The organism is Psychroflexus montanilacus (assembly GCF_020164535.1).
GTDB classification, from domain to species: Bacteria; Bacteroidota; Bacteroidia; order Flavobacteriales; family Flavobacteriaceae; genus Psychroflexus; species Psychroflexus montanilacus.
Window position 1 is genome coordinate 346,030 of record NZ_JAIQZC010000004.1, and the last position, 46,165, is coordinate 392,194.

The 46,165-nt window shown below is 37.1% G+C and carries 41 protein-coding genes and 1 pseudogene (1 of these 42 cut by a window edge); 18 read left to right on the forward strand and 24 right to left on the reverse strand.

The window, feature by feature from the left end; translation table 11 throughout:
* The 3 genes from LB454_RS12590 to LB454_RS12600 form a co-directional block, all read right to left on the reverse strand.
* On the reverse strand, positions 1 to 872 hold the 5' portion of the coding sequence (locus tag LB454_RS12590) for a DNA cytosine methyltransferase (protein ID WP_224465029.1). The gene continues 325 nt to the left of window position 1, outside the view; 872 of the gene's 1,197 nt are visible here — the first part of the coding sequence; its start codon is at positions 870 to 872; its stop codon lies beyond the left edge, outside the window.
* Positions 869 to 2,044 (reverse strand): HNH endonuclease, encoded by a 1,176-nt coding sequence (locus LB454_RS12595; RefSeq protein ID WP_224465030.1) that lies wholly within the window; start codon positions 2,042 to 2,044, stop codon positions 869 to 871. Before LB454_RS12595 ends, LB454_RS12590 begins: the two co-directional genes overlap by 4 nt.
* A 141-nt stretch (positions 2,045 to 2,185) precedes the next feature.
* Positions 2,186 to 2,563 (reverse strand): hypothetical protein, encoded by a 378-nt coding sequence (locus LB454_RS12600; RefSeq protein ID WP_224465031.1) that lies wholly within the window; start codon positions 2,561 to 2,563, stop codon positions 2,186 to 2,188.
* Between the two features lie 155 nt (positions 2,564 to 2,718).
* Here LB454_RS12600 and gltX point away from each other — a divergent pair, with 155 nt between their 5' ends.
* Positions 2,719 to 4,236: a glutamate--tRNA ligase gene (gltX, locus tag LB454_RS12605; RefSeq protein ID WP_224465032.1), complete on the forward strand. Its 1,518-nt coding sequence runs from the start codon at positions 2,719 to 2,721 to the stop codon at positions 4,234 to 4,236.
* Positions 4,237 to 4,306: 70 nt separating this feature from the next.
* Entirely contained in the window at positions 4,307 to 5,260 is a 954-nt protein-coding gene (locus LB454_RS12610) for an SPFH domain-containing protein (RefSeq protein WP_224465033.1), read from the forward strand.
* 79 nt (positions 5,261 to 5,339) lie between these two features.
* Here LB454_RS12610 and LB454_RS12615 read toward each other — a convergent pair whose 3' ends face one another.
* From LB454_RS12615 to LB454_RS12630, 4 genes are all read right to left on the reverse strand, one after another.
* Positions 5,340 to 5,555, reverse strand: a complete 216-nt coding sequence (locus LB454_RS12615; RefSeq protein ID WP_224465034.1) for a DUF6327 family protein — start codon at positions 5,553 to 5,555, stop codon at positions 5,340 to 5,342.
* Positions 5,552 to 5,956, reverse strand: coding sequence for a hypothetical protein (locus tag LB454_RS12620; protein ID WP_224465035.1), 405 nt, complete (start codon positions 5,954 to 5,956; stop codon positions 5,552 to 5,554). The genes LB454_RS12615 and LB454_RS12620 overlap by 4 nt, the downstream gene beginning before the upstream one ends.
* A 16-nt stretch (positions 5,957 to 5,972) precedes the next feature.
* Positions 5,973 to 6,317, reverse strand: a complete 345-nt coding sequence (locus LB454_RS12625) for a YtxH domain-containing protein (protein WP_224465036.1) — start codon at positions 6,315 to 6,317, stop codon at positions 5,973 to 5,975.
* 126 nt (positions 6,318 to 6,443) lie between these two features.
* Positions 6,444 to 7,982, reverse strand: a complete 1,539-nt coding sequence (locus LB454_RS12630) for a glycine--tRNA ligase (protein WP_224465037.1) — start codon at positions 7,980 to 7,982, stop codon at positions 6,444 to 6,446.
* A gap of 131 nt (positions 7,983 to 8,113) precedes the next feature.
* On the opposite strand from LB454_RS12630, the gene LB454_RS12635 reads away from it, so the two are divergent.
* A complete protein-coding gene (locus tag LB454_RS12635; protein ID WP_224465038.1) occupies positions 8,114 to 8,794 on the forward strand; it encodes a ComF family protein in 681 nt (226 codons plus the stop codon).
* Between the two features lie 205 nt (positions 8,795 to 8,999).
* Positions 9,000 to 10,610 (forward strand): Ig-like domain-containing protein, encoded by a 1,611-nt coding sequence (locus LB454_RS12640; RefSeq protein ID WP_224465039.1) that lies wholly within the window; start codon positions 9,000 to 9,002, stop codon positions 10,608 to 10,610.
* Here the strand turns inward: LB454_RS12640 and LB454_RS12645 are convergent.
* Both LB454_RS12645 and LB454_RS12650 read right to left on the reverse strand, forming a co-directional pair.
* On the reverse strand, positions 10,597 to 11,373 hold the full coding sequence (locus tag LB454_RS12645) for an amidohydrolase (protein WP_224465040.1): 777 nt from the start codon (positions 11,371 to 11,373) through the stop codon (positions 10,597 to 10,599). The genes LB454_RS12640 and LB454_RS12645 overlap by 14 nt on opposite strands.
* A 395-nt stretch (positions 11,374 to 11,768) precedes the next feature.
* Positions 11,769 to 11,936 (reverse strand): hypothetical protein, encoded by a 168-nt coding sequence (locus tag LB454_RS12650; RefSeq protein WP_224465041.1) that lies wholly within the window; start codon positions 11,934 to 11,936, stop codon positions 11,769 to 11,771.
* A gap of 174 nt (positions 11,937 to 12,110) precedes the next feature.
* Between LB454_RS12650 and LB454_RS12655 the strand changes: the two genes are divergently transcribed.
* Both LB454_RS12655 and LB454_RS12660 read left to right on the forward strand, forming a co-directional pair.
* Positions 12,111 to 12,338, forward strand: a complete 228-nt coding sequence (locus LB454_RS12655) for a DUF433 domain-containing protein (protein WP_224465042.1) — start codon at positions 12,111 to 12,113, stop codon at positions 12,336 to 12,338.
* The gene (locus LB454_RS12660; protein WP_224465043.1) at positions 12,335 to 12,679 is read left to right on the forward strand and encodes a DUF5615 family PIN-like protein; all 345 of its coding nucleotides are present in this window, start codon (positions 12,335 to 12,337) and stop codon (positions 12,677 to 12,679) included. The genes LB454_RS12655 and LB454_RS12660 overlap by 4 nt, the downstream gene beginning before the upstream one ends.
* Positions 12,680 to 12,830: 151 nt before the next feature.
* Here the strand turns inward: LB454_RS12660 and LB454_RS12665 are convergent, their stop codons facing one another.
* Positions 12,831 to 13,700, reverse strand: a complete 870-nt coding sequence (locus LB454_RS12665) for a ChaN family lipoprotein (protein ID WP_224465044.1) — start codon at positions 13,698 to 13,700, stop codon at positions 12,831 to 12,833.
* Positions 13,701 to 13,796: 96 nt separating this feature from the next.
* Here LB454_RS12665 and LB454_RS12670 point away from each other — a divergent pair, with 96 nt between their 5' ends.
* Positions 13,797 to 16,154 carry a S9 family peptidase gene (locus LB454_RS12670; protein WP_224465045.1) on the forward strand — a complete coding sequence of 786 codons (2,358 nt, stop codon included), beginning with the start codon at positions 13,797 to 13,799 and terminating at the stop codon, positions 16,152 to 16,154.
* A gap of 557 nt (positions 16,155 to 16,711) precedes the next feature.
* On the opposite strand, the gene LB454_RS12675 is transcribed toward LB454_RS12670, so the two are convergent.
* The 5 genes from LB454_RS12675 to LB454_RS12695 form a co-directional block, all read right to left on the reverse strand.
* Positions 16,712 to 16,909, reverse strand: a complete 198-nt coding sequence (locus LB454_RS12675) for a hypothetical protein (protein ID WP_224465046.1) — start codon at positions 16,907 to 16,909, stop codon at positions 16,712 to 16,714.
* 1,019 nt (positions 16,910 to 17,928) lie between these two features.
* Positions 17,929 to 19,503: a Ppx/GppA phosphatase family protein gene (locus LB454_RS12680; protein WP_224465047.1), complete on the reverse strand. Its 1,575-nt coding sequence runs from the start codon at positions 19,501 to 19,503 to the stop codon at positions 17,929 to 17,931.
* Between the two features lie 186 nt (positions 19,504 to 19,689).
* Positions 19,690 to 21,744: a M13 family metallopeptidase gene (locus tag LB454_RS12685; protein WP_224465048.1), complete on the reverse strand. Its 2,055-nt coding sequence runs from the start codon at positions 21,742 to 21,744 to the stop codon at positions 19,690 to 19,692.
* 53 nt (positions 21,745 to 21,797) lie between these two features.
* A complete protein-coding gene (locus tag LB454_RS12690; protein WP_224465049.1) occupies positions 21,798 to 22,283 on the reverse strand; it encodes a nuclear transport factor 2 family protein in 486 nt (161 codons plus the stop codon).
* Between the two features lie 12 nt (positions 22,284 to 22,295).
* The gene (locus LB454_RS12695) at positions 22,296 to 22,820 is read right to left on the reverse strand and encodes a hypothetical protein (RefSeq protein ID WP_224465050.1); all 525 of its coding nucleotides are present in this window, start codon (positions 22,818 to 22,820) and stop codon (positions 22,296 to 22,298) included.
* A gap of 113 nt (positions 22,821 to 22,933) precedes the next feature.
* Here LB454_RS12695 and LB454_RS12700 point away from each other — a divergent pair, with 113 nt between their 5' ends.
* The gene (locus tag LB454_RS12700; protein ID WP_224465051.1) at positions 22,934 to 23,890 is read left to right on the forward strand and encodes an NAD-dependent epimerase/dehydratase family protein; all 957 of its coding nucleotides are present in this window, start codon (positions 22,934 to 22,936) and stop codon (positions 23,888 to 23,890) included.
* Positions 23,891 to 23,971: 81 nt separating this feature from the next.
* Here LB454_RS12700 and LB454_RS12705 read toward each other — a convergent pair whose 3' ends face one another.
* The 3 genes from LB454_RS12705 to LB454_RS12715 are packed head-to-tail and all read right to left on the reverse strand — an operon-like array spanning position 23,972 to position 27,406.
* Positions 23,972 to 24,718, reverse strand: coding sequence for a succinate dehydrogenase/fumarate reductase iron-sulfur subunit (locus LB454_RS12705; protein WP_224465052.1), 747 nt, complete (start codon positions 24,716 to 24,718; stop codon positions 23,972 to 23,974).
* A 7-nt stretch (positions 24,719 to 24,725) separates the two neighbouring features.
* Positions 24,726 to 26,729, reverse strand: coding sequence for a fumarate reductase/succinate dehydrogenase flavoprotein subunit (locus LB454_RS12710; protein ID WP_224465053.1), 2,004 nt, complete (start codon positions 26,727 to 26,729; stop codon positions 24,726 to 24,728).
* A gap of 11 nt (positions 26,730 to 26,740) precedes the next feature.
* The gene (locus LB454_RS12715; RefSeq protein ID WP_224465054.1) at positions 26,741 to 27,406 is read right to left on the reverse strand and encodes a succinate dehydrogenase cytochrome b subunit; all 666 of its coding nucleotides are present in this window, start codon (positions 27,404 to 27,406) and stop codon (positions 26,741 to 26,743) included.
* 222 nt (positions 27,407 to 27,628) lie between these two features.
* On the opposite strand from LB454_RS12715, the gene LB454_RS12720 reads away from it, so the two are divergent.
* The 4 genes from LB454_RS12720 (at position 27,629) to LB454_RS12735 (ending at position 30,584) form a co-directional block, all read left to right on the forward strand.
* Positions 27,629 to 28,921 carry an aminopeptidase P family protein gene (locus tag LB454_RS12720; protein ID WP_224465072.1) on the forward strand — a complete coding sequence of 431 codons (1,293 nt, stop codon included), beginning with the start codon at positions 27,629 to 27,631 and terminating at the stop codon, positions 28,919 to 28,921.
* Positions 28,922 to 29,005: 84 nt separating this feature from the next.
* Positions 29,006 to 29,299, forward strand: a complete 294-nt coding sequence (locus LB454_RS12725) for a type II toxin-antitoxin system HigB family toxin (protein ID WP_224465055.1) — start codon at positions 29,006 to 29,008, stop codon at positions 29,297 to 29,299.
* Position 29,300: 1 nt separating this feature from the next.
* Positions 29,301 to 29,657, forward strand: a complete 357-nt coding sequence (locus LB454_RS12730; protein ID WP_224465073.1) for a helix-turn-helix domain-containing protein — start codon at positions 29,301 to 29,303, stop codon at positions 29,655 to 29,657.
* Positions 29,658 to 29,807: 150 nt separating this feature from the next.
* Complete coding sequence (locus LB454_RS12735; RefSeq protein WP_224465056.1) at positions 29,808 to 30,584, forward strand: alpha/beta fold hydrolase; 777 nt, start codon at positions 29,808 to 29,810, stop codon at positions 30,582 to 30,584.
* 438 nt (positions 30,585 to 31,022) lie between these two features.
* Here the strand turns inward: LB454_RS12735 and LB454_RS12740 are convergent, their stop codons facing one another.
* Both LB454_RS12740 and dgt read right to left on the reverse strand, forming a co-directional pair.
* Positions 31,023 to 31,805, reverse strand: coding sequence for a hypothetical protein (locus LB454_RS12740; RefSeq protein ID WP_224465057.1), 783 nt, complete (start codon positions 31,803 to 31,805; stop codon positions 31,023 to 31,025).
* A 51-nt stretch (positions 31,806 to 31,856) separates the two neighbouring features.
* On the reverse strand, positions 31,857 to 33,203 hold the full coding sequence (gene dgt, locus LB454_RS12745) for a dGTP triphosphohydrolase (RefSeq protein WP_224465058.1): 1,347 nt from the start codon (positions 33,201 to 33,203) through the stop codon (positions 31,857 to 31,859).
* A 695-nt stretch (positions 33,204 to 33,898) separates the two neighbouring features.
* On the opposite strand from dgt, the pseudogene LB454_RS12750 reads away from it, so the two are divergent.
* A pseudogene (locus LB454_RS12750) lies at positions 33,899 to 35,137 on the forward strand (erythromycin esterase family protein).
* Between the two features lie 50 nt (positions 35,138 to 35,187).
* Here the strand turns inward: LB454_RS12750 and LB454_RS12755 are convergent.
* The gene (locus LB454_RS12755) at positions 35,188 to 36,159 is read right to left on the reverse strand and encodes a carbohydrate kinase family protein (protein WP_224465059.1); all 972 of its coding nucleotides are present in this window, start codon (positions 36,157 to 36,159) and stop codon (positions 35,188 to 35,190) included.
* Between the two features lie 161 nt (positions 36,160 to 36,320).
* On the opposite strand from LB454_RS12755, the gene LB454_RS12760 reads away from it, so the two are divergent.
* The 3 genes from LB454_RS12760 to LB454_RS12770 are packed head-to-tail and all read left to right on the forward strand — an operon-like array spanning position 36,321 to position 40,289.
* Entirely contained in the window at positions 36,321 to 36,686 is a 366-nt protein-coding gene (locus LB454_RS12760; RefSeq protein WP_224465060.1) for a BlaI/MecI/CopY family transcriptional regulator, read from the forward strand.
* The gene (locus LB454_RS12765) at positions 36,686 to 39,565 is read left to right on the forward strand and encodes a M56 family metallopeptidase (RefSeq protein ID WP_224465061.1); all 2,880 of its coding nucleotides are present in this window, start codon (positions 36,686 to 36,688) and stop codon (positions 39,563 to 39,565) included. Before LB454_RS12760 ends, LB454_RS12765 begins: the two co-directional genes overlap by 1 nt.
* 49 nt (positions 39,566 to 39,614) lie before the next feature.
* Positions 39,615 to 40,289, forward strand: coding sequence for a hypothetical protein (locus LB454_RS12770; protein ID WP_224465062.1), 675 nt, complete (start codon positions 39,615 to 39,617; stop codon positions 40,287 to 40,289).
* An 85-nt stretch (positions 40,290 to 40,374) separates the two neighbouring features.
* Here LB454_RS12770 and LB454_RS12775 read toward each other — a convergent pair whose 3' ends face one another.
* The 3 genes from LB454_RS12775 to LB454_RS12785 form a co-directional block, all read right to left on the reverse strand.
* Positions 40,375 to 42,822, reverse strand: coding sequence for a ribonucleoside-diphosphate reductase subunit alpha (locus tag LB454_RS12775; protein ID WP_224465063.1), 2,448 nt, complete (start codon positions 42,820 to 42,822; stop codon positions 40,375 to 40,377).
* Between the two features lie 185 nt (positions 42,823 to 43,007).
* The gene (locus LB454_RS12780) at positions 43,008 to 43,988 is read right to left on the reverse strand and encodes a ribonucleotide-diphosphate reductase subunit beta (protein WP_224465064.1); all 981 of its coding nucleotides are present in this window, start codon (positions 43,986 to 43,988) and stop codon (positions 43,008 to 43,010) included.
* Between the two features lie 201 nt (positions 43,989 to 44,189).
* On the reverse strand, positions 44,190 to 44,759 hold the full coding sequence (locus tag LB454_RS12785; RefSeq protein WP_224465065.1) for a DUF3109 family protein: 570 nt from the start codon (positions 44,757 to 44,759) through the stop codon (positions 44,190 to 44,192).
* A 170-nt stretch (positions 44,760 to 44,929) separates the two neighbouring features.
* Here LB454_RS12785 and LB454_RS12790 point away from each other — a divergent pair, with 170 nt between their 5' ends.
* Positions 44,930 to 45,502: a MarC family protein gene (locus LB454_RS12790; RefSeq protein WP_224465066.1), complete on the forward strand. Its 573-nt coding sequence runs from the start codon at positions 44,930 to 44,932 to the stop codon at positions 45,500 to 45,502.
* A 6-nt stretch (positions 45,503 to 45,508) separates the two neighbouring features.
* Positions 45,509 to 45,709, forward strand: coding sequence for a hypothetical protein (locus tag LB454_RS12795; protein ID WP_224465067.1), 201 nt, complete (start codon positions 45,509 to 45,511; stop codon positions 45,707 to 45,709).
* Positions 45,710 to 46,165: the final 456 nt, after the last annotated feature.

Consider the following 46,165-nt stretch of genomic DNA (forward strand, 5'->3'; position numbering starts at 1 on the left):
TCATGGTTCTGAAGTAGATTGAAATCAGAATTAAAAACATCTATACAAGGTGTTTGAAAAATGGAACTTAATGGATAATTAAATTCTTTCTTAGATAATGTTCCAACCACAAAAATTCTATTTCTGTTTTGAGGAACGCCAAAGTAAGATGCGTTTAATACTCTCGGATTAACCACTTTGTAACCTGACTTGGTTAATTTTTTTATTGCTTCTGCTAATTGTTTTCCATCATCTAAATCTTTCAAACCTGGAACATTTTCAATTACGAATGCTTTCGGCTTGAATTGTTGAATAAGCCAAACAAAGTCAAATAAAAGGTTGCCTTTTTCCATATCATCAAATCCTAATCGCTTAAAGTTTTCATCTCCTTTCTTGAATCTTTGATTGGATGCAATGCTAAATGGTTGACAAGGAGGGCCTCCATGAAAAACACCATCAAAGTTTTCTTTTAATCCTACGATTGATTTTAATTGTTCCGCAATTTCTTCTTTGTTTGAAATATCTCCTTTGAAGTTTGGAGGGCCAATCACTGGTCGGTCAGGATTATTAAGTCTAAGTGTGTTACAGAATAACTCTGTATTTTCAACAGAAGCTATTGTTTTAAATCCAGCATACTCAAAGCCCAAATCCATTCCTCCTGCACCAGTGAAAAAGCTTACTGCTGGTATTTGACTTTCATGATTTTTCAAATCCTCAATTGACCGATTTCTTTCTTCAAGTTTAAAGCCATTTACATAATTACGGTATCGCAAATTATCATAGGATAGACCTTTTTGGATTAGTAAGTCTGATAGATGAATATCCTTTTTACGGGATTCTTCTAAAAGTCGTAATTGTTCATTTATGCTCAATTTTTGGGCTAATTCTATCATGCTACAATTCTTTTTTTAGCAATTTCGTAAACTTCTAGTGCTTGTGTTTTATTTTTAAAATCTTCTAGCTTTTCTTTTCTCAAAAACTGATTGTAAAATAAATGAACACTCCTATGACAATTTGGACACAAACCGACAACGTCAGTAAGTGAAGTGCCTTTAGAAGTGATTCCAAGCGATGACGACAGTGGAAGAACGTGATGCACTTCTATTAGGTTTTTAGTCCAAGGATATCTTTCTTGGGTGTTATATGTACACATATTGCAAACTGGTTCAGGATTTGCCTCCAAAAACATTTTTCTAAGAATAGGGCTTCTTTCAATTTTTAAATGTGTAACTCTTGACCTCTTTCCTTCAATGAAAATTTCGTCATTTGGCTGTTCTCGGGGATGTACTTTGATAGCTCTTAGCTCACCAGAAAGGCTTGTAAGAGCCAAAAAGTCTTCAGCTCTAATTGATTTCGGTTTTATGTAATTTGGATTAACTAATTCCTTAAACTCATTATAGTCATAGTAATCCGCTAAACTCACATCAAGTATTAGAGTTTTTTTATGCCATTTTAATAGACTTATTTGGCTCATAAAAATCAACATTTCTCTGACCTGTCTAGTCTCATCCCCTTTAGGATTGTAAGATTTGGGTTTGAGATTTTTGTAATGGGTGATATCCTCTGTTCCGTTTACATTATTGGCAATTAGATATGTAAATACATCTTCCAAAGTCAATGTGCTTCCTATGCCTGATATGAGCCTTGAAAAAATTAATTTTAATATCGCACAGAATGGATAGATTTCAGGGTCACTTGGGTTATAGTCCTGAAAAGCAGGGAAAGGGAACCGAAATCTAGGAATATATTGAAAAAGGTAATCATCAACGTCTTGAATTTTTCCATCATGACTTGCTATTTCATTGCAAAAGTCTGTACAAGTTAATTTGTCGTCTATCGTTGTAGCTAAAAAACTACACTCAAATACTCTTTTGTAATTTCTCCAAACTCGATATGAATTCGGTGCAAAAGGCATACTTGTAGCTAATTCCAAAGGAAGTCGAAGCGGGTCTGGATTATCTCTAAGGGACACACCCTCTAGAGTTTGAAGCGTACTTGACATCAGTTTCAATATGTTGAAATCAAAATACAGTAACCTTCCTTGATCCCATCTCCATTTTGTCATGTGAACTTTTTTTTTGCTAAGATACTTTGTTGTCTTCTGAGTATCTATTCTTCGTTACTTTTTTAATGTTTGCCAACTACTATCTATCCTCAAATATAGATAACTTTTTAGAATAAAAATAAACCCGTACAAGCATAGGTGTCATTCTTTTTTCCTCCTAAAGCTCAACCTAGCCTTTGCCGTTCCTTCATCAGTCGTGTCCAGATACAGCTCATAGCCTTTTGGCAGATGAATCGTTTCAGTGGTGCCAGGATCCACGTCTTGGGTTTTGAGGTTGTTTTGACCTTTTTGTTGCGTTCTCACAGCAAATCTTAAGTTTCCAATATTTTCTACTAGCACAAGGCAGTCCTCACCTTCAAAAGGATTGTTAGCCGCATCCTGGCCAGGACCTTTGCCGGTGATGCTCATGCTCTGGGAAGGTTTGAGTTCAAATTCTACCTGAGCTGTGGTGTCTTCAACGCTGAAAAGGCTTATCACACCGCAAAGCAATAAGGTGGTCACTAATTTATGAATTGTCATAGCATATCGTTTTGATCGTCAGCGCTTAAGGGCTCAGACAAACTAAAGATACGTTTTTATTTGATTGGTCATTGCTTCCAAGATCAATTCGCCTTAACCGGGATTTCCTTAGTGGTGAACATCAATATATTTTATCTTTGTGAAAAAACAGACAAATGGATACGAACGTAAGAGTAAGATTTGCCCCAAGTCCCACCGGACCTTTACACATTGGTGGCGTAAGAACTGCTTTATATAATTACTTGTTTGCCAAAAAACACGGCGGCGACTTCCTGTTAAGAATTGAAGATACCGATCAAACCCGTTTTGTAGAAGGCGCTGAGGAGTACATCAAAGAAAGCCTGGACTGGTGTGGAATTTCTTACGACGAGGGTCCCGAAAAACCTGGCGACTGCGGTCCGTACCGACAAAGTGAACGCAAGGATATTTATGCTGAATACGTTGACAAACTTATTGATAATGGCCGTGCTTACTATGCGTTTGATACCGAAGAAGAGTTAGATGCCAAGCGAAAAGAGGCAGAAAACCAGGGCACCAAATTTAGTTACGGTCCCAAAAACAGAGACTCGCTCAACAACTCACTCAGTTTATCTTCAGATGAACTTCAAAAGAAGTTAGCTGAAAGCGATGATTATGTGATTCGGTTTAAAACGGAAGCGCATAAAACCTTAGAACTTCACGATGAGATAAGAGGCTATATTGAAGTGGATACTGAAGTTCTGGATGATAAGATTTTATTCAAAAGTGATGGCATGCCGACTTACCATTTGGCGAATATTGTAGATGACCATTTGATGCGCATCACCCACGTGATTCGTGGTGAAGAATGGTTGCCTTCCCTGCCGCTTCACGTGTCGTTATACGAAGCATTTGGCTGGGAGGTACCAAAATTTGCGCATTTACCCTTGATTTTAAAACCCAGCGGAAAAGGAAAGCTGAGCAAGCGAGACGGCGATCAGTTAGGTTTTCCAGTGTTTCCACTGGAATGGAAAGATCCTAAAACAGGGAATGTTTCAGCGGGTTATCGCGAAGAAGGCTACTTGCCGGAAACTTTAACCAACATGCTGGCCCTTCTTGGCTGGAATGATGGCACCGATCAGGAATTTTTCTCTTTGGAAGACATGACTCAAAAATTCGAATTATCGCGCGTGCATAAATCCGGAGCTAAATTTGATCCTGAAAAGACAGACTGGTTCCAACATCATTATTTACAGGAACAGCCTGTTGGCGATTTGGTCGATGAATTCCTTCCTATTCTTGCTCAAAAAGAGATTTATCCTGAAAAAGTTTACGTAGAAGAGGTTGTAAAAACCATAAGAGAACGAGCGACGTTTGTTTCAGAATTCTGGGAGCTGTCCTTTTTCTACTTTGAAGCACCAAAGAAATTTGATGAAAAATCAGCCAAAAAAGCCTGGAAAAAAGATTCTGAAGAATGGATGCGTGCTTTGATTGGAAAATTACAAAGTTTGGAAGAGTTCTCCCAAGCCCACATTCAGGCAGAAGTAAAAGACTGGATCAACACTCAGGAGCTTGGTTTTGGAAAAATCATGCAGCCACTCAGGCTTTCACTAGTTGGAGCGATGCGTGGTCCGGATGTATTCCATATCGCTTCCTGCATTGGTAAAGCTGAAACGATTTCCAGATTAAATTTTGCGATAGAAGAATTATCCTAATTTTTTAAAATAATTATCTGAAATACTAAGTCAAATGTTCTACTTTTAGTAACTAATTAAATCAAAAATTATGGGTTCTTTCGTAAGTATTTTTATAGTGGTGATTGTATTCTTCATCATTTTAAGCGGCATTTTTACAGTAAAACAACAAACAGCAGCACTTGTGGAACGTTTTGGACGTTTTCAAGTCATGAGAAACTCAGGCTTACATTTCAAAATTCCGCTAGTGGATAAAATTGCAGGACGAATCAATTTGAAAATTCAGCAGCTGGACGTTATCATAGAAACTAAAACGAAAGACGATGTCTTTGTTCAGCTCAAAGTTTCGGTTCAATACCAGGTGACGAGATCCAAAATTTATGATGCGTTTTACAAGCTTGAAAGTCCTAGTGCTCAAATTACTTCTTATGTCTTTGACGTTGTACGGGCTGAAGTTCCAAAAATGAAATTGGATGATGTCTTTGAGCGTAAAGATGATATTGCCAATGCAGTAAAGCTTGAGCTTAATGATGCGATGCTGGATTATGGGTATGACATCATTAGAACCCTGGTGACGGATATTGATCCAGACCAAAAGGTAAAAGACTCGATGAACAGAATTAATGCCTCAGAGCGTGAAAAAGTGGCCGCAGAGTTTGAAGGAGAAGCCGAGCGCATCAAGATTGTAGCCGTAGCCAGAGCAGAAGCTGAAAGTAAACGATTACAAGGGCAGGGTATCGCCGACCAGCGTAGAGAAATTGCCAGAGGTTTGGAAGAAAGTGTGGAAGTATTGAATAATGTGGGTATCAACTCACAGGAAGCTTCAGCTTTGATTGTAGTGACGCAACATTATGATACGTTACAGTCGGTAGGTAGTCAATCCAACTCCAACCTGATCTTGTTGCCAAACGCACCAGAAGCTGGTAGCAATATGTTGAATGATATGATTGCTTCCTTTACAGCTTCCAGCCAGATTGGTGAAGAGATGAAGAAGCAAAATGAACGCAAAGCCGCTTCAGAAGGAGATGATCCAAAGAAGAAATAACTTTAGAGTTTTATTCAATTAAAAAAGGCTTGGAAGATTTATTTTCCAAGCCTTTTCTATTGTAATAGTTTAATAACTGTTATAATCCAAACTTTCTTAAAATCTGACTACCAATCCTGGCATAAATTGCTTTTTGTCCTAAATATGAAGCTGTTTCCGCTACAATATTGGTAAAAGAAAAAGCTCTTCTTAGATAAACTAAATCAATATTTGCTTTCTGCTTACTTATCTCAGCTTCAAGCTTTAAGATTTTTAAATCCTTATCAAGTTCTTTAAATGAATTATACTTTTTCATCGGTCGTTAGATTCGGTGTGTTCTAATTCTTTTTTAAGTTCTTCCTCTATGTCATCACCAGCATTTAAAACTTTATTTAAAAAACTAAAAATGGGTTTTTCCAATAGTTTTTTTCCGAAGATGCTAACAAAAATTAGCATTATGATATAGAATCCTCCAATCACAAAAAAACCATAAGAAACAGAGCCTAAATGATTACCAATAAGGAAAGATAAGCCTAAGGATACAAAAAACAGAATCAATATTAAAATTCCAATTTTAAGCACGAGTTGACCTCCTGTAACCAAACTTAATGCAGTTTTCTTTAAAAGGTCTAACTTATAATAATCTATGGAATGATTAATTGCCTCTTTGGTGTCTTGAGTCAGATTTTCAAAATGATTTCCTATAGAATTCCCCATAAAGGATTATAAAGTATTATTTCTTTTTCAATTCTTTTTGAAGCTCAGCATTTTTCTTTCTTAGTTCTCCAAGTTCTCCTTCAAGCTTATTTAGCATATCATCTGCTTTATTATTCACATTGGAAAACGTTTGTTCTAACTTTTCTTCAATGCTTTTTTTAGCTTCCGAAGCAAAAGAATTCAATTGCGATGAAGTTTCTTTGTACTTTTTATTCAGGTTATCTTGAAGATGATCAGCTTCGTCTTTAAGTTGTTTTCTGGTTTTTTCACCGCTTTGTGGTGCGTATAATAAACCCAAACCTACTCCTACGGCTGTACCTGTTAAAAGTGCTAAAATTGTATTTCCTGTGTTATTTGCCATTTTACTTAATTTTTTAATTGGTTCAATACAAATTTAAAGCTTATTCAACGGCCTGCCTGTTAAAGCACGGTTAATAAATGGTTTAGCTCAGTTTAATCCTTAAAATATTTAATTTTTTTCTAAATTTTAAGAATCTAACCAATTTTTAAAATCGATATCTTTTTGAATAATAGATTTTACTTCAGTAATCGGAACACGTTTTTGTTCCATAGTATCTCTATGACGTATGGTTACACAATGGTCTTCTTTGGTGTCGTGATCTACTGTAATGCAAAATGGCGTTCCTGCGGCATCCTGTCTTCTGTAACGTCTGCCTACTGCATCTTTCTCATCATAAATAACGTTGAAGTCCCACTGTAAATCTTTCAATATTCCCTGAGCAATTTCTGGTAAACCATCTTTTTTGAGGAGTGGGAAGACAGCAGCTTTTACAGGCGCAAGGACAGAAGGTATTTTCAATACTGTTCTAGTACTTCCGTCTTCCAGCGTTTCGTCCTGCAAAGCGCTAGAAAACACCGCCAAAAACATTCTGTCTAATCCTATAGACGTCTCAATCACGTAAGGCACATAATTCTTACCTAATTCTGGATCGTAAAACTGAAGTTTTTTTCCGGATAGATTTTCATGAGCTTTCAGGTCGAAGTCTGTTCGGGAGTGAATCCCTTCCAGTTCTTTAAATCCAAAAGGGAAATTGAACTCAATATCTGTTGCTGCATTGGCATAGTGCGCCATCTTTTCGTGATCGTGAAATCTATAATTTTCTTCACCAAGACCCAAAGACTGATGCCACTTCGTTCTAATTTCTTTCCAGTGTTCAAACCATTTGAGTTCATCCCCTGGTCTTACAAAGTATTGCATTTCCATTTGTTCAAACTCACGCTGACGGAAAATAAATTGTCTGGCGACGATTTCATTTCTGAAGGCTTTACCTATTTGAGCAATGCCGAAAGGAATCTTCATACGCCCCGTTTTCTGGACATTGGCAAAGTTGACAAAAATACCTTGCGCTGTCTCTGGTCTGAGGTACAAATCTGAAGCCGATTCTGCAGAAGCACCAAGCTTAGTCCCAAACATCAAGTTGAATTGTTTTACGTTGGTCCAGTTTCTGGATCCACTGACAGGGCAGGCGATTTCCAGCTCTTCAATAAGGGCTTTCACATCGTCAAGATTTTCTTCTGTAAGCGATTTGGCTAAGCGGGAAAGTATCTCTTTGGATTGTGCTCTGTATTTGACCACTCGTGGATGCGTAGTGACAAATTCCTGTTCGTCAAATTTGTCTCCAAAGCGTTTTTTAGCCTTAGCAATTTCTTTTTGAGCCTTTTGCTCTATTTTTTCGACGTAGTCTTCTACCAGTACATCAGCCCTGTATCTTTTCTTGGAGTCCTTGTTGTCGATCATAGGATCGTTGAATGCATCTACATGCCCGGAAGCTTTCCAGGTGTTGGGATGCATTAGGATCGCGGCATCGAGGCCAACAATCTCTTCATGAAGCTGAACCATACTTTTCCACCAGTAAGCTTTGATGTTGTTTTTCAGTTCTACACCGTTTTGTCCGTAGTCGTAAACAGCGCTTAATCCATCATAGATTTCGCTGGAAGAAAAAATATACCCATACTCTTTGGCGTGGGATATTACCTGTTTGAATTTGTCTTGTTCTTGTGCCATAACGCAAAAGTAAAAAAACAAGGCTTTGTTTGATGTTTTCGAAGCTAAATTATTGATCGAATATCTATTGCAGAATATTATCCATACCGATGATTTTTTTATTAGCTTTAGTGTAACCAATTTATTATCAGATGCTTCAGGATTTTAAAAATTTTCTGTTCCCTAAACTTTGTGCTTGTTGTGAAGCTGTTCTTCTAAAAGAAGAGGTCCTGATTTGTACTTTCTGTAGAAATGAACTACCGCTTTATCCTAATTTTTTTGATGACGAACACGACTTGCATAAGATTTTATACGGACGAGTTTTAGTAGATGAGGCAGCAAGTTTGTTTTATTTTGAAAAGAAAGGAATTATTCAAAATTTAATCCACGACCTCAAATACAGGGGAAATAAAGAATTGAGTTATCATCTAGGAGAATGGCTTGGAGACACTCTAGTGGATGCGGGTTGGGCTTTAAAAATTGATACAGTCATTCCAGTTCCACTCCATAACAAGCGAATGCGTGAAAGGGGGTACAACCAAGTAGAAGGTTTTGGAAAGTCTATTGCTAAAAAACTTTCAGCAGACTATAATGATCGTCTTTTGAAAAGACGCTCCAATTCCAAAACTCAGGTTTTCAAGAATAGACTGGCCAGGTCTGAAGTTGTGCAAAATCATTTTTATGTGAATGATCATGCAGACTTCTCTTCTCAAAACATTTTGCTGGTGGATGACCTTGTGACAACTGGAGCTACTTTAGAGGCGTGTTATTTAGCATTAAAGGATGTGAGCATTCATAAGCTAAGCATTGCAACCATTGCAATAAGTAAATAATCAAAGAATGTTTGGATATAGATCAAAACTCAATCCTATTTTTGATGCAGAATTCGGAGGTTTTTTTAAGGCAGACAATTCAGAAATGCTTCGTTATTGGGATTAGTTCAACTAGCAAATTTCAGTAAGACAGGCTTCTGAAATTAGAGTTTCACTGAATAAAATTTATATTTTGTTGTTTCTTTGTACAAACTAAATTCTGGTTATGAAAATTCAAATTTTCAAATTCTTTATCTTTTTGGTTCTGGTGGTCTCAGTCTTTTCCTGTGCGCAAAGAGGTCGACCAGACGGCGGCCCTGTAGATACTACCCCGCCAAAGTTTGTAAGTTCAAATCCAGAAAATTACTCTACCAACTATAAAAGACAGCAAATCGTTATCAATTTTGATGAGTACATAAAATTGGAAGATCCACGACAGCAAATTTTCATTTCTCCCCCTATAGAACCTCGACCAAATATCTATCCTACTGGACCCGCAAGTCGATACGTGAGATTAGAAATCCCTAGAGATTCTCTGGAAGACAATACGACATATACTGTCAATTTTGGAAAAAGTATAGAAGATAATAATGAGGGGAATAAGCTTCCATACTTCAAATACGTTTTTTCAACCGGTGATTATGTCGACTCCCTGCAGGTAGAAGGCAACGTGTTTGATTCTTACAACAGAATTTCTGATGAGAATATTTCTGTGATGTTGTACCCTTTGGACTCTACCTATTCAGACTCAGTTGTGTATACCCAAATCCCGAGATACATTTCATTTGTGAGAGATTCTACGTCTTTGTTTAGCCTTGATAATTTGAAACCTGGCAACTATAAAATGGTGGCCATTTCTGATAAAAATAACAACTACAAATTTGATCCATCTCAAGATAAAATAGGCTTTGTAGAAGACACCGTAAAAATACCAACAGATAAATTATATGATATTTTGGTGTTTAAACAAGAGTTGGAGCCAAAAGCATTTAGACCCAAGCAGATTTCCAAACAACATTTCGAATTTGGATTTCAGGGTCGATTGGAAGATTTTAAAATCGATTTGATATCTGAAACAGATGAACCTTTTGAGGCCAAATATTTTAAAGATGAAGAAACCGATACGCTTCATTATTGGTACAAACCTTATCTTGAAAAAGACAGTTTACTTTTCGCATTCACCAATCAGGGAAAACTGGATACAGTTGAAATAAGACCTAAGCAAATCGAAGAAGATTCTTTAAAAATTTCAGAAGTCAAATCAGATAAAAACAAGCTTTTATCTGACTTTAAGCTGAAAGCCAATACCCCCATTACATCTTTTCAAAAGGATTCCATTCGCATGATGACCAAGGATTCCATTCCGGTGGATTTTGAGCTGGAAGTTGACACACTCTACAATCATCTGGTCTTCAAATTTGAAAAAGAAGAACAAACGTCTTATCAAATTGATTTATTTCCAGGAGCCATCACTGATTTTTTTGAGACTACAAATGATAGTTTAAATTACAAGTACGCTACTCGACCCTTATCAGATTTTGGAAACCTGACCTTAACCATTACCAATGTAGATGAGTTTCCAATTATAGTAGAACTTGTTGATGAAAAGGGAAAAGTAGAATCCTCAGTTTATGAAACCGAGTCAAATACCATTGATTTTAAGCTTATAAAACCTGGTTTTTACTACATCCGTTTGATTTATGACCTTAATGGCAATGGCAGATGGGATACGGGTAATTTCGTTGAAGGCATCAAACCGGAGCCTGTACTTTATGACAGCCAGCCAGTTGAAATAAGAGCAAACTGGGATGAGATTAACTCAATTATGTTATACTAAAGGGATCTTTATCTCGTAAAAATCCTAACTTTTCTCTCAGTTCACTAAGGTGAGACTTTTCCAGAGTAAGGCTTTGGATGGCTTCTTCTTCAGGATGATGATCGCTTAAACATTTGCCTAAAGCATCATATCCTGCAGAATGTCCAACGTAAGGAAACTCGTTCCCATCTATCCCCATAATGTTGAGGCCTATGCAATAGCTCATGTTTTCTACGGCTCTTGCCTGTAGGAGGATGTCCCAGGCAGCTACGCGTTTTTTGGGCCAGTTGGCAACGTAAATCAAGGCATCATAATCGTCTTTGTATCTTGCCCAAACGGGAAACCTAAGATCGTAACACACCAAAAGGCATAGTTTCCAGCCTTTGTAATCTACCACGCAGCGTTCGGTGCCTGGCGTATAAGTTTTATGCTCTCTGGCCAACGTAAATAAGTGTTTTTTGTCGTATTTGGCATATGAGCCGTCTGGCTTTACAAAAAACATGCGGTTATAAAACTTTTCGTTTTCTTTTACCATTGCACTTCCTGTAATGGCAGCCTCATATTTCCTGGCTTGAGCTTTCATCCAGTCCAAGACGACCTCAGCTTCTTCAGCATTGGCCTCCGCATTCATGGAAAATCCAGTGGTAAACATCTCTGGCAGAATGATCAACTCTGTATCTGATGGACACTCCGAAAGCTTCTGTTCAAAATGAAGTTTGTTGACCTTGGGATTTTCCCAGGTGAGTTCGGTTTGTATGTAGGTAATTCTTAAAGTTTCGCTCATGGTTCAAAATTAAACAAATAAGTTAACTCTAAAAATTGGCCCTGGCGTATTAGGGGTGAGGGATTTCACCAAGTATAACACCCTTTGCCTATCGGCATTTCCCTTAAGGGAAAACTTAAACATGAGTATAACCAAACTTAAACTTCTTCCCTTGAGGGAAGATTGAGATGGGTGTAATAAAGTGATAAAGCTGAAACTGATTTGACTCAAAAAAACCGCCTTGATGGGAGGCGGTTTATATCTAAATAAAGATTTATAATTAATCCCTTTAATTTATAACAAAATCTAATTTTTTGTGGGAATCAGATTTGTTTTTTCTTTTGGAGTTTCGATACCCCAAAGCTATTATTATAACTATTATTGAAATTAAATATCCTTTATTCATTTTAGCAAAATTATTTGGTCAACATACACCCTATTACAGTAAGCCCACCAACATGTGGATTAAAAACCGTGACTACACCAGCGGCTAGACCTAAAACCATACACCCATAATCTGATGTGGATGGTTTTTTTGACCAATCCCAATGGAAAATATCACCTTCACCTCTAATAATCTCCATTTGAGTTAATTCTAATTTTATAACAATAAGATTTCAGTTAATAACAAGCAAGTGTTTTGGATTTAAAATTGGGCTTTTGAAAACGATATTGTTTATGCTTTTATTTAATTTTATTGAAAGTTAAGTATAGTTTGCAATTCATAAAATATCGTATCTTTATAAAAAGACTTATTAATGATAGATTATAAACACATCATAACCATAGAGCCCGGTAAACGAGGAGGTAAACCTTGCATCCGTGGGATGAGAATAAGTGTTAATGATATTCTTACATGGCTTGCCTCTGGAATGACGGTAAAAGATATTTTAGAGGATTTTGATGAGTTGACAGACCAAGATATTTATGCAGCATTAAGCTATGCGGCTGATAGAGAGAATAAAATTTATCAAATAGCTATATGAGATTTTTGTTTGATCAAAATATATCTCATCGTATTTTAAAATGTTTACCTGAAAACTATTCTGACTCTACTACTGTAAAAAAAGAGGGATTAATTAATGCCACTGATATAGAACTATGGGAGTATGCAAAAACTAAGGCATATATTATAGTTACACAAGACTCAGATTTTAATGATTTAAATTCTCTTTATGGCTTTCCTCCCAAAATCATTTGGATAAGAACGGGGAATATAAAAACACAATCTATCGCTGATATATTGTTAGATTATCATGTTGAAATCTCTATGTTTATTTCAGATGACAATTATGGATGTTTTGAAATATTCAAGATAAAACCTTAATTTTAAATTGGGATTGGCGTTGATTTTATAAAAAAGAAAAACCGCCTTGGTGGGTCAGTTTTTGTAATCCATGCAATCAATAAATATTAATACCAATTTATAAAAACATACAGCTTCAAACAACCCCTCCATTCCTTAAATTCTCCTTACTTCAATAGGTTTTAGTCATATCTTCATCTACAACAATCATAAAATTGGCTTTGTTATGATGTTCCTCTTCCAGATTATTCAGATCCTCTTGTTCTACCGTAGAAATGGTGAGAACATCCACATCATCATTATACGTTTTTAAGTACCAGTAAATGCCTTCAAAATCGTTGGAATGGTAGCTACCGTTGAGGTGAAAAAACACCTGATTGGGTTGTAAATTCTTCAGAATAAAATGGGCCATGGTCGCATCTTTTATGGCTTGTGCTTTTACGAGGTTTTCCCCGCCGTGACCACCCATCATGTCCAGCATATTTTGGTAGGAATCCAGTTCAATATCAAATGGAATGGGCAAAGGTGCGATCCAGGCATACTCTTCTGCCGGTAGCGAATCCAATGCTGAAAATCCTCCTTCTTTATACACTTTTGTCGCATAAGGGCGAGGAATATTGGTGGCGACGAAAGGCGTTGAGGTAGATTTTGCAAATTCAATAACAGGTTTATAATCGGTTGCATAGTTGCTCCACACTCTTGCTTTTTTTCTGAATTCATTTTCATTTATACTATCGTTTAGATAAAGATCTAAAGCCTTTTGGGTGTCGGTTTCAAACATTTCTGCACCAATCACGAGATGGATACTGTCTGTTTTTAAATCTGAAACCAGTTCAAACTGAAGCCAGTGCGAGATTGGATTGTTATGGAACTCACCAAACAAGACGACATCTGTTTTGGAAATGCTGTCCAAAATACTTTGATAACTGATTTTATCTCCTTTTTGATTGTATAGCTCGAAGGCCTTTTTGTCTTGAGAAAAGCTGCTTGCTGAGTAGATCATCAACAACAGCATTAAACTTATACTAGAAATTTTGGTCATAGCACTATGTTTTCGGCTTAAAGTTAGCAAGATTTCAACTCTTACCTTTAGACCAAAACCTATTATATTTGATTATTCTCAAAAAACAATATTACCATGACTTTAGCATTACGTATTCTCTTTGTTGCTTTATTTTTAAGTGTTTCGGCAGTTGCCCAATCTCAGTTATCTGTCAAAAAAATCATGCAGGATCCCAACTGGATGGGAACTTTCCCCTCTGGCATCCAATGGAATGAGCAGTCCAATACCATTTACTTTGATTACAATCCAGAGCAGAATGTAGCTGATTCCTTATACAAAATCCGCTTATCCAATTCATCGCAAATAGAAAAGGTAAGTCTAGAGGAAAGAAAAGCCAGGGTTTCTCCATACGGAGATTACAATGACAAGCGGACACAAAAACTGTTTACCAAATCTGGAGACTTATATCTTCATGATGTCAAAAAGAATAAAACAGAACTGGTTTTAGATTTGGGTGAATCCATTCAAAACCCAAAGTTTATAACCGATTCTGAATATGCGTTTATCAGCAATAATAACCTTTATATTTATAATGTAAAGCAGGGGCAAATTCAGAAGAAAACCAACATATTATCCGGTAGTTCCAATGACAAAACCTCTAAAAAATCTGAGAAAAACCAATGGATAGAGGATGAAAACTTGAGTTTACTTGAAGAAGTCAGAACTCAAAAAGAGACCAGTGAATTAAGGGATAAAAATCGAGAATTATTGACCGATGAGGAATACACGTTTTACCTGGACAAGCAGAGAGCATTCAATTTTGATATAAGTGAAACAGGACAATTCCTGACTTTTCAAACTTACCAGCCCGATTCACCAGAAAACACTATCGTTCCCAATTATGTCGACGCATCGGGATACACCGAACCACTGAATACGAGAAGCAAAGTCGGCGATCAAACGGCCCAAAGAGATCTATACCTGTATCATATTCAGAAGGATACCGTATTTAAAATTGATGTGTCTTCCCTGCCTGGCATTACCGATTTGCCAACATACACTGAAGATTATCCAGATAGAGAATGGGAAGAAAAGGAAAGAGCGGTAAGTTTTTCTAGTGTAGAATTTTCATCCAACGATCAACACGCCGTCGTTTCCATAAGAGCCCAGGACAATAAAGACCGCTGGATTGCTCTTCTGAATTTGAATACAGGAAGTTTGGAGAATTTGGACAGACAACATGATGAAGCGTGGATTGCAGGACCAGGCATAGGCAGTTATTACGGTGGCGGAACTTTAGGCTGGCTGGCCGACGATACACACGTTTACTTTCAGTCTGAAGCAACGGGTTATTCACATTTATACCTCCATAATGTTGAAAACAACACTCAAAAGCAGTTGACTAAAGGCGATTATGAAGTCTTTAATCCGCAACTGTCCAATGATAAAAAATCCTGGTATTTCAGCTCTTCTGAAGTGCATCCTGGTGAACGTCATTTCTATAAAATGCCGGTTATGGGAGGAAAAGCTACGCAGTTGACGTCTATGGAAGGTAAAAACAGCGTGATCTTATCTCCAGATGAAAAGCAAATGGCGATTGTATTTTCCAATTCGAATACGCCAGAAGAATTGTATCTAAAGAAAACAAAAGCCAATGCGGAGGCCAAGCAACTTACAGACGGTCAGTCTGAAGCTTTCGAAGCCTACAACTGGAGAACGCCCGAACTAATCCAATTTGAAGCTGAAGACGGCGCTAAACCTTATGCCAGATTATATAAGCCAGAAGAAAGCGTCAACAAGAACGCAGCCGTCATTTTTGTGCATGGAGCGGGTTATTTGCAAAACGCACACAAGTGGTGGTCGAGTTACTTCAGAGAATATATGTTTCATAATTTGTTAACTGATTTGGGCTACACCGTTTTGGATATCGATTACCGAGGAAGTGCCGGTTATGGCAGAGACTGGCGAACAGGCATCTACCGTCACATGGGCGGTAAAGATTTGTCCGACCAAGTCGATGGAGCCAACTACCTGGTTGAAAACCACGGCGTCAATCCAGAAAAAATAGGAATATACGGAGGAAGCTATGGTGGATTCATCACCTTGATGGGAATGTTTAATGAACCGGAGACCTTTGCTGCTGGTGCTGCCTTAAGATCTGTGACCGATTGGGCGCATTACAATCATGGGTATACCTCCAATATACTTAATGAACCACATCTCGACCCAGAAGCCTATAGAAAATCCTCACCTATCTACTTTGCTGAGGGACTGGAAGGGCATTTGCTCATCGCTCATGGAATGATAGATACCAATGTGCATTTTCAAGACGTCGTCAGGCTTTCTCAACGCCTTATTGAGCTTGAAAAGGAAAACTGGGAAATGGCAGTGTATCCTATAGAAAATCACGGCTTTACCCAGCCTAGTAGCTGGACGGATGAGTACAGACGAATACTGAAGTTGTTTGAAGATACGATTGGGAATGCCCCCTAGCCCCCAAAGGGGGAATTTTATCCAGATACCAGACATTAAATGTAAAAAAGGACAGAAGAAACAAGATTCAGGAAACAGGACAATTCAAACCTCTAAAAGTATATAGTGTACCTGACGGCACGCTGGCTTAGTTGATGCTTTAGGTTTTATCAATGTTTAGTCTCTAAAGGGACAAGTTGGACGTTTTTTTATTTAGCTAAAAGTTTAGAGATTTTATTAGCTCTGTCGTTGACTTTAGAAAAATAAAAACCGTCTTGGTGAGAGGTGGTTTATCCTTTTCTGATTTAAAACTAGATGAAAAATTAATCAAGTTAATTTAGTACGATGGACTAATAGAAAAGTCTATAACTATGTAAATTATAGACTTTAAAAATAATTATTGTTAAGAGGAACTATTAAATTAATTATTGCTTTTAAATAATTTTTTTCTATTCTCATAAATAATCAACACTATTAAAATAAATATAACATATGAAATAGCAAAATAATAATTTATAAAAAGCAGAGGTCCACTGGGTAATAAAAATAAAAATCTACGTAAATAATTATTCATAATATTAAAATTCATACCATGCTTGAGAGCCAGCATCGTCACCATCACAACTTGAAAATAAGCATGCTGCACTAGCAGCAATGCCAGCAGGTGCAAACACTATCCCCATTAGAGTTGAAGCACCCCAACAAGCAACATTATTAAAACATAATTCGCCTCCCCCTTGCACTTTTTCCATCTGAGTTAATTCTAAATTTTTCATAATTATAAGTATTAAGTTAGTGCCAAGCAAGTTTTTAGGATTTAAAAATTGGGCTTGGCGTTACAGTGGTTAGGAATTACAACACTTATAACACCCTTTGCCTATCGGCATAATGCATTCCTCTCGTTCCACTTGTGATGCTAGAAGGGAAATGTTCTCAGTAAGTCTCCTCCCTTGAGGGAGGATTAAGGAGGGTGTTTGTTGATAGTCTTAACGTCAATTTCTACCCAAACCACCTTTATGCATCTAGATCTTGGTCTGGACTTTTGAAAAATAAAAACCGTCTTGGTGAGAGGTGGTTTATCCTTTTTTGATTTAAAACTAGATGAAAAATTAATCAAGTTAATTTAGTACGATAGAGTAATAAAAAAGTCTATAACTATGTAAATTATAGACTTTAAAAATAATTATTGTTAAGAGAAACTATTAAATTAATTATTGCTTTTAAATAATTTTTTTCTATTCTCATAAAAATAAATTCCTATGTTAACTAGAATTAAATAAATCATGGCAATTTTATTACCAATAATTAAAAATAAAGGTATTGTTGGTAATATAAAAATTAATCTTCTTTCTATCTTTTTCATTATATAAAAGTTATCACGACCATTCTGTACCAGCACCTGTTTCAAAACCATATTCCATAAGAAAAGTGCAAGTAATTGCTCTTTGCCACACTTACGATAATTGGAGCAAAAAAGCCTGCATTAAGAGCAATTGTAACACACGCTACATCGTTAAAACAAGGACCATTACCTTTTACACTCTCCATCTGAGTTAATTCCAAATTTTTCATAAACATAAGTTTTTAGTTAATGCCAAACAAGTGCTGAGTAGAACTCGACCCTCCTCGAAAAGCTACGGAAGTAGAAAATTTCTTGGTTTGCGGGATTTAAAATTGGTCTTAGCGAAGCTTCAGAAAAAGAAAAACTGTCTTGGTTGGAAGCGGTGATGTAAAATTCTGGACATTGAAACATATTTTAAGTCAATGCTAATCTAGGATGATATATGGTGCTGCCTTATTTTCCTTCTGAAAAAACCTTTATTGTTTTTCCGATTAGGTTTTCAAGGAGATCCGCTTTGCGGAGAGTTCCCCAGATTTCAAGTTCAGGGTCTGCCTGGGTCGTGATACGCAGGTGGACGGTTTCATCTTTATGCTCGATTTCCAGTTTTTGCACATTTTGATAATGACTTCTATCCAAACCATCGGCAATCCTTAAGATTGCAGACAGCTTTTTAACTCGTTTTCGGTTGGTTTTGTTTAATTTTCTGTACCGCTTATGGCGTTTATGCGGTGCAGATTTTCTATGATACCGGGCTACATTGGCCATGATATTGATTTCATCCTCTTTAAACCCAAGCAAATCTGAATATCGTATGAGATAAAGCGCATGCTTATGGTGCTTTCGATAGGAGATATAATAACCGATATCATGCAGTAAAGCCGCAAATTCCAGTAACTCCCTGTCCGATTCTTTTAACTTTAATTCCAGCTTAAACTCATCAAAAAGTTGAAGCGCAAAACGAGCAACATGTTGGGAATGTGCTTCCGCCCAGTTGCATTTACGAAGTAATTCAAAAACACTTCGTCGGCGTGGGTCTTTGAAATTGGCGATGAGGTCCAGGTTAAGCTGTTCTTTTTTGGTAGTGATAAAATTCATGATCATCCCTTCCCTGAGGGCCGCTTCTGATATTTTAATCGTTTCAAGTTTCAGCTCATCCACAAGAAAATTCACTAAAACCATCCCAGGATTAATGATATCAACTCTTTTCTCTTCTAAGCCTTTTTGATCAAGTCGCTGCTTCTTATCCAGTTTGATAAAGTTGGTGTATAAGCCCTTAAAATCAACGCTGCTAAATTCAAGTTCATTTAGACTCATCTTGGTTGGAAGGGAGTTTTTATGGGCTACCATTTCAGCAATATTTTCCATAGTTCCAGAAGAGCCAATGATGGTTTTTACATGATGTTCTTTGGCCAGTTCTAGGACTTCGGCAAGTTCCTCTCTATAGTGCTTTTGTAAGTGATCAATTTCTTTGTCTTCAATTGGGTCTGAATTTACAAAGGCAGCAGCCATACGAGCGACCCCCAGTTTTAAACTATTATAATAGATAAACTTTTGATGATTGCCAATGATAAATTCAACACTTCCACCACCGATATCGGCCATAAGTACCATTTCATCTTTTAAATCAATACTGTATCTAATGGCTATACCAATCAATTCGGCCTCTATTTTTCCAGAAATAGCCCGAATTCTAATCCCTGTTTCTTCTTCAGCCTCTTTAATAAAATCACCTCCATTTTCAGCTTCCCGAATAGCACTCGTGGCATAGGCCAGAATGGTTTCGACATGATGGCTGTCGCACAAAAACTTTATTCTTTTCAGCGCTTCTAATCCACGATCCATAGCGTCGCGGCTCAATCTGTCTTCCAGTCCTTTTTCGGCCAGGATAACCATTTCTTTGAGCTTATTTACTGTACGGAAACTACCATCGGGATAAATATCTACCAGAACGGCATGAAAAGAGTTGGTACCCAGATCTATGGCGGCAATGCGCTTGGTTGCCTCAGAATTAGAAGAATTGTCGCTCATTTTTAAATTTTATGTTTGAAAATGAATACTCAATCTTCTAATATAAATAATTTTTAACTAGTGTTTGGAATCGAATATTTCAGAAGTAATTTGATGTGTTTTTTTGAAAACGATCAATTAAAAAGCGGTTACAACTTTTGTTGTAACCGCTTTTTTGGTTATGATATCAGGTTATTAAACCTCAAGTTACCAAATTCTGACTCTTTCTTCTGGAGCGATATAGAGTTTATCTCCTTCTTTTACGTCGAAGGCTTCATAGAAGGCATCCACGTTTTGTAAAGGCACATAAGCTCTGTATTGCCCAGGCGAGTGAGGGTCTGTTTTCACCTGAGTTCTCAAGGCTTCATCTCTTATCTTGGTTCTCCAGACCGTTGCCCACGACATAAAGAAGCGTTGCTCTGGCGTAAAACCATCGATTTTTCCTGGCTTTTCTTCATTTTCATAATGCAACATCAATCCGTCGTAGGCCCCTAAAACACCACCAAGATCACCAATATTTTCTCCAAGCGTAAATTTACCGTTGATGTAAGTACTGTCCAAAACTTCAATGCTGCTGTAAAGTTCTGCCAAGTCGTCTCCGCGTTCTGTGAACTTTTCAAGATCTTCATCAGACCACCAGTTTTTCAAGTTTCCATCTGCATCAAATCGAGCACCACTATCATCAAAGGCATGCGAAATTTCGTGACCAATCACAGCACCAATACCACCATAATTGACTGCAGCATCTGCTTTGTAATCGTAAAAAGGAGGCTGTAAAATGGCAGCAGGGAATACGATCTCGTTGTAAAGTGGGTTGAAGTAAGCATTTACTGTCTGTGGTGACATTCCCCATTCAGTCTTATCTACAGGCTCACCAATTTTACTTAGATCATCCCTATAATTCCAAAGAGAAACTGCCTGCATGTTTTCATAGAATGTTTTTTCTGAAGTTACATCCAAATCACCGTAATCTTTAAACTCATCTGGATAGCCTATTTTTACAGTGAATTTCTCAAGCTTCTCAATAGCTTTAGATTTAGTTTCATCTTGCATCCATTCCAGATTATTAATTCTGTTTTTGAAAGCAGTTATAACATTAGCCACCATATTTTCAGCTTTTTCTTTAGCCTCTGGCGGGAATTTTTGATCGACGTAGAGTTTTCCTACAGCTTCACCAATGCTCCCGTTAACCACAGAAAGGGCTCTTTCATCTAAAGGTCTTTGCGCTTTTGCACCACTTAGAGTTTTGCTATAAAATTCCCAGTTGGTCGTCGCAATTTCAGTAGACAGTTGATTGGCTGCAGAATTGATAGTAGACCACATCATCAAAGTCTTAAGGTCTTCCAGATCTGTTTCGGCCATAACTTGATCTAAGGTTTCCATATACTTGGGTTCCATCACCAATACTGTATCTGGCAAGTTTTCGATGCCAAGATCTGTCATGTAAGTTTTAAGGTCGATGTTTTTAGTCACCGTAGTCAGATCACTTACTGCATAGCGGTTGTTGAAGTTTCTAAAGTCTCTCCTGGATACTTTATCCAATCTAGGTTCGGCGAGTTCTGTTTCTAATTTTAAAACGGTTTCTGCTTTAAATTTTGCATCTTCTTTAGATCCGCCGAAGTAAGCCAACATCTTTACAATGTGATCTTTGTATTGTTCTCTTATTTCTTTGGACTTGTCGTCATCCTCCAAATAATAATCACGGTCTGGCAGTCCAAGGCTCCCAGTTCCAACATAAGCTACGTTGGTATTACTATCGTCCGGATCTGAATAGGCAGAAACGCCAAAAAACGGAGTTGAAATAGAGGTTGGCATTTCAGCCATCAATTTTTGGATATCTGCTTTGTTTTGAATTTCTTCTATACGGTCCAGCTTATCCATGATAGGATCTATTCCAGCTACATTTCTTGAAACAGTATCCATTATTGAATTAAATACTGAAATTGCTTTCCCTTGATCTGAAGCTTCTGAGTATTCGCCAGATTTTTCAGCTGATTTCAAAATTTCCAACACATCATCGTCTGTCGTTTTTCTTAAGATTTGAAAACCTCCCCAGGATGTTCTATCATCTGGAATTTCGTTCTCTTTCATCCAGCCTCCATTCACATAGCTGTAAAAATCATCTTGTGGGTTTACAGTGGTGTCCATGTATTGTAGAGCAATACCTCTGCTTTCTTCTGAAGTTTCTTTTTTGGAATCCTGGCAGGAAAAAAGCAATGTTGAAGCGCCAACAGCTACAAACATTAATTTTACTTTATTCATAATCGTCTATTTAATTTTGGTTAAAAATACATTTTTTTAAGCTGAAATGAAATTTAAGGCTGAGACTCTAAGTACACACGATCTAATTCTGATTTCTGTTGAACAAGCTCATCGACCAGAGCGTTAGGAACAGTTAGAGAAAGCACATAATGTCTAATCTTCCATTCACCATTAGTTTTCTGAAGGACTCCAGAGCCTCTGCATAAACCCATATGATCAGACTTTAAAACTTCATCAAACCAAGCAGTATTTCCAGCCTTATCCTGATAAATATTACGGTTAACAGACTCAAAAGTCCAGGCTTTTCCCGCATCAAAATATGGTTTAGAAAAACTTTTGAACTCCTCGTAATTCCAAACCTCTGATGCGTCCGAACCTACAAATACGGCGTTAGATGTCATTAAATTGAAATATGTATCAAAATCGGCTTCCGCTGCTGCAGTATGCCATTTGTCAATCGCCATTCCTAACTCCCTTTTTTGCGCATAAGCTGAAGTTATAAACAGCATAGAAAATATTAAAATTGTAGTGGTTTTCATAAACTTTTTGCTTTAGTCCATTACAGATTCTTCTGAAGTCTCCTCCATGATGAATACTTCATTTAACTGTATGTTGAGGTTATTAAAATCCAGTTTTAGTTCAGCGCTTAAGTCTTCGATTTCGGATGGATTTGGTTCAATCCTTTCAGAATTTTCCAAAAGTAATTTTGAATGCGTTACCAGTGTCTTAATCCTCGCCCTAATTGCATTAGTGTCAAACACCTTTGGTACTGTCTGTGACAAAGAATCAACAACGTTTTCGATTGTTGCCGAGTTGTCTATCACATCTAAAATAGTATATTCCTTTAGACGCTTGACTTCAGAATTGAGTGCGATATACATCATCCAACTCTCGGTTTCTTTCTGAGTTCTTTCCGACAGTTCAACCAGTCTGATACTATCAAGGTCAATTTTCTTTTGAAATTCAGTCAGATCTTCAGTTTCTTTTTCTTCATTTTTTTTCCCCTCTGAACAGGAAATACCTAAGCTTAATATTCCGAATAAGAACAAACTTGCCAATAGAGAATTTAGTTTCATCTTAAATTATTTTCAAACCAAATGTAGAGGTTGAATCTTTAAGTTTTTCATAATTACGATTTTTTTATTCTCAGATGTATTTCAAAGCTTAAATTTGAAGAAAATTTAAAAATATGCCTTCTAAGATATTAATTGTTGGAGCTTGTGGTCAGATAGGCTCAGAACTTACGCTTGCTTTGAGAGACATTCATGGTGAAAATGCCGTGATAGCAAGTGATATAAAAGCCCCAACTTCTCCAGAACTGTCTGGTGGTCCTTTTGAGATTCTTGATGCTACCGATTATGAAAGTTTCAAATCCATAGTGACTACACATGACATCGATACGGTTTATATGATGGCGGCTATGCTGAGTGGAACTGCAGAAAAATTTCCAGAAAAAGGCTGGGATCTGAATATGACTTCATTGTTCAATGTGTTGAATCTTGGGAAGGAAAATCTTATTAATAAGATATTTTGGCCATCGAGTATTGCTGTATTTGGACCAACTACTCCCAAAGTGGATACTCCTCAGCAAACCGTTATGGAGCCTACAACTGTGTATGGAATAAGCAAACAAGCAGGGGAACGCTGGTGTGCTTACTATCACAAACGCTATGGAGTAGATGTGAGAAGTATCCGTTATCCAGGCTTAATCAGTTATAAAACACCTCCTGGTGGCGGTACAACCGATTACGCTATTGAAATATTTCATGAAGCCTTGAAATCTCAGAAGTACACCTCATTTCTTTCTGCTGAAACAGCTTTGCCAATGATGTATATGGATGATGCTATACATGCTACGATTTCAATTATGGATGCTCCATCAGATTCAGTCAAAATAAGATCGTCTTATAACCTCGCAGGGGTTTCGTTTACCCCTGAAGAGTTATATAAGGAAATCAAAAAGCAAATTCCAGATTTTGAACTGGCATATGAAACTGATTTTAGACAAGCAATTGCAGATTCCTGGCCAAATAGTATTGATGATACTGAAGCCAGAACAGATTGGGGCTGGAGGCATGATTTTAACCTTGAAATGATAGTGAAAGAGATGCTAGAGGGTGTTAAATCATTGGAAGAAGTCAAGTAGCTTAAATTCTTAAATATTATCCATAAAAAAGCGTTTCAATTAATTGAAACGCTTTTTTTAATATAATCATCTATTTTACGCCTAGCTAAATACGCTAGCACTTAAGTATTCTCTGTTCAATCTTGCGATGTTTTCTAAGGAGATTCCTTTTGGGCATTCCACATAGCAAGCACCAGTATTGGTACAGTTACCAAAACCTTCTTTATCCATTTGGTTGACCATACTTATTACTCTTTCGTGAGCTTCCACTTCACCTTGTGGCAACAAAGCAAACTGGGACACTTTAGCCGAAGTAAATAGCATTGCACTTGCATTTTTACAAGCCGCAACACAGGCACCACATCCTATACAGGTAGCTGCGTAAAAAGAGTCGTCAGCATTTTGTTTTTCAATAGGTATAGAGTTTGCATCTTGTGTATTTCCTGAAGTATTTACAGAAATATATCCACCTGCATGCTGAATTCTGTCAAATGCAGATCTGTCGATCACTAAGTCTTTTACAACCGGGAAAGCTTTAGCTCTAAAAGGTTCAATAACAATCTCATCTCCATCCTTGAACTTTCTCATGTGCAACTGGCAGGTTGTTATTCTTCTATCTGGACCATGAGGCTCGCCATTGATTTGTAATGAGCAAGACCCGCAGATTCCTTCTCTACAGTCATGATCAAATTCAATTGGTTCAATGCCCTCATTTACCAAATTATTATTCAAAACATCCAGCATTTCCAAAAATGACATGTCACCGTCTATACCGTCGACGTCATAGTTTTGAAATCCTCCTTTTGCCTGAGCGTCTTCCTGACGCCATATTTTAAGTTTAAGCTTCATAATTCAATTATTTATAGCTTCTTGTTTTTAATTCAATATTTTCAAACTCTAACTGCTCCTTGTGGAGTTTGGCATCCCTTGGATTGCCTACATACTCCCAGGCAGAGACAAATCTAAAGTTTTCATCGTCTCTTAAGGCTTCTCCATCTTCAGTTTGATATTCTTCTCTGAAGTGTCCACCACAAGATTCATTTCGTTCTAAAGCATCTTTAGCAAACAATTCACCGAGTTCTAAGAAGTCAGCCACTCTTCCTGCTTTCTCAAGTTCAGCATTCTTGGTTTCTGCTTTTCCTGTTACTCTTACATTTGCCCAGAAATCGTCTCTCAGTTCTTTGATTTCTTCCATTGCTTCCTGAAGCTCTTTGGCATTACGAGACATACCACATTTGTCCCACATGATTTTACCTAACTTCTTATGGTAATAATCCACAGGATTTTTGCCTTTAGCGTCAAATAATCTCTGGATTCTATCTTTTACATCTTTTTCAGCAGCTTCAAATTCTTCGGTTTCTGTTGAAATTGCTCCAGTTCTAATATCTTCTGCCAGATAATCTCCTATAGTATATGGAAGAACAAAATATCCATCTGCCAGACCCTGCATCAAGGCAGAAGCTCCAAGTCGGTTGGCACCATGATCAGAGAAGTTCGCTTCTCCAGCGGCATAGCAGCCAGGGATTGTAGTCATCAAATTGTAATCTACCCAAAGACCTCCCATTGTGTAGTGTACTGCAGGGAAAATCATCATAGGTGTTTTGTATGGGTTTTGATCTGTAATTTTCTCGTACATCTCAAAAAGGTTACCATACTTAGATTCAACAACCTCTTCACCTAATTTTATAATTTCTTCTTTACTTGGATTTTTATGTCCTGAAGTAAAGGCTTTTTCTTTTCCGTAACGTTCGATAGCGGCTTTAAAGTCAAGGTAAACTGCTTGACCTGTTTTGTTTACCCCATAGCCAGCATCACAACGTTCTTTTGCTGCTCTTGAAGCCACATCACGAGGAACCAGATTACCAAATGCTGGATATCTTCTTTCCAAATAATAATCTCTGTCTTCTTCAGCGATTTCAGTAGGTTTCAATTTACCCTCACGGATCGCTTTGGCATCTTTTTCATGTTTAGGCACCCAAATACGTCCATCGTTTCTTAAGGATTCCGACATCAAAGTCAATTTGGACTGTAAGTCACCAGAAACAGGTATACATGTTGGGTGAATTTGTGTAAAGCATGGATTGGCGAAAAACGCACCTTTTCGGTGAGCTCTCCAGGCTGCCATCACGTTACTTCCCATAGCATTAGTAGATAGATAAAAAACGTTTCCATAACCACCTGAGGCTAGAACCACAGCGTGCGCAGAATGTCTTTCAATCTCACCTGTAACAAGGTTACGAGCTATAATACCTCTCGCTTTTCCATCTACAAGCACCAAATCCATCATTTCATGTCTGTTGAAGGATTGAATTTTACCACGGTTGATTTGTCTATTCATTGCAGAATAAGCACCGAGAAGTAATTGCTGTCCAGTCTGACCTTTAGCGTAAAACGTTCTTGACACCAATACGCCACCAAAAGAACGGTTATCTAGAAGTCCTCCGTATTCTCTGGCAAAAGGAACACCCTGAGCCACACACTGGTCTATGATGTTACTTGACACTTCAGCCAATCTGTAGACATTAGCTTCTCTAGATCTATAATCACCTCCTTTTACCGTATCGTAAAACAATCTATAATCGGAGTCACCGTCACCCTGATAGTTTTTGGAAGCATTGATTCCACCCTGAGCTGCAATAGAGTGGGCGCGACGTGGAGAATCCTGAAAACAAAATGTTTTCACATTGTAGCCGAGTTCTGCTAAAGTAGCAGCAGCACTTCCTCCAGCAAGTCCCGTACCCACAACGATAATATCTATATTACGTTTGTTGGCAGGATTGACGAGGTTAATTTCATTTTTATGTTTAGTCCATTTTTTTTCAATGGGACCTTCTGGTATTTTTGATTCTAAAACTGACATAATCCTTTCGCTTATAAGTTATTAAAGTAGTGAAATATCGCAATAAATACAAAACCCATTGGAATAACAATCGCAAAAGCTTTGGTAAAAGTCTTAATTGCTCCGGAATATTTATTGTTGACCCCCATCGTTTGGAAAGAGGATGCAAAACCGTGTAAAAGGTGTAACATTAAAAATATAAAACATAGTGCGTAAAATCCAGTTCTGAAAGGATCTCCTGCAAATTTTGCAACCGTTTCATCGTAGTATCTATAAGGATCATCTGGATGTGTTTCTACATATTTATGAACCAATTCAGGAATCCAAAAATCATAAAAGTGTAATCCCAAAAACGCTAGTACTACAATCCCTGTCAGGATCATATTTCTGGATACCCAAGGAGAATTTGCAGCACCATTAAATTTGGCATAACCAACTCCTCTTGCTTTTCTATTACGAATGTCGAGGATAAAACCCATTACAAAATGAAATACGACACCAGCAATCAATATAGGTTGCAGGATAGCCTGTACCACAAAGTTAGTTCCCATAAAATGAGAAATCTCATTAAATGTGGAAGGGCTTACGACGGATGTAAAGTTAATTGTAAAATGTTGAGCTAAAAAAAGGACTAAAAAGAGTCCTGAAAGAGCCATAGCAACTTTCCTTGCTATTGATGTTTTGCTTATTCCAGCCATTATTCTGTATTTGATTTTGTGCAAAAATACGCTACATCATGCTCTGAAACAAATGATGTCAGTGTTTTACGCTTAATTTAGAATAATTTTAAAGCCTATTGAATGAAAATAACGAAAACCTTGTCGTAGAATCCCTCTTACTCCAAATTATTTCGACTCTTACACCTTGGTGAAGACTTTTTTGTTTTCCATTTAATACCTTTGAAAAAAATAAAGAAAGCTATGCGTTACGACCCTATCTCTAAAGACTTATTTATACAGAATAGAAAGAATTTTATGAGTCAGATGTTGCCAGGAAGTCTGGCGGTATTCAACTCCAACGATATCTATCCCATTGGTGCAGATAGCACCATTCCGTTTCAACAGGACAGAAATATTTATTACTTAAGTGGTGTGGACCAGGAAGAAAGTATCTTGGTGTTATTTCCAGATGCTCCAGATCCTAAGCATCGCGAAATCTTATTTTTGACCGAAACCAATCCGCACATTGCGGTTTGGGAAGGCGAAAAGCTCAATAAGGAACGAGCTTTGGAAACCTCAGGCATCGAAACGGTGTACTGGCTTCAGGACTTTGAAAAAGTTTTCAATGCTTTGATGGCTCAAAGCCACACTGTTTATATGAATACCAACGAGCACTACCGCGCCGCTCACGCTACCAAAACACGAGAAGACCGATTCAATACATGGCTAAAAGACAATTTTCCTGCGCATCAGGTGGCCAAAAGTAACCCTATTTTACAACGTCTGCGCTCTGTAAAGCATCCGCTGGAATTGGAGGTGATGCAACAGGCTTGTGATATCACCGAAAAAGGCTTCAGAAGAATTTTGAAATTTACTAAGCCGGGTAAATGGGAATACGAGCTGGAAGCGGAATTCATGCACGAATTTCTTATCAATAAATCCCGTGGATTTGCTTACACACCTATTGTTGCTGGAGGAAAAAACGCTACAGTTTTGCATTACATCGAGAATAAGCACCAACTGAAAAAAGGTGACTTAATCTTGCTAGATGTGGGTGCAGAATATGCCAATTACGCCAGTGATATGTCCAGAACAATCCCTGTTTCTGGTAAATACACCGATAGACAAAAGAAAATATACACCGCTGTCAACAAAGTAAAAAATCTGGCGACCGATATGCTGATTCCTGGCACCATCTGGAAAGACTACCATGTGGAGGTTGGCAAATTGATGACTTCAGAATTGCTGGAGTTGAAACTTCTAGACAAAGCCGATGTGCAAAATGAAAATCCAGACTGGCCAGCCTATAAAAAGTATTTTATGCACGGCACCTCTCACAACATTGGATTGGATACTCATGATTACGGTTTGCTACACGAGCCAATGAAAGCTAATCAAGTGTATACGGTTGAACCTGGAATATATTTACCAGAGGAGAATATGGGCATTCGTCTGGAAGACGATGTGGTGATCCAAGAACAAGGCTCTCCCAAAAACCTGATGTCCAATATTCCTATTGAGATCGAAGAGATCGAAGATTTGATGAATAGTTAGTAGTCAAAAGTTGTCCATAATGCTAAAAAAGGAAAGTTATCATATTGGTAACTTTTTAATTATATTTGTGGTAAACAATTTGAGTTGAAAATATTTTCAAGAGGAACTTTACGAGATTTTTGGAATAAACACGCTGATTGTGAACTTCAACTGAAAACCTGGTATCGTGAAACCGAAAAATCGAACTGGAATACGATTAACGAACTTAAATCTGAATACCCAAATGCTAGTATTTTAAAAGATAATCGGATAGTTTTCAACATTAAAGGTAATGATTACCGACTGATTGTAAAATTTAACTTTGAATATCAACTTGCATGGATTCGGTTTATTGGAACTCACGCTGAATACGATAAAATTAACGCAAATGAAATTTAAAATGGACATAAAACCAATAAGAAATGAAGCTGATTACAAAAAAGCACTTGAGCGTTTAGAAGTGATTTTTGATGCGAAAAGAGGAACTGAAGAAGGCGATGAACTCGAAATTTTATCGATTTTAATTGATAAGTATGAATCTGAAAATTTTCCAATCGAAATGCCAGACCCAATTTCTGCAATTAATTTTAGAATGGAACAATTGGGATTGAAACAAAAAGATTTGGTAGAAATGATTGGGTTTAAAAGTCGAGTGAGCGAAATAATGAATAGAAAACGAAAGCTAACGTTAGATATGATTCGCAAATTAAATACCAGTTTAAAAATCCCAACAGAAGTTTTGATTCAAGATTATTGATAAACAATATCGAAAAGCACCATAGGTAACTTAGGTTACTCAGCTATAAATAATTAAGATTTTTCTCAAAGCTCTAAAGCCAATTTTATTTTTTGATATTATTCTTAGCTAGTCAACCGCCTCACCAGTTGACTAGCTTTATTTAGATTCATGACTTTTACCTATAAACAAACCAAAATTCACTTCATCTCATTAGGAGAAGGTGAGCCTGTCATCCTTTTACATGGATTTTTAGAGAATTCTTCGATGTGGACAAGACTGCAGGAGGAGCTTTCTAAAACGCATAAGGTGTATGCCTTGGATTTGCCTGGACACGGCGAGACAGAAGCTATTGGCTACATCCATACCATGGAGGACTATGCTGCGTTGGTTTTAGCCTTTGCAGAGGATCAAAAACTGGAGACCTTTAGTCTTGTAGGTCATTCTATGGGAGGTTATGTGGCTTTAGCTTTAGCTGAATTAGCATCAGATAAAATTAAAAAGCTGATCCTGTTAAACTCCAGTTCGTTAGCCGATTCTGAAGTCAAACAAAAAGAGAGGAACCGCGCGATTGGCATGATCCAAAAATACCCGGAAGCCTTTATCCGTATGGCGGTAAAGCATTTGTTCCTGCCAAAAGATCAAAAACGATTGTCTGCTGAAATTGATACAGCTATACTTGAAGCTAAGAAATGTTCTCAACAAGGCATCATCAACACGCTGAATGGCATGCGAGAACGAAAAGACAGAACGAAAGTTCTTACTAACATCAGTTCTAAAAGTCTTATTATTCTGGGAAAAGAAGACAAGGTCATCGATTTCGAAAAAACAAAAGCCATAGCAGAGGAAGCTGGCATTGAATTAGAAATATTACCTGGCGGCCACATGTCTTATATTGAACACCCAGATTTGCTGCTGAAAACAGTTCAGGAGTTTTTGAGTTCGTGAGTTCTTTAGGTGGTAGGAAGGGGTAAATTTAAAATTCGGTGTTCTGTATTCGATATTCAGTATTAAGTAGTTTTTGAGTCGTTGAGTTGTTGAGGTTTTAGGTGGTAGGGATTAGGTTGTATTAAAAAGTAAGTTTCTTTACATATAAATTTGAAATCTGATACTTTAAATTTAAGGTTGATGAGTGAGTTATTAAGCTGTGAACTCTAATAATACTAAATTTGAAATAACAATTTTGAAATTTGAATTTCTTTATTCAGTATCCGGTATTCAGTAGTTTTTGAGTTCGTGAGTTTTTTAGGAGGTTTTAGAAAATAGGCTTTAGGGAAGTAGGAAATAGTATAAGATTTTAATTCAAAATTTTGTGTTCAGTATTCGATATTCAGTACTCAGTAGTTTTTGAGTTCGTGAGTCTTTTAGGATTTGTTATATGGGGTCTCACATTTTTAAATCCAACTTTTCTTCAATACTTAGTATTTTGAAAACTTGATAAGTAAACTCTGAGAATCTTTTTATAAGTCTTTCAAATTTTTTATAATCCAATTCAACAGAAACTTTCTCCTTGGATATAGGATCTGAATTGAAAAGAAAATAAAAAATTTCATTATGATGTTTCGACTTATTTAATATGTCTGAGCTTAACAAAGATTCATTATGAGTTACAGAGTGCCTTACCTCAGACAAAATAGTCAACATTTCTTTGAATCTGATGTTCAGATTGTTTTCTGAAGAAAAATCTTTGTATGATTGACCGCCTGCTTTCTTAAGCATCTTGAAATGGTTTTCACCGCCAGGCATTTTGTCTCTAGTAATTGGAGTTTTTTGGGTTTTAGGAAGTAATTTAATCAAGTATTCTTTTGCAATATTATCCCTATTAATTTTTTCAAAAAGGCAATTTTTTAAAAACCTCTCAAAAGATTCGAAGGACTGCGCGTAAAGAAGGCAGAGTTGTCTTGAAAAAACTTTTCGAATTTCCGACTCATAATTTTCTTCAGTCGTTTTTTTAAAAATACCAGTATGGAAATTAATTTCCCAGCCATTATCTGTTGGACCTGTCCAATCACTAATCACCAAAGCTGATGCAAAATATATTTTTGCTTGTTCTGAAGTATAAGCCTGTATTTCTTTTTTAAATACTTTATCTAGTTGTCTGCTAACGTGTCGATAATAAAGAAGTCTTTCAAAAAATTGATCTAGATATTTCTTGTATGTATTTTCCATTTTTTAGCATTCTAATATATTCCCCCTTTGGGGGCTAGGGGGCTTTGCTTTTCATAGATCGCTCCCCGTCAATTTTTTATACGTCCGCAGGGCGTTACTATCGGTGAGCGAAGCCACAAACGAGCACACATCAATCAACCAGTCTTCCAGTTGACTTTCAGAAAAATTGAAATCTTTGAGAAAGTTTTTCAGAATCAATTTGTCAAAATTGGAGGCCTTTCCCGCATGGTCATGTTCTACGGCGGTGGTAAAATCATCCAGAATTTTGGTTAGGATTTTATAGCCGGCGATTTCCTTATCCAGCACCTCCTGGCTCTGGTAAATGTTCTTAATACTGATCTTGATAATGTCTTCAATTTGGACCTTATAAGTCGACTTGTCGAGCAAAGCATGATGGTAATCACCGTTTAAAATAGCTTCTTCGTTGTCCATAAAAATAGAAACCGCATCTTCAATCAATGCACCAATCGCTAAAGAACGCAGATAACTTATTCTATTTTTGGTGGTGGATAGCTTGGAATACTTTTCTGTATTGATGCTTTTGTTCACGATTTTAGATAAATATTCCAAGGCATATTCTTCCTGAATCAAACCTAAATTGATGCCGTCTTCAAAATCGATGATGGTGTAGCAAATGTCATCGGCGGCTTCTACCAAAAAAGCGAGCGGATGCCTTTTATATCGAACTTCATTGCCAGTTGTATTCTTTTCGAGACCCAGTTCTTCGGCCACATCTTGAAATTTCTCTTGCTGTTGCTGGAAGAACCCAAATTTCTTGTCGGCGACCTGTTTGGTTGGTTTGTGTGGAAGTGAGGCTTTTGGATATTTGGTAAACGCCCCTAGAGTGGCGTAAGACAACCTCAGGCCGCCTGGAGAGCCGTAATTATCATTGGTGAGGAGTTTAAAGCCGTTGGCATTGCCTTCAAACATGGATAAATCCTGATACACTTCTTTTGAGAGTTCTGCCTGGAAGCGTTTGCCATTCCCAAATTTGAAATAATCGCCAATCGCCCGTTCACCGCTGTGACCAAAAGGGGGATTGCCGATATCGTGAGCCAAAGCTGCCGCCGCCACGATGGCCCCAAAATCATTGAAATGATGACCGTGGGTTCCTTTCAGTTGTGGGTGCTTTTCCAGTACTTTCTTGCCGACCAGTCGTCCTAAAGACCTGCCCACGACGGAAACTTCCAGACTATGGGTTAAGCGCGTGTGTACAAAATCGGTTTTGGACAAAGGAATCACTTGAGTTTTGTCCTGCAAACTCCTAAATTCTGAAGAGAAAATCACGCGATCGTAATCCACTTCAAACCCCAGCCGAGTGTCGTCCTGTTCTTTACGAATGCGTTTGTTTTTATCGCCCTGGCGCTTTAGTGATAAGAGAGATTCCCAAGTTGGCATGCCTTTAGTTTTGTGTCAAATGTAAGGAATTCTATGGCTTTCGAAACTGTTTGTATTTTCTTAAACTTATCTGATTTATTTTACACACGACTTCAAATAAATTAAGTTTACTCACTAACTAACTCCAATTACTTATGAATACAAAATTGACCATACTTCATCTTATTTTTTTCTCCCTAATTTCTTTCACTACGCTTTCCCAAACTACTGATTTGGATAAACTCAATTTGGACTTTGAAATCATGGAAGGCAATAGCGCTAAAGATTGGCCTGAGTTCGAAAGTCCAGGTTATGAAAAGGGTTTAGACACACTTATAGCTTTCAGTGGAAACAATTCGGGATACATAGAATCCAAAAAGGATGCAAAAACCTTTGGGGCTTTATCTTATTACATCCCTGCAGGTTTTATTGGAGATAAGATAAAATTGACTGGCTATATGAAAACTGAGAATGTATCATCAGATGGATATGCCGGGCTATGGTTGAGGGTTGATCCAAGAGTTACCTTTTATAATATGGCAGATAGACAAATAAAAGGGACAAATGACTGGCAAAAATATGAGTTTGAATTAAATTATAGTAGTGGTAATGCTCAAGCTATAGTGTTAGGAGGTCTACTTTCAGGCAGAGGGAAAATTTGGATTGATGATCTTAAAGTTACTATTGACGGAAAAGAACTTCAGGATGTCGATAAGATGATAGAACTGACCCCAGAATTGAAACTTTCAGTGATCAGGCAAATCCAAGACTCTAAAAATGATCTGGATATTTCAAATGAAGAAAAATTACAAGAAAGCCTAACCCCTTTAATCGAATCTCTTGGGGATAAAAAAATCGTGGCGATTGGAGAGGATACTCATGGAACTTCAGAGTATTACAAACTAAGAGAAGCAATTACAAAGCGATTGATTACAGAAAAAGGCTTTAGTGTTGTTGTCTTAGAAAACCCATATGATGACATAGAAGTATTGAATAATCATATCAAGGAAGAAGAAATCTCTAAATTGATGAGGAAACACCTCTTTTCCATTTACCAAACGGAAGAAATGAAATCATTTTTAGACTGGTACAAAATCGACAGCATCCGTTCTAATGTAGCATTTAAAGGAATGGATGATTCTTTTTGGGTTTCGCATGAATTATTAAAAGATAAACTTTCTGAAATTCAAGATAACGAGATTTTGCAACTTATTGAGAGACTCAATGATGCAGCTACTTTTTCTGTGAGAAAATACAACAGAAAATATAAAAAGTCAGGCAAAAAGGCTAGAAATGAAAACGAATTAGGCGCTTTCACCTATCAGATAGCAATCGATTTAAATGACACTCTAGAGTCTAAAGGCTTATTAACCAAACAGCTTGAAGAATATTTGTTTAACATTAAAAACACCTATATCAACTACTTCAATCTGGCGAATAAAAAGCCCATCCAAAGCCGTGATGAAATTATGGCTGAGCGAATTGCTTATTTGGCTAAAGATCCAGATTCAAAATTGATTGTCTAGGCGCATAGTGCTCATATTTCTAACACCGTGGTTATGGATGGAGAGATAGGTTTTATGGGTCAAAAACTTAAAGAAGAATTTGGAGATGATTATCATGCTATCGGTTTGAGTTCCCTAAAAGGGAGCTATTCCCACATAAAAAATAGATTTATTAATGATGACCATTCTTATGATGATAAACTTAAAATAAGCAGTTTAAATTTTCAGCCAAAAAATTCCTGGGAGTCTATCTTGAATGAAGTAAATGATGGTAATGCATACTATTTCGAAACACAGGATTTTGAGGATAAAGACATATATACCCATCTAAAATTATTGGGTTATAGTCAAGAAACTGAAGAGGACTATTATAAATTGTCTCCATTAAAAATGTTTGACAGTCTCTTTTTCTTGGAGACTACCAATGCTACAATACCTTTGGATGATTAGAATTGAAATATTAAGGATTCAATATTTTACTCAGAAACTTGAGTTGTACCCTACTCAGAATAAAATTTCTTCTGAATTTGCTCCGTTTGCTTCTGATTTTTAAACACCTCATAAGTCTTACCCTGAGTACGTAATCCACCGAGGATGTTGGCAAACTCAGCTGCTTTTTTCAGGCTGTTGTGATAGACCAGGCCATAAGCCAGTCCGCCGGCAAATGAATCGCCACAGCCAGTGGTATCGATAACTTCCTGTACATCTATAGACTTTGTAAAGTGCTTTTGCGTTGTTCCATGTTCTCTGTGGTAGCCTACACAGCCATGTGCATCCAAAGTGACAAATAAAGACTGCGTTCCCTGGTTGAGCACATGTTCTGCAAACTCATCGAGGTGGTCGGTTTTGGAATCGTCGTAAGAAGTCATGTCTTCCAGTTGATATTCATTTTGAAACCAACAGCATTGCGACTCTTCAAGATTCATTTTAAGCACATCGATATAAGGCAACCATTCGTCGCGTTCGGCCCAGAATCGACGTAAACGATCACCGTTAATTGTAAGACAAGTGGTAGCGCCATGCGCATCAAAAATGATTTTAGCTTTTGAATTGGCTTTGATGTACTTAAGCGTATCCAGAGAAATTTCAAAATCAGTAATCGGCACCATCACAAAGGCGTCCACATCCAAAAAACCTTCAACATCTTTAGGCAAAATGGGATTCATAAAGGCGGTTTGCTTCTCTAAACGGTTATTTTGATCTATAAATTCTAAAGCGATGACTGTGCCCATATCTTTGGAATCATCGACACCTCGCATATCGATAGCTGGAAATTTAGAAAAAAGCTCAGCAATAGGGGTCATGTCCTTTTTATGTACGTGGGCAATCGGGAAAACACTTCCAGAGTCCTGCATCAATTTTGCCAATGCAATACAGGGATGCGTGATGCAACCGTATTTTTGAATACGTTCTTTATGATGGGTGATGATCGTATCTCTAGGAATTGGACCTACGACAGCAATTTTTTTCATGACCAGGCTTTTTTGAAAGAATCATATAATATGTCCAGTAAATTAAGAATTTTGTTTGAAATGGTTTATTAAATTCAAAAAAAGATAAACTATTAAAAACTGGATTTATAGTTATATAACTGGAAATTTAGTTTACATTAGCTTAATATTCAGAAATTCAAATGAAACATTCAGAAAAATTAACGGCCAAAGAAGAAGAAGTTATGGCTGTATTGTGGAAGCTGAAAAAAGCTTTCGTCAAAGAAATTCAACAAAAACTGGAAGGAGAGCAGCACTATAATACAGTTTCCACCTTGGTGAGGTTACTTGAAGACAAAGGCTTTGTTGCCCATCAAGCTTTTGGTAAAAGCCATCAGTACTTTCCTGTAGTGGATAAAAAAGCCTATAGCGAAAAAGTTATGGAACAAACCTCTACCCGATTTTTTGACGGATCCTATAAGAATATGGTTTCCTTTTTTGCTCAGCAGGATAAAATTTCAGAACAGGAACTGGAAGAAATTCTGGAACTCATTAAAAACAAAAGCTGATGGACTTACTGATCTATCTCGCCAAAGCTTCTTTGCTTTTGACACTATTTTGGGTGGTGTATAAAGTTTTTCTGGAAGCTGAAACGTATCATAGGTTTAAAAGAATCTATCTCCATGTGGGTTACCTGTTAAGTTTGATGTTGCCACTCTTTACATATACCAAAATTGAAGAAATTACGTTCAGTCCAGTTTCTTATCTGGCGCCAAGTTCTTCGGAATTTGTTCCTACTGAAATTACACCAAGCACCTTTGAACTAGTTTGGTCATTTATTACTGAAAATGCAGTGATTGAACTTATATACATCAGTATTTCATTGCTATTCCTTGTTCATTTACTGGTGAAATTCTTTAGGTTACTCAAATTTCTGAAAGCTTCTAAAGCCTTTAAAACTGATGGAATTTTTCACATTGAACAACCGATTTCTGAAGGTGCTTTCTCATTTTTGAATTACATCGTCTACGATCCCAAACTGTATTCTGAAGCTGAATTGAAGATCATTCTGGCTCACGAGAAAGCCCATGTGGCACACAAACACAGTTTGGATATACTTTTTGCTCACCTTTATAAATGTGCGTTTTGGTTCAATCCATTTGCCTGGTTGTACCAAAAAAGTTTAGTGCTCAACCTTGAGTACGAAGCCGATGCTAAAGTGGTCGCTAAAACCACCAAAAGAGACTACCAGCTCATCTTATACAGCATCACTCAACAGCAATTTAAATCGCAGTTGCAACATTCATTTCACCAATCTCCTATCAAAAAACGAATCGCTATGCTCAACAAAAACAAACACAATCGATCTTTTTGGAAACTATTTATAGTCTCTCCTATGTTAGTGGTGTTCTTTCTTCTTTTCCAAGTGGAAACCAAAGCGCAGATCAAAGAAGCTGTGACAACAACCGTAGCCAAAGTCAATAGAATCGAAATTACTTTTGATGAAAACACGACTAAAGAAGACCTAGATTCTACGGTTGAATTTTTAAAAGAAGACTTCAATATTGATATGAGCTATTCCAACTTAGAATTTGACACTAACGGCCAACTCAAATCTATTGCCCTGGAAGTTGATTCTAATGATGGATTTAATGGTTCGGTAACATCGCCTGACGTGGCGAGACTACCAGTTTATTTTTACAGAGATTACACCGAAGGAGTGGAATCACCATTTGGAGTGGGTATTAAACCAGAATCTGATACAACTTCTAAGCCTGATTACAACACCATCAAAGATGCCGAAAACTTCATCATCAACGGTAACCAGATCGATAAAGAAGAGCTAGCTAAAACTTACATCCCCGTCGAAACGTATAGTTATGATAAGAAGTCCAAAACCTTGTCTATAACCACAAGACCAGAATTTTCAAATCCTTATTTTTCCAAAATTTCTGCTATCACTGAAGAGCTTGTTGATAAGTTTGGAAAAAACATCACAGAGAAGATGACTTTTATTAATGTATCATCAGATTATGAACCTATTTTAATAACACTAGATAAGTTTAAAATTTCAGAAAATAAAGAAATTCCTCTTGAAGATAATGAGGCAAAAGAAAAACCTGAAGATTCAAAAAGAGATTATAAGAATGCTGAAAACTTTGTCATTAATGGTAAGAAGATCAACAAAGAAAAGCTTGTTGAAAACTATATTCCTGTAGAGGACTATAGCTACGATGCTAACTCTAAAACCCTATCAATCAAGAATTCATCAGCATTTTCAGAGCCTTATTATTCACAATTTTTGGATTTGATGAAAGACCTTAAAATCAAAAATGATGATTATTTTTTAAAGGCATTAACCTATTTTAAACTGACTCCAGACTATAAAGTGGTTACTATGCAAGTCACTGATTTTAAAACTTCTGAAACGCAGAGTGATGCTTTAATTGATAAAGACATCTCCCTTTCGAATGGAGCGGGAAAAACAGAAAGGAAATTCTTAGATTTCAACAGCAAATACCAAAATCAGGATATGGTGATGTTTGTGGATGGGGTTAAGGTTGAAAAAGGTAAAACCGCCAATATTGATACAGACCAGATAGAATCTGTAGAAATCCTCAAATCTCCAGAAGAGCTTAAAGCCGAAGGCTATAACTCAAATTTTGTTAAAGGGGTTATTAAAATCACCACCAAAAAAGGTAACGCCTCAAACGCATCAAAAAATAAAGATTCTAAGAAAGTGAATAGACTCGCTTTAAATAATTCTGATAACGCTATCTACTTAGTAGACGGAAAAGAAACCGATAAAGATCAACTGAATCAGATTAAGCCTGAAGAAATTAAGTCTATAGATGTTGTAAAGTCTGCTAAAGACATTAAAACTGCGGGTTACGATCCAAAAAAGGTGGATGGGCTGATAAAAATCAAAACAAAGAAAGACAACGACATCAATGCTTCTCAATATGCAAATTCAGATGAGCTTTACAAGTCAGCTTTAGGTCGAAATGACAACACTATAATTTATAAAGTAGACGGAGAAGTAGTTAACTACAAAAAGTTCGCCGGATTAGATCCAGAGCAAATTCAATCTATGGTGGTTGTAAAATCACCTTACGGTCTTAAAGAGGCGGGTTATGACCCAAAAAAGGTTGATGGCATAATTATAATAAGTACAAAGAAAAAAGACACAAATGCCAAAGCGCTTTATGAAAAGCATGTATCAGATTTAAATTTGAATGGTACTCTGATTTATTTAGTAGATGGCGAGGAAGTCAGTCAAGATGAGTTTAAAAAGATCAAACCAAACCAGATAGAATCTTTAGATGTATTAAAGAATGCTTCAGGAATTAAAGACTTTGGTTATGACCCAAATAAAATAGACGGTCTAATGAATCTTAAAACCAAAAGCAAAAACTCAAAGGCAACAGGTAAGATCAAAATCAAATAAGTTTCATTCATTTCACTAACTGAATCCTTAATCTTAAAATCAAATCATTATGTTGAGTTTAAATAAAAACTTCACATTCCTTTGGAAAACCTTTATCATTTCACCTTTAGTTATTGTAACTTTTCTACTTTCTCAAGTGGAGGCCAAAGCACAAGTAAAGGAATCTAATACAACTACTGAAGCTTCCAATTTTGAAAAAGAACTCGAAGGCATTAATGATGCTGAAAGCATTATCATTAATGGGAAGAAGGTAGCTAAAAATGAACTTGTCGAGAATTATATTTTAGTAGGCGACTTTCAATACGACGAGCAGTCAAAGACGCTTTCTATTTCGACACCAACTGAATTTCCTGAACTTTACTATTCCGATTTATCAAAATTTCCAGAGGAACTTAAAAAACGGGATGATGATAATTTTTTAAAAGGTTTTACCTATTTCCAATTGACATCTGATCATAAGATTTTCGCTGTAAAACTAAATGACCACCAATTCTCAGACAGTCCAGAGAATGCCACTAAAATAGAAAAAAACACTGCAAAGCTAGATGATCAAAACACTGTTTATTTGGTCGATGGAAAAGAAATTAATAAAGATCAATTGAACACCATCAAACCTGAACAGATAGCCTCGATGAATGTCAAAAAATCAGTAGCACTGATCAAAGAAAAAGGCTACGATTCTGATCAAGTCAAAGGGCTTGTTGAGATTACTACCAAAGAGTAAAGAGTAAATTGAAAACTTCAACCCAACAAAAACCCCCAGCAAATTTTAATTTACTGGGGGTTTTGAAATTAACTATAATTCTGGGTTAAGAACCACACATGAGGCAGTCATCGCCTTCAGATTCTTTGGACTGTTTGATCAGCGCTTTTAGTTCCTCTGGACTTAAAGATGAATCATCAGAGACCTTTACCTGCTGGCTTTGGGCTTCCTGATAAGTCTTAGCGGCCTGTTCTGCCACCTGACTTGGTTGCTCTTTTTCTTTCTTTTCGCTTTTTAATGTAAATTTAATCGCATCGACAGCAGATTTGGTTCTCAAGTAATACATACCTGTTTTTAAGCCGCTTTTCCAGGCATAAAAGTGCATGGAGGTCAGCTTAGCAAATGTTGCACCTTCCATAAATAAGTTTAAGGACTGCGACTGATCTATAAAGTAACCTCTTTGTCTGGACATGTCGATGATGTCTTTCATGGATAATTCCCAAACGGTTTTGTAAAGCTCCTTGATGTCATCTGGAATAATATCAATGCCTTGTACAGATCCGTTGGCTCTCATGATGGCATCTTTCACATCATCATTCCATAATCCAAGGGCGACAAGATCTTTTAGTAAGTGCTTGTTCACGACAATGAACTCTCCAGAAAGGACACGTCTGGTGTAAATGTTGGAGGTGTAAGGCTCAAAGGCTTCGTTGTTTCCGAGGATTTGAGAGGTAGAAGCGGTTGGCATTGGCGCCATCAGCAAGGAGTTACGCACACCGTGCTTCATCACTTTATCTCTCAACTTGCTCCAGTCCCAACGACCGCTGAGGTCTTTGTCTTTCAATCCCCATAGGTTGTACTGAAATTCTCCTTTACTGATAGGTGAACCCTCGTAAGAAGAATACGGACCTTCTACTTTCGCCATTTCCATGGACGATTCAACCGCTGCAAAGTATAAAGTTTCAAAAATCTCTTGATTCAATTTTTTAGCTTCATCAGACGTAAACGGCATTCTCAACATGATAAAGGCATCTGCCAAGCCTTGGATACCAAGTCCAACTGGTCTATGACGCATGTTGGAATTTTCAGCCTCTTTCACAGGATAGTAATTTCTATCAATAACCTTGTTGAGATTTCTGATGACCTGCTTGGTGATTTTATAAAGCTCTTTATGATCAAATTCACCGTTTTTAACGAACATTGGTAGAGCAATAGACGCCAAATTACAAACGGCAACTTCATCTGGACTGGTGTACTCCATGATTTCAGTACACAAGTTGGAAGAGCGAATGGTTCCCAAGTTCTTTTGATTCGATTTGCGGTTAGCTGAATCTTTATACAACATATAAGGCGTTCCTGTTTCAATTTGAGATTCCAGGATTTTCTCCCAAAGCTCTCTTGCCTTGATGGTTTTACGGCCTTTGTTTTCGCTTTCGTATTTTAGATATAATTCGTCAAATTCTTCACCGTGAATGTTGTAAAGACCAGGGCATTCGTTTGGACACATTAGCGTCCAGGTAGAATTTTCTTCTACACGCTTCATGAAAAGATCTGGAATCCACATGGCGTAGAATAAGTCACGTGCTCTCATTTCTTCAGCCCCGTGATTTTTCTTTAGATCCAGGAAGCTAAAGATATCTGCATGCCAGGGTTCTACGTACATGGCAAAAGATCCTTTTCGTTTTCCTCCGCCCTGGTCTACGTATCTGGCTGTGTCGTTAAACACCTTCAGCATAGGAATAATTCCGTTGGAAGTTCCATTAGTCCCAGCAATATAAGAGCCAGTTGCTCTAATGTTGTGGATAGACAAGCCAATACCACCAGCTGACTGTGAAATCTTAGCCGTTTGCTTCAACGTGTCGTAAATACCATCAATACTATCGTCCTTCATGGTCAATAAGAAACACGATGACATTTGTGGTTTTGGTGTTCCAGAATTGAATAAAGTAGGTGTAGCGTGAGTAAAGTATTTTTTGGACATTAACTCATAAGTCTCCATGGCAGACTCCAGGTCTTCACCGTGAATACCAATCGATACACGCATCAACATATGCTGAGGACGCTCCGCTATTTTGCCATTAAGCTTTAATAAGTAAGAACGCTCCAAAGTTTTAAAACCGAAATAATCATAGTTGAAATCCCGACTATAGATAATTCTGGAGTCGATTTCATCCTTATGCTCATTGATGATTTTGTAAACATCATCTGAAATAAGCGGTGACTTTTTATTATTTCGCGGATTTACGTAATTGTAAAGATCCGTCATCACTTCACTAAAGGTCTTCTTGGTGTTTTTATGGAGATTGGACACCGAAATTCTCGCCGCCAGATGAGCATAGTCGGGATGGCTCACCGTCATGGTAGCTGCGATTTCTGCCGCTAAATTATCGAGTTCACTGGTGGTCACGCCATCATAAAGCCCTTCTATCACACGCATGGCTACTTTAGGAGGTTCCACAAGCGGGTTAAGTCCGTAGCAAAGTTTTCTGATTCGTGCTGTAATTTTGTCGAACATTACAGGCTCTTTTTGACCGTTTCTTTTGATGACGTGCATAATCCTTAAATTTTATTCTGTGTTAATGTATTTCTGTTGTTTTCTGTTGCTACTATAGCTACTATAGTGACGACAGTATCGCTTCTGTTGTAGCTGTTGTCTCTACAGCTTCTGTTGTTCCTATTGTTCCTGTAGCGACTATAGTTCCCATAGTAACAATAGTGACCATAGCATACATAGTTGTTCTAGAAATCCGCGTCGAAGCTAATTTTGCTGTCTTCCTCTTTGTTTTTGTTCATGACACCTGCTTTTTGGTATTCGCCAACACGCTTCTCGAAGAAGTTGGTTTTTCCCTGAAGTGAAATCATATCCATAAAGTCGAATGGATTGGCTGTGCCATATTCTTTCTCGCAACCCAATTCATAAAGAAGTCTGTCGGTGACAAACTCAAGGTACTGCGTCATTAGGTTAGCGTTCATCCCAATCAAACTTACAGGAAGTGATTCGGTAACAAATTCACGCTCGATAGTTAAGGCATCAATGATGATTTCTTTGATACGCTCTTTGGGTACTTTGTTAATCAAATGTTCATTGTGCAAGTGCACAGCAAAATCACAGTGAACGCCCTCATCTCTGGAGATCAACTCGTTGGAGAAAGTAAGTCCTGGCATCAGGCCTCTTTTCTTTAGCCAGAAGATAGAACAGAACGCCCCAGAAAAGAAGATGCCTTCTACAGCTGCAAAAGCGATAAGCCTTTCAGCAAAAGAATCGGATTCTATCCATTTCAAAGCCCAGTCAGCTTTTTTCTTGATGGCTGGAAAGTTCTCAATAGCTTTAAACAATTGATCTTTTTCTTTGTCGTCATCAACGTATGTGTCAATCAACAAAGAGTAAGTTTCAGAATGGATGTTTTCCATCATGATTTGGAAGCCATAGAAAAATTTGGCTTCGGTATATTGTACTTCATTCACGAAGTTTTCAGCTAGATTTTCATTGACGATTCCATCGGAAGCAGCAAAGAAAGCTAGTATGTGTTTTATAAAATACTGTTCGTCCTCACTCAATTTGTTTTTCCAATCGGAAAGGTCCTGGTGTAAGTCAATTTCTTCTGCAGTCCAGAAACTCGCTTCACATTTTTTATACCACTCCCAGATATCGTGGTGTTTGATAGGGAAGAGTACAAATCTATTTTCATTTTCTTCTAGAATGGGTTCCATCTGAGCCATAGGTTTATGATTTTGAGAGGATTAGTATTTGAAATTGTTCTAAACAAATATGAAAATAAATACCTGAAATTCCCTTTGAAACCTCTGAAAGTTATCCACAAAGTTTTCCACAATTGCTCCAAGCGCCTACCAAATAAGACCTTGAAGTATCAATTATTTTGAATTTTATGAATTGTTGAATTTCTGAAATTATCAGAACTGCTACGAATTGATTTCGTTTGCTCGCTGTTCCAATTCTGAATACCAGGTGTCACCAAATTTTCGAATCAGCGCATTTTTAGTGAATTTGTAAACTGGCATTTCCAGACTTTTTCCAAGATCACAAGCATCGCTGCAAATGCTCCATTTGTCGTAATTGACAGCTTGAAGTTCAGATAATTTTTGAATTCGAATCGGGTAGAGTTCGCAAGAGACCGGTTTTTTAAAATCGATGTCTCCAGCCCGGTAAGCTGACTCAATGCCACAAAGGGCTGTACCGTTTTCAGTGAAATTGACGTAAGCACATTCCTTGCCATCCACAAGCGGCGTTTCTGGCTCATCAAAATCCGACATAATATGTGTTCCCTGCTCTTCAATAGCTTGGATGCCTTCTTTGCGTAAGTAGGGTTTTACTTTAGGGTAAATTTCCTTTAAAATACTCAATTCTTCCTCATCCAAAGGTGCACCAGCATCACCAGCCACACAACATTCGCCTTTACAAGCCGAAAGGTTGCAGGCAAATTCAGTGTCTATAATAGATTCAGAAATAAGGGTTTTTCCAATTTTAATCATGGCTGCAAAGCTAACTAAATATTGGTTGACTTAGGAACATCGAAAAGTCAATTTAGCCCTTATCAATGACAAAAATTAATTTAACAATAATTTGATATGATTTGATTTTAAGCCAATTGTAAATCCAATAAGCAGAATTACTTTTGCAAAAAATTTCAGAATAAGTAGTTATGTTCGATTTCAAACAAATTTTCACAGCAGGTATGATTCTTTTTGCAGTGATAGACATTGTAGGCAGTATTCCTATCATCGTAGACCTGAGAAAAAAGGTGGGTCATATTCAGAGTGAAAAAGCCTCTATCGTCGCCTGTATTTTAATGATTGTTTTTCTTTTTGTAGGAGAAACCATCCTTAACCTTATTGGTATAGACGTCAATTCTTTTGCAGTAGCGGGTGCCTTCATTATTTTCTTCCTGGCCATAGAAATGATTTTGGGCGTACAACTTTACAAAGACGATGCACCAGAAACGGCAGCCATTGTTCCACTAGCTTTTCCACTCATTGCAGGAGCTGGAACTATGACTTCTATTTTGTCTTTAAAATCTGAGTTTGAAACCCCCAACATAATTGTAGCTATAATTTTGAATGTCATAGTTGTTTATGCTGTCTTAAAGTCATCCAAAAAAATTGAAAAACTTTTTGGAAAACAGGGAATTTCTGTGATAAGGAAGATATTTGGTGTAATTTTGCTAGCCATTGCAGTTAAATTATTTACAGCAAATATTCAGAGTTTATTCAATTAAAAAATTATGAAGTATTTTATTTATTTCCTGATGCTTTCGGCAGTTGGACTTATGATATTCAGCGGGACTTTAGTTAATCCCGATGATTTGGTAGGAGATAAAAAGAGTTTTACAGGCGTTTTAGGAATATTGGTTTGTTTATGCATTATCGTTCTGCTTTTTATATTACAATTATCCAGAAAGCTTAAGGAAAAGTACGAAGAGTAAAAACTAAATTCCTCTCGCCAGCAAAAAAGATCCATCACTCTAAAAATCAGAACTCAAGATCGTAATGAACCAGCATTACTTTCTTAAATCAGTTGTTTGTTTCTACTGAATTTGATATTGCAAAATTAATAGCTCTACGATATTTAGCCTCAACTATCTCGTTCATTTCATCCATCGTCCAAAGTGTAAAGTTTAAACTGAAGTCAGCGTGGAAAATATTTCAAATTTCTGATTTCAAATCTGATATTTTAAATTTACTACCCATTACCCACTCACAAACTCAATGACTCACTAACTAATTGTTCATTTCAAATTTGCGAGTCTATTCCGAAAAATTTAATTTTTGACCAGTTGACCAGTTGACCAGTTGACCAGTTGACCAGTTGACCAGTTGACCAGTTGACCAGTTGACCAGTTGACCAGTTGACCAGTTGACCAGTTGACCAGTTGACCAGT

Bases quoted from the DNA above. Each gene is read 5' to 3' on its own strand.
- LB454_RS12595 (WP_224465030.1), bottom strand. From the start codon at position 2,044: ATGACAAAATGGAGATGGGATCAAGGAAGGTTACTGTATTTTGATTTC.
- LB454_RS12600 (WP_224465031.1), bottom strand. From the start codon at position 2,563: ATGACAATTCATAAATTAGTGACCACCTTATTGCTTTGCGGTGTGATA.
- gltX (WP_224465032.1), top strand. From the start codon at position 2,719: ATGGATACGAACGTAAGAGTAAGATTTGCCCCAAGTCCCACCGGACCT.
- LB454_RS12610 (WP_224465033.1), top strand. From the start codon at position 4,307: ATGGGTTCTTTCGTAAGTATTTTTATAGTGGTGATTGTATTCTTCATC.
- LB454_RS12615 (WP_224465034.1), bottom strand. From the start codon at position 5,555: ATGAAAAAGTATAATTCATTTAAAGAACTTGATAAGGATTTAAAAATC.
- LB454_RS12620 (WP_224465035.1), bottom strand. From the start codon at position 5,956: ATGGGGAATTCTATAGGAAATCATTTTGAAAATCTGACTCAAGACACC.
- LB454_RS12625 (WP_224465036.1), bottom strand. From the start codon at position 6,317: ATGGCAAATAACACAGGAAATACAATTTTAGCACTTTTAACAGGTACA.
- LB454_RS12630 (WP_224465037.1), bottom strand. From the start codon at position 7,982: ATGGCACAAGAACAAGACAAATTCAAACAGGTAATATCCCACGCCAAA.
- LB454_RS12635 (WP_224465038.1), top strand. From the start codon at position 8,114: ATGCTTCAGGATTTTAAAAATTTTCTGTTCCCTAAACTTTGTGCTTGT.
- LB454_RS12640 (WP_224465039.1), top strand. From the start codon at position 9,000: ATGAAAATTCAAATTTTCAAATTCTTTATCTTTTTGGTTCTGGTGGTC.
- LB454_RS12645 (WP_224465040.1), bottom strand. From the start codon at position 11,373: ATGAGCGAAACTTTAAGAATTACCTACATACAAACCGAACTCACCTGG.
- LB454_RS12650 (WP_224465041.1), bottom strand. From the start codon at position 11,936: ATGGAGATTATTAGAGGTGAAGGTGATATTTTCCATTGGGATTGGTCA.
- LB454_RS12655 (WP_224465042.1), top strand. From the start codon at position 12,111: ATGATAGATTATAAACACATCATAACCATAGAGCCCGGTAAACGAGGA.
- LB454_RS12660 (WP_224465043.1), top strand. From the start codon at position 12,335: ATGAGATTTTTGTTTGATCAAAATATATCTCATCGTATTTTAAAATGT.
- LB454_RS12665 (WP_224465044.1), bottom strand. From the start codon at position 13,700: ATGACCAAAATTTCTAGTATAAGTTTAATGCTGTTGTTGATGATCTAC.
- LB454_RS12670 (WP_224465045.1), top strand. From the start codon at position 13,797: ATGACTTTAGCATTACGTATTCTCTTTGTTGCTTTATTTTTAAGTGTT.
- LB454_RS12675 (WP_224465046.1), bottom strand. From the start codon at position 16,909: ATGAAAAATTTAGAATTAACTCAGATGGAAAAAGTGCAAGGGGGAGGC.
- LB454_RS12680 (WP_224465047.1), bottom strand. From the start codon at position 19,503: ATGAGCGACAATTCTTCTAATTCTGAGGCAACCAAGCGCATTGCCGCC.
- LB454_RS12685 (WP_224465048.1), bottom strand. From the start codon at position 21,744: ATGAATAAAGTAAAATTAATGTTTGTAGCTGTTGGCGCTTCAACATTG.
- LB454_RS12690 (WP_224465049.1), bottom strand. From the start codon at position 22,283: ATGAAAACCACTACAATTTTAATATTTTCTATGCTGTTTATAACTTCA.
- LB454_RS12695 (WP_224465050.1), bottom strand. From the start codon at position 22,820: ATGAAACTAAATTCTCTATTGGCAAGTTTGTTCTTATTCGGAATATTA.
- LB454_RS12700 (WP_224465051.1), top strand. From the start codon at position 22,934: ATGCCTTCTAAGATATTAATTGTTGGAGCTTGTGGTCAGATAGGCTCA.
- LB454_RS12705 (WP_224465052.1), bottom strand. From the start codon at position 24,718: ATGAAGCTTAAACTTAAAATATGGCGTCAGGAAGACGCTCAGGCAAAA.
- LB454_RS12710 (WP_224465053.1), bottom strand. From the start codon at position 26,729: ATGTCAGTTTTAGAATCAAAAATACCAGAAGGTCCCATTGAAAAAAAA.
- LB454_RS12715 (WP_224465054.1), bottom strand. From the start codon at position 27,406: ATGGCTGGAATAAGCAAAACATCAATAGCAAGGAAAGTTGCTATGGCT.
- LB454_RS12720 (WP_224465072.1), top strand. From the start codon at position 27,629: ATGCGTTACGACCCTATCTCTAAAGACTTATTTATACAGAATAGAAAG.
- LB454_RS12730 (WP_224465073.1), top strand. From the start codon at position 29,301: ATGGACATAAAACCAATAAGAAATGAAGCTGATTACAAAAAAGCACTT.
- LB454_RS12735 (WP_224465056.1), top strand. From the start codon at position 29,808: ATGACTTTTACCTATAAACAAACCAAAATTCACTTCATCTCATTAGGA.
- LB454_RS12740 (WP_224465057.1), bottom strand. From the start codon at position 31,805: ATGGAAAATACATACAAGAAATATCTAGATCAATTTTTTGAAAGACTT.
- dgt (WP_224465058.1), bottom strand. From the start codon at position 33,203: ATGCCAACTTGGGAATCTCTCTTATCACTAAAGCGCCAGGGCGATAAA.
- LB454_RS12755 (WP_224465059.1), bottom strand. From the start codon at position 36,159: ATGAAAAAAATTGCTGTCGTAGGTCCAATTCCTAGAGATACGATCATC.
- LB454_RS12760 (WP_224465060.1), top strand. From the start codon at position 36,321: ATGAAACATTCAGAAAAATTAACGGCCAAAGAAGAAGAAGTTATGGCT.
- LB454_RS12765 (WP_224465061.1), top strand. From the start codon at position 36,686: ATGGACTTACTGATCTATCTCGCCAAAGCTTCTTTGCTTTTGACACTA.
- LB454_RS12770 (WP_224465062.1), top strand. From the start codon at position 39,615: ATGTTGAGTTTAAATAAAAACTTCACATTCCTTTGGAAAACCTTTATC.
- LB454_RS12775 (WP_224465063.1), bottom strand. From the start codon at position 42,822: ATGCACGTCATCAAAAGAAACGGTCAAAAAGAGCCTGTAATGTTCGAC.
- LB454_RS12780 (WP_224465064.1), bottom strand. From the start codon at position 43,988: ATGGCTCAGATGGAACCCATTCTAGAAGAAAATGAAAATAGATTTGTA.
- LB454_RS12785 (WP_224465065.1), bottom strand. From the start codon at position 44,759: ATGATTAAAATTGGAAAAACCCTTATTTCTGAATCTATTATAGACACT.
- LB454_RS12790 (WP_224465066.1), top strand. From the start codon at position 44,930: ATGTTCGATTTCAAACAAATTTTCACAGCAGGTATGATTCTTTTTGCA.
- LB454_RS12795 (WP_224465067.1), top strand. From the start codon at position 45,509: ATGAAGTATTTTATTTATTTCCTGATGCTTTCGGCAGTTGGACTTATG.